Source organism: Camelimonas fluminis (genome assembly GCF_014656355.1).
Lineage (GTDB): Bacteria > Pseudomonadota > Alphaproteobacteria > Rhizobiales > Beijerinckiaceae > Camelimonas > Camelimonas fluminis.
Genome location: NZ_BNCG01000015.1, coordinates 2,948 through 60,618 on the forward strand (window position 1 = coordinate 2,948; position 57,671 = coordinate 60,618).

36 protein-coding genes and 1 pseudogene are annotated in these 57,671 nt (G+C 63.7%); 18 read left to right on the forward strand and 19 right to left on the reverse strand.

Annotated elements, in window-relative coordinates:
- Positions 1–836: 836 nt before the first annotated feature.
- Together IE243_RS23180 and IE243_RS23955 are read left to right on the forward strand one after the other, a co-directional pair.
- Positions 837–1,094 (forward strand): PaaI family thioesterase, encoded by a 258-nt coding sequence (locus IE243_RS23180; RefSeq protein WP_210319871.1) that lies wholly within the window; start codon positions 837–839, stop codon positions 1,092–1,094.
- Complete coding sequence (locus IE243_RS23955) at positions 1,085–1,261, forward strand: PaaI family thioesterase (RefSeq protein WP_210319872.1); 177 nt, start codon at positions 1,085–1,087, stop codon at positions 1,259–1,261. Before IE243_RS23180 ends, IE243_RS23955 begins: the two co-directional genes overlap by 10 nt.
- 65 nt (positions 1,262–1,326) lie before the next feature.
- Here IE243_RS23955 and IE243_RS15090 read toward each other — a convergent pair whose 3' ends face one another.
- On the reverse strand, positions 1,327–2,544 hold the full coding sequence (locus IE243_RS15090; RefSeq protein ID WP_191320225.1) for an MFS transporter: 1,218 nt from the start codon (positions 2,542–2,544) through the stop codon (positions 1,327–1,329).
- A gap of 123 nt (positions 2,545–2,667) precedes the next feature.
- Here IE243_RS15090 and IE243_RS15095 point away from each other — a divergent pair, with 123 nt between their 5' ends.
- The 4 genes from IE243_RS15095 (at position 2,668) to IE243_RS23965 (ending at position 5,780) form a co-directional block, all read left to right on the forward strand.
- Positions 2,668–3,480: an AraC family transcriptional regulator gene (locus IE243_RS15095; protein ID WP_191320226.1), complete on the forward strand. Its 813-nt coding sequence runs from the start codon at positions 2,668–2,670 to the stop codon at positions 3,478–3,480.
- Between the two features lie 150 nt (positions 3,481–3,630).
- Positions 3,631–5,172, forward strand: coding sequence for a cardiolipin synthase (gene cls / locus IE243_RS15100; RefSeq protein ID WP_244643201.1), 1,542 nt, complete (start codon positions 3,631–3,633; stop codon positions 5,170–5,172).
- A gap of 102 nt (positions 5,173–5,274) precedes the next feature.
- Positions 5,275–5,472: an AMP-binding protein gene (locus IE243_RS23960; protein WP_373301702.1), complete on the forward strand. Its 198-nt coding sequence runs from the start codon at positions 5,275–5,277 to the stop codon at positions 5,470–5,472.
- 47 nt (positions 5,473–5,519) lie between these two features.
- Positions 5,520–5,780, forward strand: a complete 261-nt coding sequence (locus tag IE243_RS23965; RefSeq protein ID WP_373301704.1) for an AMP-binding enzyme — start codon at positions 5,520–5,522, stop codon at positions 5,778–5,780.
- Between the two features lie 369 nt (positions 5,781–6,149).
- Here the strand turns inward: IE243_RS23965 and IE243_RS15115 are convergent, their stop codons facing one another.
- Positions 6,150–7,772, reverse strand: a complete 1,623-nt coding sequence (locus IE243_RS15115; RefSeq protein ID WP_244643202.1) for a thiamine pyrophosphate-binding protein — start codon at positions 7,770–7,772, stop codon at positions 6,150–6,152.
- A 367-nt stretch (positions 7,773–8,139) separates the two neighbouring features.
- On the opposite strand from IE243_RS15115, the gene IE243_RS15120 reads away from it, so the two are divergent.
- Positions 8,140–9,540, forward strand: coding sequence for a short-chain fatty acyl-CoA regulator family protein (locus IE243_RS15120; RefSeq protein WP_191320229.1), 1,401 nt, complete (start codon positions 8,140–8,142; stop codon positions 9,538–9,540).
- Positions 9,541–9,708: 168 nt separating this feature from the next.
- On the opposite strand, the gene IE243_RS15125 is transcribed toward IE243_RS15120, so the two are convergent.
- Together IE243_RS15125 and IE243_RS15130 are read right to left on the reverse strand one after the other, a co-directional pair.
- Positions 9,709–10,974 carry an acyl-CoA dehydrogenase family protein gene (locus IE243_RS15125; protein ID WP_191320230.1) on the reverse strand — a complete coding sequence of 422 codons (1,266 nt, stop codon included), beginning with the start codon at positions 10,972–10,974 and terminating at the stop codon, positions 9,709–9,711.
- A 420-nt stretch (positions 10,975–11,394) separates the two neighbouring features.
- Positions 11,395–12,093, reverse strand: coding sequence for an OmpW/AlkL family protein (locus IE243_RS15130; protein WP_191320231.1), 699 nt, complete (start codon positions 12,091–12,093; stop codon positions 11,395–11,397).
- Positions 12,094–12,390: 297 nt separating this feature from the next.
- On the opposite strand from IE243_RS15130, the gene IE243_RS15135 reads away from it, so the two are divergent.
- The gene (locus IE243_RS15135; RefSeq protein WP_191320232.1) at positions 12,391–13,161 is read left to right on the forward strand and encodes a Crp/Fnr family transcriptional regulator; all 771 of its coding nucleotides are present in this window, start codon (positions 12,391–12,393) and stop codon (positions 13,159–13,161) included.
- 271 nt (positions 13,162–13,432) lie between these two features.
- On the opposite strand, the pseudogene IE243_RS15140 reads toward IE243_RS15135, so the two are convergent.
- From IE243_RS15140 to glgA, 5 genes and pseudogenes are all read right to left on the reverse strand, one after another.
- Positions 13,433–14,566: pseudogene (locus IE243_RS15140) on the reverse strand (DJ-1/PfpI family protein); the annotation flags it as partial.
- A gap of 270 nt (positions 14,567–14,836) precedes the next feature.
- A complete protein-coding gene (malQ, locus tag IE243_RS15145; RefSeq protein ID WP_191320234.1) occupies positions 14,837–16,867 on the reverse strand; it encodes a 4-alpha-glucanotransferase in 2,031 nt (676 codons plus the stop codon).
- Complete coding sequence (glgB, locus tag IE243_RS15150; protein WP_210319873.1) at positions 16,864–19,098, reverse strand: 1,4-alpha-glucan branching protein GlgB; 2,235 nt, start codon at positions 19,096–19,098, stop codon at positions 16,864–16,866. Before glgB ends, malQ begins: the two co-directional genes overlap by 4 nt.
- Positions 19,099–19,376: 278 nt before the next feature.
- Positions 19,377–19,610 carry a DUF2934 domain-containing protein gene (locus IE243_RS15155; RefSeq protein WP_244643203.1) on the reverse strand — a complete coding sequence of 78 codons (234 nt, stop codon included), beginning with the start codon at positions 19,608–19,610 and terminating at the stop codon, positions 19,377–19,379.
- 101 nt (positions 19,611–19,711) lie between these two features.
- Positions 19,712–21,244, reverse strand: a complete 1,533-nt coding sequence (gene glgA, locus IE243_RS15160) for a glycogen synthase GlgA (protein ID WP_191320236.1) — start codon at positions 21,242–21,244, stop codon at positions 19,712–19,714.
- Positions 21,245–21,881: 637 nt separating this feature from the next.
- Here glgA and IE243_RS15165 point away from each other — a divergent pair.
- From IE243_RS15165 to IE243_RS15180, 4 genes are all read left to right on the forward strand, one after another.
- Positions 21,882–24,365, forward strand: a complete 2,484-nt coding sequence (locus tag IE243_RS15165; protein ID WP_191320237.1) for a glycogen/starch/alpha-glucan phosphorylase — start codon at positions 21,882–21,884, stop codon at positions 24,363–24,365.
- Positions 24,366–24,414: 49 nt separating this feature from the next.
- Entirely contained in the window at positions 24,415–26,343 is a 1,929-nt protein-coding gene (glgX, locus tag IE243_RS15170; protein WP_191320238.1) for a glycogen debranching protein GlgX, read from the forward strand.
- 374 nt (positions 26,344–26,717) lie between these two features.
- Positions 26,718–27,491, forward strand: coding sequence for an SDR family NAD(P)-dependent oxidoreductase (locus IE243_RS15175; RefSeq protein WP_191320239.1), 774 nt, complete (start codon positions 26,718–26,720; stop codon positions 27,489–27,491).
- Positions 27,492–27,798: 307 nt separating this feature from the next.
- The gene (locus IE243_RS15180; protein WP_244643204.1) at positions 27,799–28,983 is read left to right on the forward strand and encodes an adenylate/guanylate cyclase domain-containing protein; all 1,185 of its coding nucleotides are present in this window, start codon (positions 27,799–27,801) and stop codon (positions 28,981–28,983) included.
- Positions 28,984–29,145: 162 nt separating this feature from the next.
- On the opposite strand, the gene IE243_RS15185 is transcribed toward IE243_RS15180, so the two are convergent.
- On the reverse strand, positions 29,146–29,406 hold the full coding sequence (locus tag IE243_RS15185; protein ID WP_191320241.1) for a hypothetical protein: 261 nt from the start codon (positions 29,404–29,406) through the stop codon (positions 29,146–29,148).
- Between the two features lie 418 nt (positions 29,407–29,824).
- Positions 29,825–32,104, reverse strand: a complete 2,280-nt coding sequence (locus tag IE243_RS15190) for a hypothetical protein (protein ID WP_191320242.1) — start codon at positions 32,102–32,104, stop codon at positions 29,825–29,827.
- A 240-nt stretch (positions 32,105–32,344) separates the two neighbouring features.
- On the opposite strand from IE243_RS15190, the gene IE243_RS15195 reads away from it, so the two are divergent.
- Positions 32,345–33,673: a DUF1214 domain-containing protein gene (locus IE243_RS15195; protein WP_191320243.1), complete on the forward strand. Its 1,329-nt coding sequence runs from the start codon at positions 32,345–32,347 to the stop codon at positions 33,671–33,673.
- Between the two features lie 145 nt (positions 33,674–33,818).
- On the opposite strand, the gene IE243_RS15200 is transcribed toward IE243_RS15195, so the two are convergent.
- Complete coding sequence (locus tag IE243_RS15200) at positions 33,819–34,535, reverse strand: spermidine synthase (RefSeq protein ID WP_191320244.1); 717 nt, start codon at positions 34,533–34,535, stop codon at positions 33,819–33,821.
- 466 nt (positions 34,536–35,001) lie between these two features.
- On the opposite strand from IE243_RS15200, the gene IE243_RS15205 reads away from it, so the two are divergent.
- Positions 35,002–35,934, forward strand: coding sequence for an MYG1 family protein (locus IE243_RS15205; protein WP_191320245.1), 933 nt, complete (start codon positions 35,002–35,004; stop codon positions 35,932–35,934).
- Positions 35,935–36,402: 468 nt separating this feature from the next.
- Here IE243_RS15205 and IE243_RS15210 read toward each other — a convergent pair whose 3' ends face one another.
- Positions 36,403–36,840, reverse strand: a complete 438-nt coding sequence (locus IE243_RS15210) for a CopD family copper resistance protein (RefSeq protein ID WP_191320246.1) — start codon at positions 36,838–36,840, stop codon at positions 36,403–36,405.
- Between the two features lie 96 nt (positions 36,841–36,936).
- Entirely contained in the window at positions 36,937–38,466 is a 1,530-nt protein-coding gene (locus IE243_RS15215; protein ID WP_191320247.1) for an FAD-dependent oxidoreductase, read from the reverse strand.
- Positions 38,467–38,918: 452 nt separating this feature from the next.
- Here IE243_RS15215 and IE243_RS15220 point away from each other — a divergent pair, with 452 nt between their 5' ends.
- Positions 38,919–40,169: an alpha/beta hydrolase gene (locus IE243_RS15220; protein WP_191320248.1), complete on the forward strand. Its 1,251-nt coding sequence runs from the start codon at positions 38,919–38,921 to the stop codon at positions 40,167–40,169.
- A gap of 203 nt (positions 40,170–40,372) precedes the next feature.
- Here the strand turns inward: IE243_RS15220 and IE243_RS15225 are convergent, their stop codons facing one another.
- The 3 genes from IE243_RS15225 to IE243_RS15235 form a co-directional block, all read right to left on the reverse strand.
- Positions 40,373–46,792: an autotransporter family protein gene (locus tag IE243_RS15225; RefSeq protein ID WP_191320249.1), complete on the reverse strand. Its 6,420-nt coding sequence runs from the start codon at positions 46,790–46,792 to the stop codon at positions 40,373–40,375.
- A gap of 542 nt (positions 46,793–47,334) precedes the next feature.
- The gene (locus IE243_RS15230; protein WP_191320250.1) at positions 47,335–48,894 is read right to left on the reverse strand and encodes an acyl-CoA synthetase; all 1,560 of its coding nucleotides are present in this window, start codon (positions 48,892–48,894) and stop codon (positions 47,335–47,337) included.
- Between the two features lie 298 nt (positions 48,895–49,192).
- Positions 49,193–50,017, reverse strand: coding sequence for an SDR family NAD(P)-dependent oxidoreductase (locus tag IE243_RS15235; RefSeq protein ID WP_191320251.1), 825 nt, complete (start codon positions 50,015–50,017; stop codon positions 49,193–49,195).
- A gap of 309 nt (positions 50,018–50,326) precedes the next feature.
- Between IE243_RS15235 and IE243_RS15240 the strand changes: the two genes are divergently transcribed.
- The 3 genes from IE243_RS15240 to IE243_RS15250 all read left to right on the forward strand — a co-directional run bounded on the left by IE243_RS15240 (position 50,327) and on the right by IE243_RS15250 (position 54,570).
- Positions 50,327–50,941 carry a TetR/AcrR family transcriptional regulator gene (locus tag IE243_RS15240; protein WP_191320252.1) on the forward strand — a complete coding sequence of 205 codons (615 nt, stop codon included), beginning with the start codon at positions 50,327–50,329 and terminating at the stop codon, positions 50,939–50,941.
- 69 nt (positions 50,942–51,010) lie between these two features.
- Complete coding sequence (locus tag IE243_RS15245; protein ID WP_191320253.1) at positions 51,011–52,231, forward strand: ABC transporter substrate-binding protein; 1,221 nt, start codon at positions 51,011–51,013, stop codon at positions 52,229–52,231.
- A 524-nt stretch (positions 52,232–52,755) separates the two neighbouring features.
- Positions 52,756–54,570, forward strand: a complete 1,815-nt coding sequence (locus IE243_RS15250; RefSeq protein WP_191320254.1) for a tetratricopeptide repeat protein — start codon at positions 52,756–52,758, stop codon at positions 54,568–54,570.
- A gap of 74 nt (positions 54,571–54,644) precedes the next feature.
- Here the strand turns inward: IE243_RS15250 and IE243_RS15255 are convergent, their stop codons facing one another.
- Entirely contained in the window at positions 54,645–55,718 is a 1,074-nt protein-coding gene (locus IE243_RS15255; RefSeq protein ID WP_191320255.1) for a hypothetical protein, read from the reverse strand.
- Between the two features lie 515 nt (positions 55,719–56,233).
- The gene (locus IE243_RS15260) at positions 56,234–57,631 is read right to left on the reverse strand and encodes an aminotransferase-like domain-containing protein (RefSeq protein WP_373301700.1); all 1,398 of its coding nucleotides are present in this window, start codon (positions 57,629–57,631) and stop codon (positions 56,234–56,236) included.
- Between the last annotated feature and the right edge of the window lie 40 nt (positions 57,632–57,671).

Below are 57,671 nucleotides of genomic sequence, written 5' to 3' on the forward strand. Positions count from 1 at the left end.
CCGGCGAGCCTCTGAAACTGGCGCTACGTTTGAACATGGGTGGATGGACTGTGCCGTGATGGGCTCAAATGGATCACGCAGGATTGCGTTTCCGTCCGATGACTTGCGCAAAGGCACGCGCTGACATCCATGCCGTCCATTGAAGAACGTCCAGCTATCCGCACCTTGAACATCGTCGGACGCTGCCAGCGGGAAGTGGTTTGGCCGCGTCATTGGCCGGCGCCGATGACCGCCGTGCCCTTGCCGGCTCGGCGGCATGCCTTTGACGCTCCGCTACGGCGTTTGCGAAGTTGCAGAAGGCTACCCTGACCGGCGGAGCATCGCGGCGCGGCGTGCAGCCTCTCCATGGCCTGTCTGGCGCATGACTCCCGGCGGCGCCGCCAACAAAAGACGCGGCTATGGGCTTCCTGCTACAGGTCGCGGCGGTTTCATCGTGCTAACATTGCCAGGCCATCACCCGCCATGAACCAGCATGCCCTCTCCATGCGCCGCTCTGGGCATAGGGATATCGCCAGCAGTCTCGGGGTCAGCGAGCCGGGATAGCGGCCGCACCGCTTGTCACGCTGACTTCGCGCCAGGACTGGTCAAACAACGACCGGTCAGCCCCAATCTGCTCCTGACAGCCGGGAACGAACTGCAAGCGCCAGAGAAAGACCTGCACTCACGGTCATGCACCGGCGGCCTTTCCGGCTGTCCGCCCCGGCATTCGGCAATCAATCTGTTGGAACCAGCGCTGCAATCGGTGCAGGGCGCGCCTCGGTTTTCCAAGTGGTTGTCGTCACGCAGTTCTGCGACTATCGCTCGTACAACAGGCTCCGTTGCAACTGAGGTGATCCATGAGCATGAAAGTCCCTGCCAGTCTGGAAGAATGGAACGCTGCGGGGGACGACTATCTGCCCGGCCTTTTGGGCATGCGCTTCATCAGGGTGGAACTGGATGAAGTGGTCGCCACGCTGGAGGTCCGTCGCGCCCTTGGGGCGTGGAATGGCTACCTTCACGCCGGAACCGTGACCTCGCTTGCCGAGCCTGCTGTGGCTATGGCACGGTCAGGAGCCTGCCAGCAGGCGCCAGCGGGTTCACCACAGTGGAACTGAAAAGCAATCTCATCGGCACCGCGCGGTCAGGCGTCGTTGTTTGCACCGCGCGCCCGGCTCACAAGGGACGCACCACACAAGTGTGGGATGCAGAGGTGCGGCGCGAAGAAGACAATGCCGTCATTGCCCTTTTCCGGAACACACAGATGATCCTGTGGCCGAAGTGACCGCGGCCCGGGGCGGAAAGCCACATACGGCGTTCCGCCCCGGGCATTCCGCATTTATCCGAAGCCTATGCTGACCCCTTCGCGGCGTCCCGCGTGTCCGGCAGGAACATGGCCAATATGCCGATCGCGGGCAGTATCGAGCAGGCGTCAAAAACAAACTCCACGCCTTTCCAGTCCGCCAGGCTGCCGAGCAGGGCCGCGCCAATGCCGCCGATTCCGAAGATGAAACCGAAGAACAGGCCAGACACCATGCCGACGCGGCCAGGCATCAACTCCTGCCCATAGACGACGATGGCCGGAAAGGCTGACGCCATGATGAAGCCGATGATGGCGCTCAATATGGCTGTTGGCAGCAGGCCGACATGAGGCAGAAGCAGCGTAAATGGAAGAACGCCAAGGATTGAAACCCAGATGACGGGTTTCCGCCCCAGCCTGTCGCCGATCGGGCCGCCCGCGATTGTTCCCGCGGCGACAGCCGCAAAGAAGATAAACTGATAAATCTGGGCGTCTTGTGTCGGGATAGTGAATTTATCCTTCAGATAAAAGATATAATAGCTCGTAAAGCTGGCGAGATAGATATACTTCGAGAATAGCAAGGCGATCAGGATCGTCATCGCCTGGAAGACCTGGCGGCCCGACAATGAGGCGTGGCGCGCGATCACCGCGCCTGCGGGGCGGCGTTCGGCATGGCCGTTGAATTTGTACCATCGGCCGAGCCCCGTCAGGATGATGATCCCGAGCAGCGCGGCCAGGGCAAACCAGGCGAGCCCGTGCTGTCCGCGCGGCAGAACGATGAAAGCCACAGCCAGGGGGCCAAGCGCAGTGCCGAAATTGCCCCCAACCTGAAAGAGCGATTGCGCCAGCCCGTGCGAACCGCCGGAGGCCAGACGCGCGATCCGGGACGATTCCGGATGGAAAATCGACGACCCCAAACCAAGCAGCATGCCGCCCAGCAGCAGCATCCCGTAACCGGGCGCAAACGCGAGCATCAGCAACCCAAGCATGGAAGAGGCCATGCCGAAGGGCAGGGAATATGGCGTCGGCCGGCGGTCCGTATAGTAGCCGATGAACGGCTGAAACAGCGACGCGGTCATCTGATAGACGAGGGTCAAAACGCCAACTTGCGCGAACGTAAGCTCGAAGTTGCCCTGCAAAATCGGATAGGCGGCAGGCAGCAGAGCCTGCAACATATCATTCAGGAGGTGACAAAAGCTGGCGGCCCACAGGATCGGGAAAGCCGCTTTTGATTTTGCTGCTCGCAGCGATATGGCTTCAGAAGACACGTCTTGCTTTCCGGCTTGGTCGATGACTTGCAAAGCCTCATTGAGAATGAGGTGCGCCCGCTATAAGAGTCAGTTTCCCGGCCTGCCACCGATGGCGGGCAATTCAACTACGGGAGTGGGCCATTGGCGCGCGATGTTCATATCGACAATGTGGAGCATGTGCAGCGGCCGATCCTTGCCATCGGCACGGAGTACCCCGATGGTCATCTGATCGACCCACACCAGCACAGGCGCGGCCAGCTCATTTCAAGTTCCTCCGGGGTGCTCGTCCTGACGACCCCGGCAGGCGCCTGGGTCATGCCGCCGCAACGCGGCATGTGGATTCCGCCCGCCACCGAGCACAGGGTGAGCATGATTGGCGCGGTCAGCGTGCAAAGTCTCTATCTGGAGCCGGGCGTTGCTCAGGGGATGCCGCAGACATGTCAGGTGGTGGGCATCTCGCCCTTCATGCGCAGCCTGATGACTGAAGCGCTGAATTTGCCGCTTGAGTACGAAGAAAGCGGCCGGCCCGGCGCCCTGATGACGTTGATCTGGCACGAACTGCAGCAACTGCAGGCTCTGCCGCTTTCCTTGCAATATCCGACGACCGGGGCGCTAGCGGCAAGGTGCCGCAAGTTTATCCAGAAACCGCGGATCCATGAAACCATAGATGACTGGTGCGCGGATCTGGGAATGAGCCGCCGCACTTTTACCCGCTACTTCAAACGCGAGACAGGCGTCAGCTTCATGGCGTGGCGACAGCAGGCGTGCCTTCTGTTTGCGGTGCCGCGGTTGGCCGCGGGCGAATCGGTAACGACGGTGGCGCTGGATCTGGGGTATGAGAACCCGGCGGCTTTTACCCTGATGTTCAGACGCGCTTTCGGCAGCTCGCCGCTTGCCTATCTCGGGCTACGGGCGTCCCCCTCGCGCGCCTGGGCAGATGTCCGTCCAGGATAGCGAAAGTTTGTGGTTCACGTCATTGACGTGTGGTTCCCGCCGCCAGTTTCCGCCCCGGGTCAGTTGACCCGGTCGCGCCAGCAAGTCTGTATGACCCATCAGGAGGGGCTGGCAATCGCCATGCCTGCGTATTGCGCGGGGCGACGACCGTTGCGCCGCGTCGCCTCACTTCCGCAAGGGGGGCGGGATGCCCGCGCGCGGCGCGTCGTTATCCGGGGGGACTGTCCAGGAATGCGGACTTTGTTCGATCTGTCGCTCTTAATCCTGCATATCCTCACGGTGGCTCGTGCGATCACCCGCCCCAATCGGGAGCCCGCGGCCCGCGTGGCCTGGGTCGCGGTCATCATGTTTCTGCCATTGCTGGGGATCGTTGCTTATCTGTTTCTCGGAGAGACCAGCATCGGGCGCGAGCGCATGCGCCGGCTGAGGGCGGCGGAAGATCGAACCGCCCGGCCTGACGATGCTGCCTTCGCGCCGGAGTTTGCCGACCCGGAAACGCTCAGCCAGTTTGCCCTATGCCGTTCAATCGATGGATTGGCGCCGGTGGCTGGCAACCGGATCGTGCTCCTTGGAAACCCCGAAGCACCGGTCGACCAGCCGGAACGCGATTCAAACAGCGCGATCGACGCACTTGTGCGCGATATCACACAGGCCATTGAGCACGTTCACATCAGTTTCTATATCTGGCTTGATGACGGCAATGGCGGGAAGGTCGCCGACGCCCTGATGGACGCGGCGCGACGCGGCGTGCGCTGCCGGGTGATCGTGGACGCGCTGGGCTCGCGAGGTTTCATCCGCAGCGCCCGCTGGCGGCAGTTGCGTGACGCGGGCGTGACGGCCGTCGCGACCATGAATGATATCCCGCGTCTGGGCCATCTCGCCGTCGGGCGGGTCGACCTGCGTAACCACCGCAAGATCGTCATCATCGATAATCGCATTGCCTATTGCGGCAGCCAGAACTGTGCGGATCCCGCATTCCGGATCAAGGCGAAGTACGCGCCCTGGATCGATATCTTCCTGCGCTGCGAAGGACCAGTGGTGCGGCAGGCGCAATTCCTGTTCCTGTGCACCTGGATTGCAGAAACCGGAGAGGCGCTGGAAGGGCTTGCCGCGGCCGGGCCGATGCCCGAACGCTTTGAGCCCGGCAGCGTGGCGCAGATGTACGGAACCGGATCAACCACGCAGGGCAACGTCATGTCCGCTGCGTTTGTGGGCGCCATATACGCCGCTCACAAGGAACTCATCATCACGACGCCCTATTTCGTGCCGGACGAGGCTGTGTTGCGGGCATTGTGCGCGGCGCCCCGGCGCGGCGTGGAGACGACGGTCATCTTTCCCGCGCGCAACGATTCCTGGCTCGTGGCCTGCACCAGCCGCAGCTGTTATGCCGATCTGCTCGCCAGCGGCGTCAAGATATATGAGTACCCATTGGGGTTGCTGCATGCAAAGTCGATCACAATCGACAGCAAAATCGCACTGGTTGGTTCCGCCAATATGGACCGGCGCAGTATGCAGCTCAATTTCGAGAACAATCTGCTTTTGGCTGATACAGACGTCGTCGCTTCCATTCGCCTCCGTCAGCAGGGGTATCTTGGCGTATCACAGCCCGTCGGGCTTGACGCTGTCACCAGCTGGCCATTCCGGACCCGTCTCGTGCAGAACGCGGTGAGCATGCTAGGGCCGGTGCTCTGAACGCCACTACCGGGTGAGGCCGCCAACGGACCACGGGTCCCGGCGCTCCAGCGCAAACCTGTCGCAGCGACAGGGCGGCCTGCTTCCGGGTTCATCGCCGACATTGATCCAGCCAGTGATGTTGTGAAGCTCATCTACACTTCCGGAACATCAGGAAAATCAAAAGGTGCGATGGAAGCGCACAGAAACGCTGTCCATAACACCATAACCCATACGCATCTCATTCCGTTCGACCTGCCAGTGAATTACACATTCCTCCCAATGGTTTTCTTCATTATTCGGATCGCATCAAGGATCTGATTATTGCATCCGGCTACAATATCGCGCCGGCTGACGTTGAATCGGTTATCCGTCAGCATCCTGGCGTTCAGGACGTTACTGTTGTTGGTTGGCCCAGCACATATCGTGGTGAAACGGTAAAGGCCTTCGTGGTTTCTCACCCAGCCGCACGGGAAGCATTGTCGGGTGGCGACATTATCGATTTCTGCCGGGCAAGGATTGCGCCGTTCAAGGCGCCCACTCTCGTTGAGTTCCTTCCCGAGCTACCCCGGAACGTCATGGGCAAGACGCCGAGAAGGCTTCTGCGCACAAGGGCGGGGCAGGATTAACCAGCGGCTGGCGCCGCGCGCAAGGACGGCGCCTCCTTGCAGGCGGGATCAGGCGCCAGCCATGGCAGGGACACGCCGCGCGTTGTTGGCCGCGCATCCCCTTGCCGTCACCAATGCTCCACAAGCCCGCAACTGCCTGCCGCGGGTCAGGGTGCGGCGGCTCCCGGCGCCGGGCTTCCTGTCGTTGGTCGCCGCCAGACCAGGGATGCGCCCCTCATGACGCATTTCCTTCACGGAAAGCCAGTTTCCCTTACTACTGACAATGCTCTGGAGCAGTTTTCGATCAACAAGGATCGCAAACTGCTCCAGTTCTCTTTGTTTTGAACGAATTCTGATCGATCAGTCGATTCCGGCTGATCAGAACGCGCTCTAGTGATCGATCATCGGCATGTTGTCAGGGTCAAGCTTGAGATCGATCAGCAATGGGCGCCTGTTCCCGCGGATAGCCTCGACGGCGGCGTCGAGATCTTCACTGGAACGGACCGTGACGCCGGCGCCGCCGAGCGCCTCCGCTACCGGAGCGAAATCTGGCCACTCAAACATCGAGATCGATGGATCCATCTGCTTGTTCCGGAACTGGATATGCTCGGCGCCATAGCTGCCATCATTGCAAAGAATGACAATCAGGTCGGCCCTGGCCCGGACAGCAGACGTAAACTCGCTCAGGCCGCCCAGCATAAAGCCGCCGTCACCTGCAATCAGCAAGGTCTGGCGCTCGGGGTGAGCGAAAGATGCGCCAATGGCATGCCCAAGGCCCAGGCCAATCGTTCCCGTATTGACCGTGTAGACCCAGGATTGCGGGTCCTGCACGTGCATCAGGCGCCATGAGTCAATCAGGAAGCGCCCTGTATCGGTGACCAAGATGCGGTCGGGGTTCACCGCCTTGTCCAGGGTCTGAAGCGCCTGCCGGGCGCTGACGGTTCCCGGACGCCCTTCCTTGGACTGCGGCGGGTATACAAATTCAGCAATGGCTTTGCCCAGTTCAGGCGAGCGGTAACCAGACCCGGCGATTTCGGCTTCGTCAAGCAAACGCACCATTTGCGCCGCAGTTCGGCCAGGTTCCCCCACAAGGCCGGCGTCAGGCGTGACATGGCGACCGATGTCCGACGGATCAGCGCTTATGTGAACCAGTCGTTTGCCACGCAGAAGACTGCCTTGCGCTGTTGTATACTGGTTCAGGCCCGCTCCGAATGCGATAATGCAATCACTTGCCATAATGGCGTCCAGAGCAACAGGCGTGCTCAATGTTCCGAAAATGCCAAGATTAAAGGGATGGCCCGTGAACGCGCCTTTCGCCTTGAGCGTATTGGCAAGCGGAGCGTCAATACGGTCAGCGAACGCCTGTATGCTTTCCCGGGCTGACGGGTCGCAGGCGCCCCGCCCGCAAAGGACAACCGGGCGTTTCGCCGACGCTATGATTCCGACTGCATTCTCCATATCGGGGCCATCGACGACATATTCGAGACGGGCCGGGGCGTAAGCCTTCTGCGGAACATACTCGGCGTCCTGCCACTGAAGATCCGAGGGCATATTGACGACAACGGGGCGCTTCTCGATCCGGGCGCGCCTGAAAGCCGTCGCTACATCCTCACCGATCGTTTTCGCCGAGCGGAGCTGAACGAACCCCGCGCCAGCGGCTACGAAGAACTCGCGCTGATCGATATTCTGGAAGTGGTGCCGGTCAACAACGGCGGTGTCACCGGCAAAGAGCACAATGGGAGTGGAGCCCCGCTGGCCTTCAATCAGGGCGGTGAGCGTATTGGTCACGGCAAGGCCGTGGGTGACAGTGGCGACGCCAACCTTGCCGGATGCCTGGGCATAGCCGATCGCCATCAGGACGGCGCCAACCTCATGAACCGCCGCCTGATATTTTGCGGCGCCGCTCTTGATGAAGCTGTCCACCATGTACAGGTTGGCGTCGCCGATGAGCCCGAACATGACCTCAACGCCCTGATCAAGGATCGCTTTCGAGATTGCTTCATATACCTTCATGTCAGGCTCCATTGACGGTCATGCGGTAGGGCTGTTCAGCCAGTCTGTCTCTTGCGCCGCCTGTATCCCCGAGTGACGGATCTCAGCTTCAACCATAGCAGCGCCTAGGCCCTTTGTGCCTGAAACCTGCGATCGGGACTGTCGTGCATCTGTCAATCTTTCCCCGAAGCACCCGGGCCGGCCTGGCCCGACGAACCGGCGGATCGCACCCATGCGCCGGACACCGCATATTGCCCCTTGCCCTCAGACCGGTTTAACAGATTTGCAATATCCGCAGAGGCAATGCGTCGTGGAAGCGGCGCGATCGCAAGCATTTGCGGCTAACGGTAGGGACCTGCTGCGAAATCAGCAAATTCTGGATGGCCTGATGCGGAAAACCTATATGGGTGTGCGTCTGCGGCGCCTGCGTGAAGAACGAAACCTGAAACAGGTCGAACTTGCCGCGTCGCTGGGCATTTCTCCCAGCTATCTCAATCAGATCGAGCAGAACCAGCGTCCACTGACCGTTGCAGTCCTGCTCCGCATCAACGCCATTTTCGGCGTCGACGTACAGCTGTTTTCCGAAGACGAGGAAGGGCGGCTGATCACAGAGCTGCGCGACGCATTGTCCGACGGCGCCGAAGCCATTTCCCTGGCGGAAATCCGCGAGCTGGCGATGAACATGCCGGCGGTTGGGCGCACCCTGGTCGCCCTGCACCGCCGCTATCGCGAAACGGTCGAGCAGAGCGAGGCTCTCGCCGCCCAGCTGGGCGACGAATGGATCGCCGGCGGCCCGGCGCGGGCGCCCTTCGAACAGGTGCGGGACTTCTTTTACGCGCGCCGCAACCATGTAGAGCTGCTGGATGAGGCGGCGGAGCGGCTCTACCGCGAGGCCGGGCTTGGCCCCCTGTCGGTGCACCCGGGGCTGGTCGCGTGGCTGCGTGACAGGCACGGCGTCGCCGTGGTGGTGACCGGCAACGATGACGCCCAGCGTCGTTTCGATCCCGACGCCCGCACCCTGTTCATTTCCGCCGATCTCAAGCTTGGCCAGCAGGCGTTCCAGATGGCGGTCCAGATTGCCTTCCTCGAACTTGGTCCGGTCATCGATCGTCTGGCCGATGATCCCATCCTGACCGACCCCGATGCGCGCCGGCTGGTGCGGGTGGGGCTGGCCAATTATTTTGCTGGCGCGCTTGTGCTGCCCTATGGGGAATTTCTGGCGGCGGCCGAAGCTGAAGCTTATGATATCGAGAAGCTGGGCAGGCGCTATGGCGTGGGGTTTGAAACCGTATGTCATCGCCTGTCGACGCTGCAGCGGCCGGGCGCGCGCGGCGTGCCGTTCTTCTTTGTGCGCGTTGACCGCGCCGGCAACATCTCCAAACGGCAGTCGGCCACGGACTTTCATTTTTCCCGCGTTGGCGGCAGTTGCCCGCTGTGGAACGTCTATGAGGCCTTCACCCAGCCCGGCCGCGTGCTGACCCAGATCGCCCGCATGCCCGATGGCCGGGCCTATTTGTGGATCGCCCGCACGGTCGGGCGGGGCGTTGCTGGTTTTGGCGCGCCTGGCAAGACGTTCGCCGTCGGCATCGGCTGCGATATCCGCCACGCCAGCCGGCTGATTTATGCCCGCGGCCTCGATATCAACAATCCGGAGGCTGCGACGCCTATCGGGGCCGGCTGCAAGGTCTGTGAGCGGCCCGCATGCCCCCAGCGCGCTTTCCCGCCCGTCGGCCGGACGCTGGCGGTGGACGAGAACCGCAGCGCCCTCGCGCCTTATCCAGTGGCGTGAGCGTCATCCGCCCCATCGTGCAAGGCGGCGGATGGCGCAGCGGTGCAAGCGTGGACCAGACCGGGGGGCTCGCAATTCCCGATCTCCATGGATCGGGGATTGCTCCAGTTTCCCTTGTTTTGAGCGAATTCTGATCGACCAGACGATTCCGTCTGGTCGGAAAGCGCTCTAGCCTGCAACGAGGCCGGCGGGCGGTACAAAATAAGCGGCGTTCTTGCCGTTGATGGCTTTGGCTTTCGCAAGTTCATCCCTGGCGACGACCCGCAGATGAACTTCGTCGGGGCCATCGAGAAACCGCAGCGCCCGTCCCCAGGTCCACAGATAGGAGAGCGGGGTGTCTGGCGTCAGCCCCATGGCGCCAAACACCTGAATGGCCCGGTCAATAACCCGGGTCTGGAGCCGGGCCGCCACGATCTTGATGGCCGAAACATCGACACGCGCCGCCGCATTGCCTTCACGGTCCATTCTGTCGGCCACTTTCAAGACAAGAAGCCGGGCCTGATCGATCTCCAGCCGCGTCTCGGCGATCCAGTCCTGCACGTTGGCGAAATCCGCGATATGACGTCCGAATGTTTTTCGTTCCAATGCGCGCTCGCACATGAGCTCCAGCGCCAGTTCACACTGGCCGATGGTCCGCATGCAGTGATGCACGCGCCCGGGACCGAGCCGTTGCTGGGCGAGTTTGAAACCATTGCCCTCCTGACCGATAATGTTCGAAGCGGGAACGCGAACATTGCGGAACAGCAACTCGCAATTTCCTTCGGGGGAGTTGTGATGCATGATCGGAATGTTGCGCACGACCTCAAGCCCCGGGGCGTCCATCGGCGCAATCACCATCGAATGCTGGCCCGACGAGCCGTCTGGCGCATGATCGCCGGTCACCCCCATGACAATGGCAAACCGGCAATTGGGATGGTTTGCTCCGGTGATGAACCATTTGCGGCCGTTGATCACATAGCTGTCGCCGTCTCTCCGGATCGTCGTCTGGATGTTCCTGGCGTCGGATGACGCGGTGTCCGGTTCGCTCATGGCAAAGCAGGAACGGATTTCTCCGATCATCAGGGGATCGAGCCATTCGGCGCGTTGCGCGGGGGTCGCAAACAGGTGCAGCAATTCCATGTTGCCGGAGTCCGGCGCGCTGCAGTTGAACACTTCGGACGCCCAGTGCACCCGCCCCATGATCTCCGCGAGCGGGGCATATTCCAGGTTGCTGAGGCGTTGCCCCGGCTCATCTTCCCTGAGTCCTGGCAGAAACAGGTTCCACAATCCCTCCATGAAAGCCCGGGACTTCAACCGCTCGATCAGGGCCAGCGGATAGCGCCCGGCGGCCACCTCATTGTGCCATTCCCTGTTCGCGGGCTCGACGTGGAAGCGCATGAAATCGTCAAGCTGCGCCCGCAAGCGCTCCACCTTCTCATCATGTTCAAAGTTCATTTTAAGCTTTTCTTGTTGAACGGGAATTGTCGCCCATCATGCGCGGAGCAGTCACCACGCTGTCATTGATGTAGATCAATTCCGGCGCAATGTGCCCCGGTCAGCCGCGCGGCTCCGCCGTCGTGAAGAAGGGCGCGGGACAACGGAGGGCTTGAGACGGCGCTTGCCGGGACGTGCGTCTGCGCGGGCTGAAAATGCGCCGGATTGCCGGACGCCGCTCAGGGCGGTCGCGGCCGGCGTCACACAGATACGGAACGGGCCATATCAGGCGCCGGGAGTCCCGGTGGGAAACTGGTGGGAAGCCGGCGTGGCTGTCCCGCCGGACGCACGGTTCCGGCAGGCTCCAGGCAGGATCCCGCCTGGAGCCGGGAGCGGTCCGGTTTCTGGCCGCTCACTTTGTGGGCGATAGCATCTGGAGGATCAGAAGCGATAGGTGACGCCGGTGGAGATCAGCCAGGGATCAAGACGGGCTTTTCCGTGGACGACGCCGTGGTTCACCTTCACGTCGGTCTCCAGGAAGATCTTCTTGACGTCGAAGTTGATGCCCCAGTGCGCGTCGAGCATATAATCGAAGCCAGCCTGAAGGGCGAAGCCGAAATTGTCCTTGAGGCGGAACGAGGTGAAATCTCCGCGCGCCTGCTCGTCGAAAAACATGGTGTAGTTCACGCCGGCGCCGACATAGGGCTTGAACGCGCCAAGGCCAGTGAAATGGTATTGCAGCGTCAGGGTCGGCGGCAGCAACCACGCCTTCCCAATCGGCGCGCCGGCCAGAGCGCCGGCGCCCTTGACGCGATGCGGCGTGACGCCAAGGATCAGTTCGGCCGCCAGATTGGGCGTGAAGAAATAGGTGATGTCCAGTTCTGGAACGACGGAATTCGAGACATTGACGTTGGCGCCAAACAGCCGCTCTCCAGCCGCATACAGCGTCGCGTCGTCACGTGGAACTACCATCAGGGCGCGGGCGCGGATCATCCAAGGGTTCCACTGCGGGAGAGCCGGCGCCGGCGTTTCGGGACGACTTGCGGGCAGGTCGGCGGCGAGCGCCGGCGCAATGCCGGCAAGCGTGGTGGTTGTCAGAAAAGCGGCGAGAAGTCCGGTGCGAACGGGTAGGCTGATCATGTCTGGTTCCTGTTGCCTTGGGCCGGGCGGCAGGAGACAGGCCTGCGGCCAGCCCGGCCCGCAGTACTCATGGCCGGTTTTCGGACAGGGGAATTGATCCAGATCAACCGGCGCCCATTCCCCTGGAATGACGCGCCGCGTGTGGTCGCGAAGCAACATGTCCACGTGGCCCGGGCCCCTGAGCGGGGCGTCGCGACCGAATCTGCGGCCTTGCAGGGCAAACCGGCCCTTGCTGCACCGCCGGATGGGCCCAGACACTTTTCTGCCCTGCTGATCTGGGCCATGCTGGGTTCCATCATGACTATCAATGCATCGCCGGTCAGTTTTGCAGAGGGGGGCGGGTCGGGGCCCTGCCTTGGCTGTCTGGTGCGCGCGCATGGCGTGTGTGATTGCCTCGACGCGACCGATCTGAAGATCGCGGCGGATCTGTCCCGCCGCGTCGTATATCCGGCCGGCGCGGCGCTGGCGCTTGAGGGGCTGGGCGCCCCCCAGGTCCATAATGTGCGCAGCGGCGTGGCGCGGCTGGCGCGGTCCATGCCGGATGGCCGGCGGCAGATCATCGGCTTTGCATTGCCGGGCGATTTTATCGGCCTTTCCGCCGCCAATCCGCCAGGATGTGCGATCGAGGCGGTGACGGACATGACGGCGTGCGTGTTTTCGAAACACGCCTTCGAAGCGATGGCGGTGCAGCGGCCGCACCTTCTCCTGCGGTTACACCATCTGGCCGGGACTGAACTGCATGCCGTACAGGATCAGTTATTGTTGCTGGGCCGGCGCACGGCGAGCGAGAAGCTTGCGAGCTTCCTCCTCCACATGCATCGCCGCTGGCGGAGGATCGCGGCGACGGAAGCGGAGAGCCAATTTGTGCCGCTGCCAATGGGGCGACGGGACATTGCCGACTATCTCGGTCTGACGGTCGAAACGGTGAGCAGAACCTTCACAAGGTTCGCCCGGAGCAGTCTCGTTGGACTTGTCCCGAATGGAGCGCATTTGCTTGCCGCGGACGATCTGCAGCGCCTCGCATCGGGCGGATCGCCGCGCGCCAGCGGCCATGGCGCGGACACATGATGCCTGGCCCCAGACACCGGCAGCCATCAGGCTGACGTCGGCGCGGCCGCTCCGCGAGGCGCCTGTCCGGCGCGTTGCAACACCTCTGAACCGTCTGATGCTGTTGATGACGCGCCCGATTTTTCGCTGGCGGCGCATCCCGCGCGAAAACGGCGGCGCGTTGGACCTCGATGGATCATTGCGTAACGCCCAGGGGTTCCTTTCGCCCTGAAGGATCATCGCTGCCTGTTGGCGCGGCTCGCTGGCCAGGCAGGTCGCCCGTTGGCGCTGGCCTGGGATATTCGAGTTGCATGGCGACAACGCTGGCGGCGCTTTCGCCATGGCGCGCGGCAATCATGTCGAGCGTCCTGTCAAGCGCGTCGGCCGGTTTCAAATCGGGAAAGGCGGATATGCGTTGGCTTCCGGGCCAGCGCCCGGTCGTCTGGTCGGGGACTATCCGAACGCCGTTGCGGGTTTGCACCCGGTCCGTCGCGGTGGCGTAGGCGACGACGCGGGACCGGTAGGTCCGTGACCATGCATCGGCGACCAGCGCCAGCGATGCTTCGTCCGCGCCGGGTTCGAGCTGAAGGCCGAATGTTTCGTGGTTCCAGAACGCCAGTCTGTTGGCGAGCACTGTCGTCACGAACGGGCGGGTGAGCCTGAATGCGCTGCTCGCATGTTGCGCGCTCCATTGCCCGACGCCAAGGTCACGCGCTGTCGTTTCCGCCCTGGCCCTACCGGCGATGGCTTCGACGAGCGTCAGCATCATCGGCATGGAAGCGCTGATGCCTGTCGTCGTGACCACGTTGCCGCTGGAGACCATTCGCCGGTCCGCGACATACCGGATTGTCGGGCTGCGCCGGAGCATCTCGTTCAGATAATACCAGTGCGTCGTCGCGCTCCGGCCGTCGAGCAGCCCCGCAGCCGCGACAACTTTGGCGCCGGCGCAAACGCCGACAATCGTTGCGCCCCTGTCGCTCTGGTTGCGCAGCCAGGCCATGACGGCCGGGTCGTCGTCGCGGCTCATGGCGGGCACGATGACATAGTCCGCGCCTTCGGGATGCGCGGCGTCGAACTGCGCAACGGTTGCGTCCGGCTCGACGGCGAGCGCGGGATAGAGCTTCACCACCCCAGGCGAGGTCGCCAGCATCACCACGTCGGCAACATTGGCGCGCCGCAGAATGCTGGTGGGCAGGAGGTAATCGGTGGTTTCTGTCGCGTCGTTGAGACCGATGACGGCCACGAGTGGGCGTGGTCGTTTCACCGGCCTCAGCGAAGCAAGCATGGCGTCGGTCTCGGCCTGCGGGACTGGCGGAGCTTTAAACGCGCCGGTCGTCGAAGGCAGGCTCCATATCCAGCCGGCGAATCCAGCCAGCGACAGGATGACGAGCGCGGCGACGGCCCTGATCACGCGTGATGTCGACATGGTCCGGCCCTTTGCGACGCCGGCAGAAAGGGCGGCTCCCAATCCCTGGTCGGGCTCCGGCGCCATTCATCAATCAGGCTCCAGCCTACGCCCCGCGCGATCTGGCAGAAATGACAAAATAGCGATATTTTCTGCCGGGGCGTCGCATTGGCTCTATTGTCCGGTCGCCGCAGTCCGGTTTGCGGCGCAGGTCGTGCGGGCGCTGGCCGGCTGAGGCGGGCGGTTGGGCGCCATCGATCAAACGGGGCGCGAGGCGTTGCCCCTGGCTCGTCAGCCGGAGGGCGCTCCGCCCAGCGGCGCCAGACGGCGGCGGATCGTCCCGTCGTTGAGCGCATCCACCGCATCGCCTGGAAGCCGGTGCCGCCAGTTCGGCTTTTCGATCGTTGTGCCAGGCACATTCGGTTGCACGCGCAAACCCATGGCGTCCTCAACCGGTATGAGTGCGAGCATGCAGGGGGTGGCCGCGACATAGCGGGTCGCGGCGTCGACGACCGGGCCGGTATCTTCGGGGGCAGGTCGCTCGCCCTCCGCCAGGCCCGCATCGACAAATGCGCCCCACAGCACGCCCCGATCCCACGCCCTGGCGGGCTCGCCATCTATGTCCCCAGGATCAAGGTCGGCGCCGGCCCACCACCCGGCGGTGGGAACGAGATCGTGCGTGCTTGTCATTGCCACGGCGTTCCGGTCCCAGTCCCACGGACGGACATAGCCATGTTGGGTTCGCTCAAACCGCAGGACGCGCAGGCCGGCCACGCCCTGCTCACGCAGATCATCACGGAAGCCGTGGGGCAACGTGCCAAGATCCTCGCCGATGACCACGGCGCGGCGCCGCCAGGACTCCAGAGCGACGAGAGAGAACAGCGCTTCGGAGGGGAAGCTGACATAGGCGCCGTCAAGCGCCCCGGCGCCGTCAGGTACAAGCCAGAGCCGTTTCAGGCCCATCACATGGTCGATGCGGATGCCGCCAGCGTGGCGCAGGCTTGCCCGCAGCGTCTCGATGAACGACGCATAGCCATGCGCCGCCAGCCCCCGTGGCGAGAAAGTGGTGAGCGCCCAGTTCTGGCCGTCCGCGGCGTAATAATCTGGCGGCGCGCCGATGCTCAGCCCATGCAGGATCTCGTTTTGACGGCTCCAGGCATGGCTGCCGGCGCCATCCATGCCAATGGCGAGGTCGGCGATGAGGCCCACCGTCATGCCCGCCTCCCGGCAGGCGCGCTGCGCCGCCCCGCAGGACGCTTGCGTCAGCCATTGCAGGAAAATCTGGTAGCGGATCTCTTCCGCGTGCGCCCGGGCGAAGGCGGCAACCTCGGGGCCGTCAGGATCGCGAAAGCCAGGTTGCCAGTTGCGCCAGGACGACAGCGCCGGATCGCGCGCCAGCTCGGCTGCATGCAACGCCTCGAAGGCGGCGTGGGAGCGCAGGAGCGGTGGCGCACTGGCGGCGAAACGCTCGAAAGCTGCGCGGCTTTCGATGGCCTCATCCAGCGCGTGGAACAGCGCGCGCAAATAACGTTGGCGCAGCGGCGTCGCCGCCTGCCAGTCAATCTGCCCCGCGCCGGAAAGCCGCTCCATCTGTGGGACGAGGCCTTCCCGCATGGCGACGCGGACTGTCAGCTCCAGAGGGAATGCAGCGGCGGGATCGGCGTGCAGCGGATTGTAAAACAGCCGCGTTGAGGGCGAGTAGGGGCTGAACAGATCGGGCCGGGCGCCGTAGAGCGCATGCACCGGGCTGATCGCCAGGGCGTCGGCGCCGAGGCCCGCGGCGGCCCGGCCAAGGGCCGCGACGCCAGAGAAATTGCCAATGCCGCCATCCAGGGCGCTGCGTAGCGAATAGATTTGCGCGGCGAGGCCCCAGCCCGCCCGACCACCGGAAAGGTCAGCAAATGTCACGCAGCGCGGCGGCGCGACGGCCAGCGTCATGACCTCGCCGCCAATCATGATGCTGTGGTAGCCCGGTTCATCAAACGCAGGAAGAACAAGATCATCGCCTGCCCGTTCCCCGGTCATGACGCGTCGCGTTCCATCCTCCAGCACTGCCTCGACATGGGCGCCGCTCACGTTGGGAAGCATGATTGGCTGGCCGGTCCGCGCCGTCATGAAGCGCGGCGGGCCTGGCGTGGCGGCCGTGTCCACGGCGGCGAGCGACTCACGCAACGCTCCAGCGCTATCCGCCCGCAGGCCGAGCGCATTCAGGATCGCGCGCAGGCTTTCGGGCGAGACCTGGCGCCGCGCGCCCGATTGGTCGGTCCACTCGGGCGCGACGCCGGCGCGGATCGCCAACTGGCGCAGCAGGTCATCGCTCATGGCCCGGTTCCGCTCATGTTGGCGCCGGACGGGCCTGCGTGCTCCAGCACGATGAGCGCCAGCGGCGGCAGGGTCAGCGACAGCGATTGCGCCTGCCCATGCGAGGCGACGGCTCCGGCGCAGACTGGCGCGCCATTGCCGACGCCCGAGCCGCCCCAGGCTTCCGCGTCGCTATTGAAACATTCGGTCCAGAGACCTGGGAAAGCGACGCCCACCCGATAGTTGTGGCGCGGCGCCGGAGTCATGTTGGCGACGACCAGTAGCGGCGGCTGGCCGTCGCCGGCGGAGCGGGTGAAGGCGAAGACAGCATTGGCCCTGTCGTCGCCGATAACCCACGCGAACCCCTCCGGGCTGTGGTCGAGCCGGTGCATCGCTGGGTGGCGGCGGTAGAGCGCGTTGAGTTCGCGCACGAGCTGCATCGTTCCGCGCCTGGGGGCGTCGTCGTCAGAGGGCCAAGGAAATGGCGCGTCGACGTTCCATTCCTGCTCCTGACCAAATTCGCAACCCATGAACAGCAGCTTCTTGCCAGGATGGGTCCACATCAGCGACAGGAACAGCCGCAGATTGGCGAAGCGCCGCCAATCGTCGCCAGGCATGCGGGCGATCAGCGAGCCTTTGCCGTGCACGACCTCGTCGTGGGAGATTGGCAGCACGAAATTTTCGGAGAAGGCGTAGATCAGCCCGAAGGTGATGTCGTCGCCGTGATAGCCGCGATGCACTGGGTCGCGCCCGAAATAGCGCAGCGTGTCGTGCATCCAGCCCATGTTCCATTTGAAATGGAAACCGAGGCCGCCCTGGTCAACCGGCGCGGTGACGCCCGGCCACGCGGTCGATTCCTCGGCAATGGAAATGGCGCCGCGTCCGCGCGCGCCAATGAGCGCGTTAAGCTCCTGGAAAAAGGCCACCGCTTCCAGGTTCTCGCGGCCGCCGAGATGGTTTGGCGTCCATTCGCCAGGCGCGCGGCTGTAATCGCGATAGAGCATGGAGGCGACGGCGTCGACGCGCAGTCCATCGAGATGGAAGGTCTCCAGCCACCATAGCGCCGAGGCGATCAGGAAGCCGCGCACTTCGCTGCGACCGACATTGTAGATCAGTGTGTTCCAGTCGCGGTGGAAGCCCTGGCGTGGGTCTTCGTGCTCGTAAAGAGCGGTGCCGTCGAACCGCGCCAGGCCGTATTCGTCCGTGGGGAAATGGGCGGGGACCCAATCGAGGATCACGCCGATGCGGGCGGCGTGGCACCTGTCAACGAAGCGGGCGAAGGCCTCCGGCGGCCCAAGCCGCGCTGTTGGCGCAAACAGACCAAGCGGCTGGTAGCCCCACGAGCCGCCAAAGGGGTGCTCGGTGACCGGCAGCAGCTCGACATGGCTGAAACCCATGCGTTGCAGGTAGGGAATGAGCCTGTCGCCGGCGTCGTCCCAGCTGCCCATCTCGCCCCATTCCGTTCTCAGCCATGAGCCGACGTGCGCCTCGTAGATGGAGAGCGGCTCCGCCCTGGGGTTGGCGTTCGCCCGCTGCTCCAGCCACGCGGCGTCGCTCCAGGCGAAATCCGGCGTGGCGGCGACGATGGAGCCGGTGCGCGGCGGCTCTTCCTGCCGACGGCCCAACGGATCTGCCTTCCAGGGCAAGGGGTCGCCGTTCGCGCCGGTGATGGCGTATTTGTAGACGGCGCCTGGACCAACGCCGGGAATAAACAGCTCCCATACGCCAGGCCCAAGCCGGCGCCGCATCGGATGGCGGCGCGCATCCCAACCGTTGAAATCCCCGACCACGGCGACATGCGCGGCGTTTGGCGCCCACACGGAAAACAGCGTCCCCGCGACATCGTCGAACACACGCGGATTGGCGCCAAACCGCGTCGACAGATCGAAATGCCGACCCTGGGCGAACAGGTAAATATCGTCCTCGGACAGCAGAAGGCCGAAAGAATAGGGATCGATCGCCTCGACAATGCCGTCGGGCCAGGAGATGCGCAGCCGATAGGGGCCAGCCTCAGGGGCAGGCGCCTGAAAAAGGCCATTGCCCTCCGTATCCATTGGAACAGCGCGCCGCGCCTCACCCTCGCCGGTGACGATCTCCGCGTAATTGCAGCCGGGCAACCAGGCGCGCACGAAGGCGCCGCCGGCATAAGCATGACGACCGAGGATGGAGAAGGGGTCAGGGTGGCGGCCGCCTTCCAGCAGAGCCAGATCGTGCGGAGCAAGGGCGGGCAGGGAAGGCGCGGGCTGGCGCATGGAGAGGCCTTGTCTGGACGCCAGGGAGTTCCGTCCGGTGGCAGGGATCAGCATGCCGTAGCGCGGCATGAAAGGTTAACGCGCGCGCGTATTTTCGAGCTGGGCGAACATCGTGCTGGGCCATGAGAATGCGGCGCGCCGAAAGTATGGAGCAGGAATGCCGTTCAGTATGAGCGCTTTCCCTATTCGGCCCGTGGCGGCCATGTGCCGGCGCCGGGCAGATCGCGGCATTTGCACCCGAGGTGGGTAACCCGATCTCACGCCAGCCGCCAGTTGGCTCAGACCTTCGGCTTTGAGACCGTCTTGCGGCCTGCCGTGGTAGCTGTCCTGGTGCGCGACGCGGTCGCCCGGGGCTTGCGCTGGACTGGCATGGTTGCGGCGGCGATTTCGCCAGGGCTGGCTGCGACGCGCTCCTCGGCGAGTCGCCAGTGTTCCGCGTCCCTGCCGTGAGGCCGGCCCTCGGCTTCCCAGATTGCGTAGGCGGCGTCGCGAATGGTCTGATCCCTGTTCATCATCTGCCTCCCGGAGGGTTGAATTGGACATGTGAGGCCCCGACCGCGTCAGCTGATGGCCGGCGGGTTCGGCGCCGTCCGAAGCCGCGCTGTCTCCATTGTCAGCTGGCGAGCGCGCGGGCGTAGACGTCCGCATAGCGGGAGCACGGGCGGCGCCAGTCAAAGCGCTTGGCCATGGCGTGGTCCCGCATCTGGCGGAATGCTCGCCTGGAGCGAAAGGCGTCAAGGGCGCGGGAAACCGCCGCCGTCAGCCCAGCTCCGGTGAGGCTGGAGAAAAGGAAGCCCGAAAGCCCGTCTTCGATGGTGTCGACCAGACCGCCGGTCCGGTAGGCGATCGGCAGCGCCCCGGAGCGCTGCGCGTACATCTGGCTCAGCCCGCAAGGCTCGAAGCGCGATGGCATCAGCAGAAAATCGCTGGCGGCGAACAATCGCCGGGCCTCGCCGTCGTCGAAGCCGATGCGTGCGGCGACTGCGTGCGGATGCTTCCTGGCCAGCGTCTCCACCGCCTCCTCGATGCCGGGCTCGCCGCGCCCCGTCACCACCAGCTGGCCGCCCCGCGCCACGATGGTTTCGGCGACCTCCAGCGACAGGTCGACGCCCTTCTGGTGCACAAGGCGGGAGATGATGGAAAACAGCGGCCCCCGCGACGCCGGCAGATCAAAGGTCTTGCGGATTTCGGCGGCGTTGCGCCGCTTCCACTGGCGCACGATCTGATCGCCGCCAGCGCCGGAATCGATCAGCGCATGCCAGCTGTCGTCAATGCCATTGATGATGCCGGTCAGCCGGCCCTCGTTCATCCGGGTTTTGAGGAGCCCGTCGAGGCCGCAGCCATGTTCTGGCGTGGTGATCTCGCTGGCGTAGGTCTCGCTGACCGTGGTGACATGCGAACCGTAGAAAATGCCGCTCTTCAGGAACGAGATCTTGCCGTGGAACTCGGAGCCATTGATGTCGAAGGCGGCCTCGGGGATGCCCAGCAGGCGCATGCGCTGCGGGTGATACAGGCCCTGGTAGGCCAGGTTGTGAATCGTCAGGATCGACGGCGTGGCCAGCCCCTTCCAGCGCATATAGCCAGGGGCGAGCGCGGATGGCCAGTCGTTCACATGGAGGATGTCGGGTTTCCACTGTGGGTCCGCCTCGCCGGCGGCGATTTCCGCCGCGGCCAGCGAAAGTCGCCCGAAGCGGATGTCATTGTCGCCGAAGTCACCGCCGCTGAACGGCCCGTAAGGCGAGCCGTCGCGATCGTAGAGCTCATCGCAGAGCACCGTGTAGATAACGAGACCGTCAGCGGTGGCGAAGCGGCCAAGCGACCATGGCGGCAGACCGGCGACACGCGGCATCCGCTGCACCACTTCCATCGCCGGCATGGCGTTGCGGACTTGCCGGAAGCCGGGCAACAGCACCCGCACGTCGCAGAAGGCGCGTAACTGCCGGGGCAGGGCGGTCGCGACCTCGCCCAGGCCGCCAGCCTTGATGAAGTCGCCCATCTCCGATGTCACAAACAGCAGTCTGGTGTTCGCGGCGATCGGCGAGGGCCGATCGTAAGGGTCTTCTTTCACGGCAGGCGCGAGCTGCAATGCATGGCCAGACGTCACAAGCGAGTTTCCGGCGCGAGCCAGATCCAGACTGTCTGTCATCCCGTCACTCCCTCGGCCTCTCGCGAACCGCGACAGACTGCCGTCTTCGGGTTCCTGCATGTCCGCGGAACTCCAAAGCAAGATCGGCGCCAGTTGTCTTGAACGGTTATTTCTGATGCCCGCCATCGCGCATTGCGAACAGGTCGGAAAACGTCAGATGGAAGCGCTTTCCCCATGCACCCTGAATGCGAAAATGGTGTGACGCTTTCGGCCCGGGACGCGGCGGCGCAGACCCGCCAGTGGCTGCGCATTGGCCGCTCCGGCGCCCCAAGCTGGCTGGTGATCGTGATTGGGGCATGCCGGCCGCCCTGGTGGTCAAATTTTGAGCGTTCCAGAACGCTGGAAGCAGACCTGTTCCATGCGGCGCGTTCATGCCGGACCAGCACGGGCGGCGCGTCATGTCCGTTTGGCCGGAACCCGGGGCCAGCGCTGGCGTGGAACGCTTCGCCGCCACGCATCTGGCGGCAGCCGGGGCGAGGGGCCGGGTTGTGTCCGGATCTTGCCGGAAGCCTTTGGCGCAGCGCCATGGCGGGGCCGCAGCAGTGTCATTCGCGCGTCGCCGGGGCATGCCATATGGCTGCACCTTTTATGATCTTGCTGCGTTCTCGCCATTCCAGGATCGTAACAGGCCAACGACATGACCCAGGGTTTTCCATTGACCGTTCCCGTTCGTGAACCCTCCGCGCCATCATCGCCCGACGACCAGGTTGCTCGCGTCAAGGCTCAGGTGGTGCGCAAACTGTCCTACTCACTTGGCAAAAGCCCGGACGTCGCCCAGGCGCATGACTGGTTGACCGCGGCCATTCTCGCCGCGCGCGACCACGTTATTGACGTGTGGCACCGCTCGACCCGGGAAAGCTACGCGACCGGCAGAAAACGGGTGTATTACCTGTCGCTCGAATTCCTGATCGGCCGTTCGCTCTCGGATACGCTGAACAACCTTGGCCTGACCGGCCCGATGGCCCAGGCGCTCGAGGAGCTTGGCGTTGATCTGGCCATGCTGGAAACGATGGAGCCGGACGCGGCGCTCGGCAATGGCGGCCTCGGCCGGCTCGCCGCGTGCTATATGGAGGCGATGGCGTCGGTCGGCGTCGCGGCCCTGGGCTATGGCATCCGCTACGATCACGGCCTGTTCAAGCAGCGGATTGACGGCGGCAAGCAGGTGGAGACGCCGGAAGACTGGTTGTCGTTCCGCAACCCCTGGGAGTTCGAGCGTCGCGAAAGCGCCTACAAGATTGGCTTCGGCGGCACGCTGACCCCCGCCAGTGAGCCCGGACAGGTGCTCTGGACGCCGGGCGAGACCATCTTCGCCGTTGCCTATGACACGCCGGTGGTCGGCTGGAAGGGGCGCGACGCCAGCACCCTCCGGCTCTGGCGCGCCCGGGCCATGCACCCCTTGTCGCTCGACGCCTTCAACCAGGGGGATCTTGTCGGCGCGGTGGCCGAACGCAATCGCGCCGAAGCGATTTCCAAGGTGCTCTATCCGAACGATTCAACGCCTGTCGGTCAGGAACTGCGCTTGCGGCAGGAGTATTTCTTCACGTCCGCCTCCCTTCAGGATCTGGTCCGGCGACATTTGCGTCAGTTCGGCGCGCTCGACAATCTCGCCGACAAGGTGGCTATCCAGCTCAACGACACCCATCCGTCGCTCGCGGTCGCCGAACTGATGCGGCTTCTGGTCGATGAGCATGGCTTTGAATGGGAGCGCGCCTGGGAGATCACCACGGCGACAATCTCCTACACCAACCATACGTTGCTGCCCGAGGCGCTGGAAACCTGGCCAGTGGCGCTGATGGAGCGGCTGCTGCCGCGCCACATGCAGCTCATCTTCCGCATCAACGCCCGCTTCCTTGACGGGGTGCGGCGCGAGAACCCCGAGACCGACCTTGCGGCGCTGTCGCTGATCGACGAGCACCATGGCCGGCGCGTGCGCATGGCCCATCTGGCCTTTGTCGGCTCCCACAAGGTCAATGGCGTCTCGGCGCTGCACTCAAACCTGATGAAGGAGACGGTGTTCGCGCCGCTGAACAGCGTTTTCCCGGATCGCATCACCAACGTCACCAACGGCATCACGCCCCGGCGCTGGCTGCTCAACGCCAATCCGGGTCTGACAGGGCTGCTCCAGGAAACCTGCGGAGAGCGCGTCACGGACGATATTGGCCTCATCCGCCAGTTCGGAGCTTTGGCGGGCGATGCGGCCGTGCATGATCGCCTGGCCGCCATCCGGCGGGAAAACAAACTGAAGCTGGCGAAGATCATCCGCCAGGATTGCGGCGTCACAGTCGATCCCGCCGCCCTGTTCGACGTGCAGATCAAGCGTATTCACGAATACAAGCGCCAGCTGCTCAATATTCTTGAAACGATCGCGCTCTACGACGCCATCCGTTCCGAGCCCTATCGCGAATGGGCGCCGCGCGTGAAGATTTTCGCTGGCAAGGCCGCGTCCAGCTACGCCACCGCCAAGTCGATCATCAATCTGATTAACGACGTCGCAGCCGTGGTGAACAACGACATCACAACCCGCGACCGACTCAAGGTTGTCTTCCTGCCAAACTACAATGTCAGCCTGGCTGAGGCGATCATTCCGGCCGCCGATCTGTCCGAGCAGATTTCGACGGCCGGCATGGAGGCCTCCGGGACCGGCAACATGAAGTTCGCCCTCAACGGCGCCGTCACCATCGGCACGCTGGACGGCGCCAACATCGAAATCGGCGAGCGCGTGGGCGAAGATAACATCATGATCTTCGGCATGACCGCAGACCAGGTAGAGGCGGCGCGACGCAATCCGCGTCCCAGCGCCGACATTATCCGCGACTCTGCGCAACTGGAGGGCGTTCTCGACGCCGTGGCCGGCGGCGTCTATTCGCCCGGCGAGCCTGATCGCTACGCCGGCCTTGTGGAAGGCCTCACCGCCAATGACTGGTTCATGGTGCTGAACGACTTTGAGAGTTATCGCCTCACGCAGCGGCGGGTCGACACCCTGTGGGCGGATCAAGGCCGGTGGTGGCGGATGTCCGTGAACAACACGGCGCATTGCGCCTGGTTCAGCGCCGACCGCGCCATTCGCGAATACGGGGCGCGCATCTGGAGCCTGTCCACGACGGCGCCTGGACAGGGCTGAGACGTTGCGCCCGCCCTTCAGGATCAGGGCATGTCCGCGCCCGGAAGCAATGGGGCCATCCGTGGTGGAAGACGGGGTCTGCTTCGCGGTTTTCTCCCGCCATGGCAGCCGCGTTCTTGTCAGCGTCTTCGATGAGGCGGGCGAGGGCGAGCTGGCGCGGTTCGCCCTGCCATGCCGGGAGAGCGACATACATTTCGGCCTGCTGGAGGGCGCCGGCGCCACGTTGCGCTATGGTCTGCGCGTGGAAGGGCCGTGGCAGCCCGAACGTGGTCACCGGTTCGACCCGGCCAAGCTGCTCGTTGACCCCTACGCCACGCTGATCGACCGGCCGTTCCGCTGGGACCCGGAATTGGCCCGTCATGGCGCGGACACCACGGCGCTGGTTCCCCGCAGCGTTGTCGTGTCTCTCCCGGGGGGAGGTGAAACGCCGGCGCTGGCGCCGCCATCGTTTATATACGAGCTTGCCGTGCGCTCCTTCACCATGCAGCGGCCGGACACGCCGCCGGCATTGCGCGGCACGCTCGCGGCCCTGGGCGATCCGTCAGTTATCGCCTATCTGAAAGCCTTGGGGGTCAGCCATGTCGAGTTGATGCCCGTCGGCGCCTGGATGGATGAACGGCATCTGCCCCCGCAGGGCCTCACCAATGCCTGGGGCTACAATCCGGTCAACTTTCTGGCGCTGGACCCCCGACTGGCGCCTGGCGGTCCGGCCGACCTCGCCGCGCTCTGCCAGGCCATGGCGCGCGCCAACATTGGCGTGATCCTCGACATCGTTCTCAACCACACCGCCGAAAGCGACGAGTTTGGCGCCACAATCTGCCTGCGTGGCCTCGACAATGCGGTGTACTACCGCCATGCGGCCGGCGATCCCGGTCGCCTCGTCAATGACACCGGCTGTGGCAACACACTGGCGCTTGATCGCGCCCCGGTGGCGCGGCTTGCGCTGGACGCGCTGCGGCACTGGCGGCGCCTCGGCGTCAGCGGTTTCCGTTTCGATCTTGGCGCGGTGCTGGGACGCACGGAGACCGGGTTTTCGCCCGACGCGCCGCTGTTTGTCGCCCTGCTGCAGGATCCCGAACTCTCCCGGGCCATCCTGATCGCCGAACCGTGGGATATCGGACCTGGCGGCTATCAGGCTGGTCACTTCCCGGCGCCATTCGCCGAATGGAACGGCCGGTTCCGCGATGACGTGCGACGCTTCTGGCGCGGCGACAGCGCCGCCGCCGGCGCCCTGGCGACGCGGCTTGCCGGCTCATCCGATCTGTTCGCCGGCGCCCATCGCGGACCGCAGGCCGGCGTCAGTTTCGTCGCCGCCCATGACGGCTTCACGCTTGCCGACCTTGTTGCCTTCGAGCGCAAGCACAACGAAGCGAATGGCGAGGACAACCGGGACGGCGACAACGACAACCATAGCTGGAACTGCGACGCCGAGGGGCCCTCGCGTGATCCTGCGATCGGGGCCGCGCGTCGCCGCGATGTCAGCGCCCTGCTTGCGACGTTGTTCCTTGCGCGCGGCATTCCAATGCTGACCGCTGGCGACGAGTTCGGGCGGACGCAGCATGGCAACAACAATGCCTATGCCCAGGATAACCCGGACTTCTGGCTCGACTGGCAAGGGGCTGATACGGAGCGCGTCGCCATGGTCGCGACGCTCGCCGCACTACGCCGGCAACATCCGCTGCTGTCCGCCGCCAATTTCCTGAGCGGGAAGGGCGATCCGCCTGACGCGCTCTGGCTGCGACCGGACGGAGCGCCCGTCGCAGACCATGAGTGGAGCCAGCTTGACGCTTTTTGCCTGTTGCTCAATGGCGCGAATGAAAGCCTCCTGATCGCAGTTAACCGGAGCAGGCGGGGGATGGCGTTGACGCATCCTCCGGGCCAATGGGAGCTGTTGTTTTCATCCTGCCGCGATGACGCGGACATGCTCCCCGCCCGCAGCGTGGTTTTGTGGCGACAGCACGGAATCTTCGGCTCCTGATGATAGGCGCCTTCCTCGCGAATGTTACCTGACGTGCACGCGCGTGTATTGTGTAGCAAACTATAATATTTATATAATTCATGACCTAATCATAGTATTGATGGCTCGATCATATTCACAGAGACGTTTCAGGCCCCCTGGAAATTTCAAATTTCTTACGTGAGCGCCGCCACGCTCCCTGGGCCGGGCAAGTTTATCCCGATGCAAGCCGGCCATATGAGCATTCCCTCCGGAGACCTTTGGAGGGTGTTTTGGCTCGACGGCCCTGTCCCACACGGTTGCCTGAAGCGACATGGTCTTCACAATTCGCTCTGTCGCCTGGAGGAAACCGTGCCTCTGGGCCAGACTGCCAAAACCAAAAGGGAGGATGCTCCATGGATTTGGAACTGAACGGCAAGACGGCGCTCGTGACCGGATCGACCGCCGGCATCGGGCTGGCCATCGCAAAGCGGCTTGTGGCGGAAGGCGCGCACGTGATCATCTGTGGCCGTAACCGGCAGAAACTGGATTCGACCGCCGCCGGGGCAGGGGCGGTAGCCGTTCTCGCCGATCCGGCAACCGCAGAGGGAGCTGCCGCGCTTGTCGCGGCGGTTCCGCAGGTCGACATCCTGGTCAACAATCTCGGCATTTATGAATCGAAGCCCTTCGCGGACATCACCGATGATGACTGGCGGCGTTTCTTCGAGGTCAATGTGCTGTCCGGGGCGCGGCTGGCGCGGGCCTACTTCCCAGGGATGATCGCGCGAAATTGGGGGCGCATTATCTTCATCGCCAGCGACAGCGCCGTGATCGTGCCGCCCGACATGATCCACTATGGCATGACCAAGACCGCGCAACTTGCGATTGCACGCGGCCTTGCCGCCAGCACCAGGGGAACGCGGGTGACGGTCAACTCCGTCATGCCGGGGACGACGCGCTCAGAGGGCATCGTCGATTTCCTCAAAAGCGTGTCGGACAATCCGGACGCGCCGGAAGCGGAGATCGAAAAAGCTTTCTTTGCAAAGGAGCGCCCGACGTCGCTCATCCAGCGCATGATCGAGCCCGAGGAGATCGCGGCGCTGGTGGCCTATGTCGCAAGCCCGCTTTCCGCCGCCACGAATGGCGCGGCGTTGCGCGTCGATGGCGGCATCACCCCGACGATCTTTTAGAGGAGAATTCACCGTGGCCGGGCACAGGCATCCCATCCCCTGCGGCTTCCTGATGCCGCCCGTCGCTCGCACTGGCGCGGTTGAATGATTGAACCGGCGTGACGGCGCCTTGCGCCACAGGTGATGGCGCTTTGCCCGGGGATAGCGTTGCCGTGCGGGCCGTGCTTTCGCCGGCGCCGGAAACACGCTTTGCAAGCGCGTTTCCGGCATATTGTTTTCCATTCTTCGCTGGGAGGACGGGATGGAAGCGATATCGCGAGCGACTCTATCTGCGCTGGCCGGGTGCGATGAGACGCGGCTTTCCGAGTTGGAGCGTCTCGGCATCCTGCGGCAGAGGAACGGGAGTTACCATTCAGGCGATGTCAGTTGCCTGCGCGTTGCCCTGGCCCTCAATGATGCGGGGATCAGCCTCGATACCCTGGCTGAGGGCCTGAGCCGCAAGGTGTTTTCACTGGATTTCGCCAGTCAGCTCATGTTCGAACCGGTCGCGCTGACCACGCGGTCGCTTGATCGCGAGCTTCAGGCGGAAAACTTCGACCTCCCGACATTGAACCGGCTTCGGTCAGCCACGGGGCTTCCACAACTGTCGGATGACCAGGCGCCGCGGGAAGACGATATCGAGCTCATGCAGCAGCTTGCGGCGTGTCGCAGGCTCGGCGTGTCGGAAGAGGGGTTGGCGCGCGTTCTGCGCGTCTTCGGGCAAACGACGCGCCGGGCTGTTGACACCATGCGCGACCTGTTCCGTGGGGAAATCGAGGAACAGCTGCTGGGTTCAGGCCTGTCGCACGCCGAGATGCTGGAGATCGGCGCCCGCAAGCGGCTGGCCCTGCAACGGAGCGGCTTCAGAGGGCTGTTCCTGCTTCAGCGCCGACTGCTTGAGGAGGCGGTTTTCAACAATGTTGTCGCGCGAATACAGGACGCGTTCCGGGATGAAGGGCATGAGATCGCGACGGGGGAGGCCATGCCCGCCGTCGCCTTTGCGGATCTGACGGGGTTCACCAGTCTCACCGACATGATCGGTGACAGCAAGGCCGCCGAACAGGCGGCCGCGTTCGAGGCCTTCGCCCAGAAGATCGCTCTTGCTGTCGGCGGGCGGGTCATCAAGGCATTGGGCGACGGGGTGATGATGCTGTTTCCGGACGCCGCCTGTGGCCTCGAAGCCTCGCTTCTCATGATCGAGGAACAGGAGAGGCATGGTTTGCCGCCGGTGCGGGTGGGACTGGCGACCGGCCAGATTGTGCCGCGCGACGGCGATATCTTCGGGCGCACGGTCAACCTGGCCGCGCGCATCTCGAACGTCGCGCAGGCCGCTGAGGTTCTCGCCTGCCCGGCGACCAGGACCTCCGCCCTGGCGATGCGGCCGTTGAGCTTTTCTTTCTCGGCGCTCAAGCCGGTCGGGCTGAAAGGGCTCCGCGAACCTGTCCCGCTCTTTTCCGTGCACCGGGCGGCTGCCGGAGACGGCGGTATGCCGGACCCCGAGGGCACGGGCTGAACCGCCCCATTTTCGGCCAGACAATTGGCGTCAGCAGACAGGCTCAAGCACGGCTTGAGGGCAGACGTACGCCCCGTGACCCGAACCAGATAGCGCCGCGCTGGCAATGACGGGACCTGGCGTAGGGGGAACAGCCCCTACGTCGACAACCCGGTGAAAAACTCAGTCCGGCTCATGGCGGTAAGACCGGTGCTTGTGTCCCTTGCACTTCATTTTCTCTACATACTCCCCGTGTTTCCACTTCCCCTTCACCCTGCAATCACCACGCCCGTAGTGGTCCCCATGTTCATACCGGGGAGCCTCCTGGCGCTCATACCAGCTTCCCTGATCGTCGTCGTTCTCCCAGGGATCCGCCAGGGCGCCGCCACCGAGGCACAGGGTCATGGCCAGACCGGCTGCGGCGGCGATGGGCAAGAGTTTCATAGTTTTGGTCCTTTTCGTCTCCCAGCCAGCAATCCTTACGCCTTCTCAAGGCAACTGTGTGGCCTGCCCAGATATCAGGGGTGGATCATTCTGCGTGGATTTCCGCAGTTTCAAGCGACCGGTCATCCCCGAATCCCACCAATGAGCGATCACAACGGTCTCGCCTGCTGCCCCACGTCCTGCCCCGGACAGCCGTGCTGATCGCGGACCGTGGCTACGACAGTTCGTGGTTTCGGGAGGAGCTTGCCGCGAGGGGCGTCATGCCCTGCATTCCTTCAAGCCGAAGCCGGAAAACCCGGCGGGGTTTCCTTTGAACGCGACCGGGGGGCAAGGAGCCCCTCGTCGCCATACGCCAGTCGGGCCTTCCAAAACACGCTCGCATTCGTCGCCGCGGGTCGCGCGCGAACCGACCCGATTCCTAGTAATTTCCAACGCGGCACACCAGACCAACCCTTAAACTTACGCCCGGGTTCGCATTAATAATCATGGGAAAGATGTCGCGTGAATACGACCTGCCATCAATGTCAGGGATAACGGATCGCGCCTCGCGGGCAACACATTCACACTGCTCCCTCGGCCGGTCATTACTACAGGTTCTGACGAACAGACTCTCACGCCCGTCCGTTGCCTGCCCGGCGTTCGCGCTTACATCGGCAATGGCCGCCAGCAGGACGCCCAGAAAAGGGTCAGCGCAAGTGATCGCTTTCACAGTCTCCTGTCCCTCAACATGGGTAGCCTGCCCTCCAGCCATGCTGCCAAGCATTTTCAACAGATCAGCGTCTCCGTACGCGGTTCCGAACACGGCGCGGTCGGCCGCCGTCACCATAGGGCGAAGCAACGCAAGGCGCTCCGCTGTTGATGAGGGCAGGCCGCATCCGCCGATGGCCTGATCGACCACGCCGCCAAAGAAGCTCTGGGCGTCACCATTGAGGCGGGTCAGTTTGCCCGCAACAAGCGCCGCGACCAGTTCCCGCCGACCTGCCGGAATGGCCTCCTGGGGGATGCGGACGCCCTGCATGCGACGCAGGTGACGCGCTTCACGCTCGTCCGTGAGCTTGCGGGCGCCAGCCTCCCGGAGTGCGGCGAGCTTGCGCCCCGCTGCGGCCAGTGCTGCTTCCAGCGCGTCCGGGCGTGCAACGGCTGCTCCGCCGGCAATTGCCGCCGAGATTTTCTGTTCGATGGACCGAGCGTCATCGAGACCATCGAGCTCAGGGCTCAGGGCTTTGAGAACCTGACCAGATTCCTTCGCAGCCTCAATGATGGCCAGCGCCTGCGCACGACTGGTTGGCAGGCTGCCTGGCCTGTGGACCCAAAAACCACTTCGGAACCCGTTAACATCGGCTTCCGAGACCCGTACATTAACGATGCCTTCAATCAATTCAGGGCGGTAGACACTGCTCCGCGTAACAGCGCAATCCCGGGCATTTCGCAACAGCTCATCAAAGCGCGCGTCGGTCATCTCCCCAACTGTCGAGCCGAAGTATTTTTTGAACGTATCATCAGCAAAAGCCTCGGAAAGCGAAGCATCCTGCGCGTTGTATCCGCCAAGCCCGGTGAAATAGCGTGTTTTAAGGGCTCGCGCCTTACCCCAGGCTTCGTACCGGCGGGTTATCCAGTTCCTGTGGGTTTCGCACAATTCAAGGAACGGAGTGGCTGTCGTGGCCTCCCGGAACAAATATGCGGTCGAGCGGGAAAACGTAGAAAGCTGAAGAACATCGCGGCCAAAGCCATCCTTGAGCGAGCTGTTCCTGGTCACGGTGGCCATGAAGTGCCGCCCCCGCTCGCCCGCCGGCACATCGATCCGCTCGATGCGCGCCTCACCAGATCTGTCCAAAACCAGGCCGTATTTGCCACCCATGTACGTGGAAGCCAGCTTTACGTCGAGAAACACCCCGTCAGTTACCGTCTGTCTCTCGGAAAACTCGAGCGACATACGCACCGTATCGACGGAACGGCTGTATACCGCGCCGTCCCAGCGTCCAACCAGACGGCTGATCAATGCCCGGCGTTCGCCGTTCATACGATCTTCTTCGCTCACGGGACGCGGCATGGCGGCCCTGCGCTCCGCCGCTCGCCTGTCGGAGCCGGCCACGCGCTCCAGCCGCTCCTGTTCCTCCTTGTCGGTCGCGGCCTTTCTGCGTCGCGCTTCCTGGGACGCGTTCGATGCTGGCGCTGTCACTCCGCCAGGGAACTTGCCGTCTTTCGCGACGCGGACGCCCTGGCAGCGGACGCGATCCATTTTTCCTTCAATAATCCGCCCGCCCGCATCAATGCTTGCCGTGAAGCCGTAATGTGAATAGCCCGGGGCCGGAATGATCCATTCCACCGGTTTCGCTACCAACGTCCGCGATTCGACCGGGGTGTTTATCCTGATCGAGTAGGCGCCGGTTTTCACGCGCGCGCCTCCATCCACTGGATAGAAAGTGAATATGCCGTCATGGCTGGCGTCTGGCCTGCGTGGTCCGATATCGATCGTAACGCCGACAACCTCAGGACCGCAGTTGTAGGAACCTCGCCATTCCCCGTGCAAAAGGTCCTGCTGGGCAAGCGCCGCCACAGGCGCCCCCAAAAACAGAGCCGCCACAACTGCAAATCGCACCATCGTTGTCCCCCCCAAGCCCCAAACCACACCGACAATACATTGTTTGGCAACCAGGCGAGATGCCTGCTGATACGTGAAAAAAATCGCGAAAATCATCAAAACGAGATCATCGCCGTCTTTTCCCGGCGCCCCTGGATTCTGCGCGGAGCTGTTTCCTGGCGGCATTTCCTGGCTGATGCGCGCGCCTGCCGGGGGGAGGGCTGACTGCGACGGTTTTTGCCTCCGACAAACCAGGCGCTCTGGCTTCTGTCTTCCTGTATGATGGTGCGATCGTGCGGAGCGAAGATTAGCCGCATCAGAGAACGGGATATGGCGACGATGAAAAGGCCGGCCAGTATGCGCACCGTAGCTTTTTGCCTCTCAACGGCCCTGGTCGCCCTTTCATTGTCCGTCGCGACGCGGAGCCAGGCGGCGCCTGTCCCGAAGCCCGACGACAACACCGTTACCGACGCTTATGTCTATCTGCTTGGACGCGCCCTTACGATCCGTCAGGAGCATATGGACCGGAAGGGAGAGGGCTTCGCCTACAACAAGATCAAATACAATCCGCTTGGGTCAGCCGATTTCGTCAATCCGAATTTTGACGTCGCCTATCTCGAGGCCTGGTTCGCGGTCGACGACAAGACGCCGGTCATTCTCGAAGTGCCGGAGGTCAGGGGACGCTACTACACGGCGCAAATTCTCGACGAATGGGGAGAGGTGATCGCCAATATCAACGAGCGAACGTTCCCGACGAAGCCCTTCGGAAAGTTCGCTCTGGTCAAACCCGGATCGACCGTCAGGATTCCTGCTGACGCCGGTCGGATTGAATTGCATTCCAGCAAGGCGAAACTGCTCGGCCGCGTCGAGTTGAAGGGGGACCCGGACGGAGCAGTAAAGCTCCAGCACGCCTTCAGGGCGACCGGGACCGGCAAGCCCGCAATCAAGCCGCCTCCAGCCATTCCGATGTTCGACAATGCGACGCTGCTCGGAGCCGAGATCTTCGATGATGTCGACGCCAGACTCGGCAGCGCGCTGGATGTATCCCCCGTCGCGGCCGGGATGCAACAGAAGGTGCGCTCGGTTGCGGCCTATGTTGCCTCCGGCAAGGAGGCCCGTGCTGCGGTCGATGCGCAACTCAGGGCGTTCGTTCCGAAGTTCCGCAAGGACGCTTTGACCAGGAGCGCGCCTTATGTGAACCATTGGCTATGCGGAGCTTCTGGCGGCAATTATGGCGCCAACTACCAGATGCGCACAGCGGCAAACTACACCGGCATCTGGGCCAACAATCCTGCCGAAGCCGTCTATTTTCCAGCGACGCGCGATGCGAACGAAAAGCCACTCGACGGCAGCAGCAGCTATGTCATGCACTTCCCGGCCGATGGGCTGCCCGACAAGGTCGTCGACGCCTACTGGTCGGTCATCCTGGTCGGCGTACCTGACTATCGTGTCGTGCCGAACCCGCTGAAACGCTACAATTTCAATAATCATTCCGCCCTGGTGAAAGAGGCGGACGGTTCGTTGAAGATCGGCATCGGGCCGAAGCCGGTGGCGGGCGTTCCGGAGGCCAACTGGCTGCCTTCGGCAGAGGGCAAGCCCTTTTCGCTGACCTTCCGGACCTATGTGCCGAAGGAGCAGGTCAAGACATGCGAATGGACGCCGCCTCCAGTTACAAAGGTGGAGTGAGGCAGGCTGCGGGCTACAATTGTCCGCGGGACGATGACTGCCCCTGCGTCCCAGCGCGGGGCAGGCGGCCGGGTGTATCTGGATTCGCAGAAGAAACATTATGGAACTAATCGGCGCTTTGGCGGCTGTCTCAGGCAGCAGCCGGTCAGCTCCGTTCGTCCCGCAGCAACCCACCAGCTTTCGACAGGCCGCCACCCTTCACCGCGATCCAGATGACATGACGCGCGCCGCCACCCTTGCCATTGGCGCGCACACGCGCCTCTTCCACGCCGAAGCCGCCGCGCCGCAGGCGCCGGGTGAAGTCCTGATCGGGAGCGGATGACCATACGGCGAGAATGCCCCCGGGGCGCAGCGCCACGGCAGCCCGGGCAATGCCAGCCGCGTCATAGAGACCGTCATTGCCCGGGCGTGTCAGCCCGCCGGGGCCATTGTCGACGTCGAGCAAAATGGCGTCGAAGGCGCCCCGGCTGGCGCGGATGAGCTTCGCCACATCGCCTTCATGTATGCTGGCGCGCGGATCGGTCATGCTGGGGCCGAACAGTTCCGCCATTGGACCACGCGCCCAGGCGATCACCTCCGGAACCAGTTCGGCCACGACGATGCTGGCGTCAGGCCCGAATTTCTCCAGCGCCTCGCGGAGCGTGAAGCCCATGCCCAGCCCGCCGATCAGCACGCGCGGCCTGGGCCGCGCGCCGAGGCGTTCGCTCACAAGGCTGGCCAGCGCCTTTTCCGAACCGCTGAGGCGGCTGTTCATCAGTTCGGTCGCGCCAGACATGATGGAAAACTCGCCGCCACGCTGTTTCAGGCGGAGGTCTTCGCCGCCGGGAACCTTCGCGGTGTCGAGCAGGGTCCAGGGGATCATGGCGGGGCCTCGCCTTGCAGGTGACAGATTCGGATGATGATCCGGGGATATAGCGCCGGACACCCCAACAGGGCCAGTAGGGCGATCCCTGCCAGGCAAACGCCCGCTCGTGGCGTTGCGGCGCATCGCCAAACCTCCGGTAACCGGTTAGAAGCAGGCCGGTTTGGTGGTGCGGTTCCGGTCGTTGCATCCGCATGCTTCAGGCAAACGCGGGAATCAATGGGCCGCCATCAAGTCTTTGATTGGTTTGTTTCCGGATTTTGACATTGGAGCGACTGCCTGACGCCAACAGGGACCCACATTTCAGGTTCAATACGCCAGGGGCAATAACATGCTCCATTCGTCCACGAACGGCCATCTCCCAGGCTTTCCTGATCTGGCGCGGCTTCCATTGCATCGGAAAGCGCCTTCTTCAACAACATCCAGGCGCGGTTCTTCCGCCACACACCACAAGGCGCTTCCGGGTATGCCCCCAGATTATCTCGTCACCCACTCCGGCGGCTTCCACGCTGACGAACTGATGTCCACCGTCATCCTGAGCCGCCTGTTTCCCGATGCGCGACTGGTCCGCAGCCGCGACAGGGAATGGACTACGCCCGGGGCTGATCGCATCATCTATGATGTCGGCGGTGTCTATGACGCCGACCTCCGCATTTTCGATCACCACCAGCGCGGCGCCCCCCTGCGCGACGACGGCCAGCCCTACAGCTCGTTTGGCCTGATCTGGAAGCATTTCGGCCGCGACTACCTCCTGGCGTCTGGTGTGCCGGCGGCGCATGTGGAGGCCATTCACACCTCCTTTGACGCCGGCTTCGTGCTACCGGTCGACCTTGTCGACAATGGCGCGCTCAGCCCTTCCGTAGCGGGACCACTGCTGGCGGGCCTGACCTTGCCAGGTCTGCTGGAAAGCCTGAAACCTGTATTCGACGTCAACGATCCCGACGCCGATGATCGCGCCTTTCAGGGAGCGCTGACCATCGCACGCGCCTTCGTCGAAGCGCGGATCGGCCGTAGCGCCGCGAAGCTGCGCGCTGAAACGCTCGTGATGAATGCAATCCGGACGGCGGCTGACGGGCGCGTTCTCGAGTTGCCCATGGGCATGCCATATCGCCCCACGGTGGTGAAAGCCGGAGCCGATCATCTGCTGTTCGTGGTGCACCCCCGCGACAGGGACTGGTGCGTCAACGGCATCCGCAGGGCCGATGAGGGCTTCGAACTGAGGGCCGATCTGCCGGCGTCGTGGGCTGGTCTGACCAATGAAGAACTGGAGCGCGCCTCCGGCGTCGCCGGCGCCCGTTTCTGCCACAACGGTCGCTTCATTGCCGCCGCCGCAAGCCGTGAGGCCGCCCTCGCGATGGCCGACATCGCCGTTCGGGAGGCGCTTGAGACCACGGAATGATGAGCCTGGCCCATCGCTCTTTGAGTGCGTCCGAAATGGTGGTGAGGAGTTCGCGCGCTGCACCCGTCTTGACGTCAGCGCGTTTGGGATGCGCGTCAGCCGTTTGGGCTGGCAGCCACGGCGGCCGCGTGGTCATGAACAGGGCCACGACGGCCATGCTGCGGAAACCGGCCGGCTGCGCGACTCCCGCTCTTCAGGAGTGAAGGGTTTGAAAACAGGGTGGCGGGCGCTGCGCCCCTCGCCTCGCCATCGGCGAAGCCCGCTTTTTACGACTGATCCCGACGCGCTTCAGCGCATGCCGGATCACGGTGTCGGTCAGGGCAGGCGCGGCCCAAGCAAACCGCCAGCGCGGCGGTCAGTTGCTGTCGACCAAAAACGGGCGGCCGGAAAGTCCGCCCTGGAGAAAAGCACCCGCCTCTAACCCCGCGTCCGCCGGGGGAAACGGGTCATACCCAACGCATTCTGGCGTCAGGCAACATAAAACATCGTCTTTGCCAGGATCACGATCAGCATCACATGGATGAAGACGCTGATGTGAATGAAGCGGACCTGCCGCGACCGGAGTTTGCCCCGCGCGCCCAGCGTCACGGCGGCGATGAAGTGGCCCAGCACACTGAGCGCAAGCGCGATCTTGAGCGCCAGCAGGGTGGCGAAGCCGCTGTCGAACGGATGCGCCAGGACATCCCTGTACTGCCAGGCCATGGTGATACCGGCCGCGTAAAGCACCAGGATCACGAATGGCATCACGCGCCGCGCGCGGCGGCCGATGGCGCTTTCCACCGCCCGCATCGCCTCGGGCCCAACTGGCCTGCCGATGGCCCCAAGAATCGTCACCTCGAAGAACACGGAGCCGACGAAAAAGATCGCGGCCAACAGATGCAAGGTAACGAGGACAAGATTTTCCATGGCAGTTCCGCCCACACCGACGCCTTGCGCCCGATCCGGCGCGCGACGATCCCGTTTCCTGTTTCGACCCGGCCGCCTTTTCGGGCTGGATGCCTGTTACACCGCCGCGATCCCGGCCTCCATCCCTGCCTCGGCGGCAAGACTTTCCAGGTCGCGCCCCATGGTGAGCACGGCCAGCGTTCGCTCCTCGCGTTTGTAACGCAAGGTACAGTCGCCGGCGGCGATATCGCCGTCGACCTCAATCGTATCCCACGCTTCCGCATGGCCGACATAGTTGAGGCCCAGATCGTAGTGTTGGCTCCAGAAAAAGGGCGCTCCGACATATTTGCGGCGCTCGCCCAGCATGTTTGCGGCGGCTGTCTGGCCCTGGCGCCCGGCCACCACCCAATGTTCGACGCGGATCGCCGCACCGCTGTGCGGATCGGGCCAGCGAGCGATGTCGCCTGCGGCGAAGACGCCAGGCGCACTCGTTTCCAGATAAGCGTCGACCATCACGCCACGGTCGGTCCTGAGACCGGCCGCCTCCGCCAGTTGCGCGCGCGGGCGCACCCCGACCCCCATGACGACAAGATCGGCGGCGAGCGCCCCGCCGCCAGCAAGCTGCACCCCGGTGGCGGTGATGGCGCGCGCCGTTTCTTCAAGGTGGAAGACGACGCCGCGCTGCTCATGCAGGGCGCGGATGAAATCGCCCATTTGCGGGCCGAGAATTCGCTCCATCGGCCGCTTGCCGGGCGCCACAACATGGACGTCGAGCCCGCGTTGCCGCAGGGCCGCGGCCACTTCCAGTCCGATGAAGCTCGCCCCCATCACCACGGCGCGACCGGCGGTTTCAGCTTGCGCGATGATTGCCCGGCAGTCGGCGAACGTACGCAGCGTATGGACATGCGGCAGGTCCACCCCGGGAAGCGACAGGCGCACGGGCTCGGCCCCGGTCGCCAGCAGCAGCCGGTCATAGGCGAGCCGCGCGCCGTCGGCGAGGCGAACTTCGGAAGCGCCCACATCGATGGCGGCCACGCTCGTCGCCAGCCTGAGGTCGATGCACTGCTTTTCATAGAATGCGGAGTCGCGCAGCGGCATCCAGTCCTGCGGAGCCGCGCCGGCCAGAAAATCCTTTGAAAGATTGGGCCTGTCGACGGGCGCGTCGGCGTCGTCACTCAACATGACGAGGCTGCCGGAATAGCCGAGGTCGCGCAATCTCTGGGCAGCCGCGAAGCCCGCCGCCCCGCCGCCGACGATGATAATCCGTGATGGCGCTGAACCGCCAGGCAACGCGCGTCCAGGGGCCGGCTTCTTCTTGCCAACCATGATCCTCCCCAGCCGCCGCTCCACCGCCCAGCAACTGACTGGAGCCAGGGCCGGCGCCGCGACAGCCTCGCCGGTGCGGAGGTCGAAACGCGCATGGTGCCAGGGGCAGCGGATCGTCCCTCCCACCACCAGCCCACTGGCCAGAGGTCCACTGTAGTGCGTGCACTCCGCGCTGATGGCGAAGATCTCTTCGCCGCGGCGCACCAGCAGAACGGACTGGCCTTCGAACTGGCCGACGAGCATGCCGCCATCGGCAAGTTCTGCTTCAGCGACCCCTCTGGCCAGATCGGGGAGATCCGGATTTTCCTGATGCTCAGCCATTTCATCCTCCACATCATGCCAGCGTTTTTCCGTGCGACGTTTACGCCGCCGGCGCCGCAATACTGATCAGGACAGTTCCGCCATCACCGCCTTCCGCATGGCCGGATTGGCCTGTATCCGTTGCTGGAAACGCTGGCCCCTCCCCAGGCTCGACGCCAACCTTCTCCGACCGGTTCGCCAGAAGAACAGACAGGCGTCGGCGATGGAGCGGCTTCCGGCGACCCGGCAGACTGGCCGCCGTCAACTCCGTGCACCCCGCCCCGCAAGGCAAACACTCAACTTCGTCGGAACCGACGATAGCGCTGACGCCCCCGATCGGTAGGCTTGAACCCGAAACTGCGCCTGAACCGGGCAAGCAGCAAGACGAATAAAGAGAACGGGACAACAACATGAGCGGTCATATGGGAGGGAACGTCGCGCAGATCGGTCATATTCTGACAACTGAGAGCGGCATGCCAAAGACAAGACGGGCTTCAGAACCGGACCGCGAATCCCGGCTGCTGCTCCACGCCGTGAACGGGGCCTTTCCGCTCGCCGGACGCGCCATCAATCGCGAGCGTGTCTCGTCATTCCGCCGCGCCTTCTCGACCATGGCGTCGACCTTCGGTCGCCGCATCCCCTTGGCTGGTCTGGCGGAGCGCCAGATCCGCGGGCCAGACGGCAACGCCATCCCACTGCGCATCTATACGCCCGACGGCCCGCCCGGCCTGAAGCCCGCATTCCTGTGGTGTCACGGCGGCGCTTTTGTCGTTGGCGATCTCAACACCAGCGACAGCATTTGCCGGGCCATTGCCCGCGCCTCTGGAGCCATTGTTATATCCGTGCGCTACCGCCTGGCGCCGGAGCATGACCTTTACGCAGGTCGCGAAGATTTTCTGGCGGCCCTGAACTGGGTCCACAAGAATGCCGAAACACTCGGCATCGACGGCAACCGCCTTGGCGTTGGCGGCGACAGTGCTGGCGGCAACATCAGCGCCGCCGTGGCCCAGGAGAATATCCGCAGGGGCGGCCCGCGGCTCAGCCTGCAGGCGCTGGTCTATCCCGCGACCAATCTGGCGACGAGTTTCGCTTCAAAAGACGAAAACGCCGAAGGCTATCTGCTCACCGCCAATTTCATCGACTCGGTCGGCCCATTGGTCGAACGTGGCGAAGATCCGACGGATCCGTGGCTGTCGCCAGCTCATGCAGTCAGCCTGGCCGGACTGCCCCCGGCGGTGATCATCACGGCGGGCTTTGACCCAATCCGTGACGACGGCCTGTTTTACGCAGCGCAACTGCGCAGGGCTGGCGTTCCGGTGGAGTTGCTGCATTATCCAGGCCAGTTCCACGGCTTCTTCAACTTCGACGCCTTGCTGGGCGCGGCGCGCGACGCCCAGGAGCGGGTTGGCGTCGCGTTGCGCGATGCCTTCGCTGCCGAGCCGGCGCCAAACCGGACGATCGAAATCGCCGACCACCGTCCGTGGCTTGATGCGCGCCTGTCAAAGGACCTGATTACCGGCGCCATGCTGGCTGGCCGTTCGGTCCGGCAATGGAACAGCCATGTGTTGCGCAGCCTCTCGCCAGAGACGGCATACGCCGCCGCCAACCTGTTGCGCCCCTTCTGGGCGCCGGCAGCCATGGCGCGACGCACCATCTCGGGCTACATCAACGCTCTGAACGCCCAGCAGAGTTACCCACCCCAGGCGGGAACCCCCTCCGCCTGACCTTGCAGCGATCAGGCGGGCTTCGATTGACGCCGATTGGTTACAAAATCCGGCGCGCAGGCGGATAGCCGCGATTTTTGTTCTGTCCGCGCATCGAAACGTAATTGCGCGGATCGGCCGCCTTCCGGAGCTTTTCGCGACGAGAATGCGCCAAATTAAGATGATGGAGCAGTTTTGGTGAACTGGTTTTCACCGAAACTGCTCTAGAAATGGATGGCGGCGCGAACCCCGGCGCGATGGCTGAGATAGTCCTTGCCGATCTGCGCCTTGTATTCGCCACGCAATTCGAAGCCGCCTTTCCTGAAAAACTGTACGCCGGCGCCGACGTCAAGAAGATAGCGCGGCAGTTCGCTGGTCGAGGTGAAGCCAGGCCCCTCGCTGAAGCCGTCAACAAAGCTGGCGCGGGTGCTGAGGCCGGTGTCCGACAACCAGGTCGCCCCGAGGCTGACGTAAGGGCGCAGCCATGAGCCAGGCTCCAGATCCGCGCGAACGCCCAGCTCCACCGCCGGGCTCACCGCCACCGTCCACTCTCGCAGTGGCGCGATCTTCATGGTCGCGCCGACGCCCTCGGTGACATAGCCGGGCATCCGCGTGTGAATGACATCGACATCAAGATACGGGCGCAGATACCAGCCGTCGAAGGCAAATTCATAGGCCGCCCGCCCGCGCGCGCCGAATGTCCACGCATGGGTGTCGACCTTGTTCATCCACTGTTCGTCATCAATGGCGAAAGACGTTCTGACGTCCTGCGAGGCAAACCCGGCGTGCAGAACGGCGGCGAAATACCAGGCCCCGACCTGGTGCTTCAGGGCGACCGAGACGTCGCCGCCCTGGCCGCGGTACTTCGTGGCCATGTCGCTGGATTGCATCATGTCGACATTGTATGCGGCGCTGGCGCCAAGGAACCAGTTGGGAGCCAGCTCCCACTGGCCGCCCACCTGGTAGCTGAGACTGTCCTGGCGGTAGCCATCCGTGGTTGACGTGTTGAACAACATCGTGCGTCCACCCGTGACGGCGCCCCAGACACACTGGTTTTCATTGATCATTGCGCCGCCATCCACGAACACCGGACAACTGAGCGCACGCCCCATGGAGCCGCGCGCGCTGACCGTCTGCGCCGCCGCCGGCTGCTGCCTGCCTTCGGGCGACAGTCTGTCAATGGCGTTCATGTATTCAGTTGCTGAACCGGCATTGGCCAGCGCAGCGAAGATCTGGGATTGCGCCATAGCCTCCGGATGAGAGGCCGAATCCCAGCCCTTCTGCAGCGCCATGATCATTGCCAGTTCCGTCTGGGTGAGCGGCGCACCGCCGGTCGCGCCCTGGAAATCGGCCTTGGGCTGGATAATCAGCCGGTTGCCACTGTCGAGAAACGACCAGGAAACCGGGCCAGCCTGAGGTTGGGCCAGTGAGGCTGAGCTGCGCCCTGTCAGCCACTGGGCCTCAATGACCGACAGCGGCGTTTTTGTCAGCCGCTCGCCAACGCGGGGCTGAATGCGCAACCCGTCAATGTGCACCTGGCTGGCCTGGATATAGTCCGCCGACACCACGTTGCTGCCTGCGGGCCTGTCGACGTCGACATTCATGACGCCGCCGAGATTCACTTTGGTCTGGTCCGAAAACCAGGCCTTGCCGAGCGTTCCGACGCCGCCGACCTCAAGCGCGCCCCTGTTGATGAAGGCGCCGTCGGCGCCAAGGTTGACCCGCGACAACAGACCCTCGCCGTAGCCGAACACCATCGCGCGGCCGCCGCCCGTGTCAAAAACAGCGCCGGCTTCGTTGACGAAACGGCTGCCGCCGCCGTCATCGGCGATATCGACCCCGCCTGTCAGCCGGCCCCGGTTGGAGATGCTCATCGGCGCGCCATAGCCGAGGATGGCCTGACCGGACAGGGCGCTGACCTGCGACCCCGCTTCCAGGATTACCGTGGTGCGGCCGCCATCGACGCGTATGGCCGCGCCATTGGCGGAGCCACCCTGAATAACGCCGGTATGGCGGATAAGGTTATAGTGCTCCGGGCGCGAACGCTCGATATCAATGGAGCCGTCAGCCTTTTGTACGCCGTTCTGTACGAAAATGCCGTAAGCGTTGCGACCGGTAGCGACAATATCGCCGACGGTCTGGATGCTGATGTGGCCTCCCCGCCCTTCTTCACGCTCGGCGTGCTTGCCGTAAACTTTCCATGGCGCGTCAGTACGATCGCCGAACTCACTGACGCCAAAAGGAAAACGCGTGGCGGCGTTGGAGGCGCGCGGTTCGCTCCACTGGTTGATGTTGTAGCCATACCCGCCGCCGCCGCCGAGGCTCTGCACGAAGACGCCGTGAGCGCTGGCTCCCGTTGTGTGGATGCTGAGACGCGCGGCGTTATCCAGCATGTCGATCGCAACGGTTCCGCCGTCGACCGATTGCCGGGGCGAAAACAGACTGTCGGGAAGCAGGATTTCCTCGAACACCCGCTTGTATCCGACCTGCGGATTGCGGACGCTCCAGCCGCCGTTGCCCGAGCCGGCGTAGCCGCCGCCGCCGCCGATCGACTGGGCGAACACGCCCATGGCGCCGTCGCCGGTCGTGGTGATATTGGCATGACCACCAAATGTAATGTTGATGTCGCCGCCCTTGCCGCGCGCGCCGCCCGATGCGCCCAGCACAGCGTTGCGGGTTGCATGGCCGCCAGCTCCGGCGTCGGCGCCAAAACCGCCGCCGCCACCGATCGACTGGGCGAACAGGCCGATCGCGCCATGTCCGGTGGTCTCGATGGTCCCAAACTGGTGCACGCGCACCGCGCCGCCATCGCCGCCTCGACCACCACGGCCGCCGATGCTGGCGGTAAGCGACAGCGGTGGGATCACCGAATTCCAGTCCATTTCGGCCTTGCCGCCGCCGGTCTGGCCAAGCGTGCCCAGATTGAAGTCCTTGAGCAGGTCGTTGGCGAGCCTGAGCACCTCCAGCTCTTCCTGCGAACCGGCGATATTGTCGACCGAAAGCGGCGACTTGCGCTCGACGAAATAGGCGCCGCCTCCGCCGCCGACCGATTGCGCCACAAGGCCGTGAGCTTCCTTGCCCTGGGTTCTGATGGTTCCTGAATTGGTCACGACGACATCCTTGCCATCGGACCAGGAGGAGCCGGAGCCGCCCATGTTGACTGTGGCGCTCACCGTGCCGATGGCGTCGGTATTGACGGCGCCGCCCGCAAGTCCGCCGCCGCCGCCAATACTCTGGGCCAGCACGCCGAACGATGCGACGCCACGGGTTTCGATCAGGCCGCCGTTGTTGACGGTCACGCCGCCGCCAGAGCCGCCCGAACCGCCGGAGCCTCCGACGTTCATCTGGATATTGTACCAGTTTGCGCCCGAGGTGACGGCGCCGCCGCCGGAACCTCCGCCGCCGCCAACGCTCTGGGCAAACATGCCATAGGAGACCGGGCCATGCGTGATGATCGTCCCGTCATTCCGGACGTTCACCGCGCCGCCGGCTCCGCCATCGCCGCCCGACCCGCCGATGGACAGGTTCAGGGCAACCGTCGCCTTCGTCGGGGTGACCTTTCCGACGACCTCCTTGAGAGCGCCTTTCAGGCCATCGGTCAGCTTCTCCATGATATAATTCAGCGCGCCGGTTTTGGCCGCCTCATAGATGGCCACGCTCACGAAGTCCCTCACGGGAACTTCGGGGATCAGCGGCTTGCCTTCCTTGAGATTGATCTCGTTCTGCTTGCGGATTTTTTCATTCTGCCTGATGGCGTCCTTCGCGGAACTCCATCCTGATTTGACGATCGTCAGGACAGTCTTGGCCTGCCCCAGACGCTCCTGCGTCGGGCTCTTCTTGTCCAGCAGTCCGGCTTCGGCGCGGGCGATGTCGGGATTGCCGAACTGGCCGCTGGCGCGCTTGTTGATCTTGATCAGATCGTCCGCGAGCTGCAGCACGGCGTCCGTCGCTTCAATGCCAGAGCCCAGCGAGGGGCCGCTTTTGGCCTTTGCCGCGAGGGCGCCGCCATCGCCGCCGCCGCCGCCGACGCTTTGGGCAAAAATACCCGCGGAACCGCCATCATGTGTCTCGATGCGACCGCTGCGGGCGTTGACCACGTTGACGACGCCGCCATTGCCGCCGGAGCCGCCGGAGCCGCCGATATTGAGACTGCTGGAACGCTCCGACGTTCCAAGGCTGAGAAAGCCGCCGCCAGAGCCGCCGCCGCCGCCGATGCTCTGGGCCAGAATCCCGCGTGCATTCTCGCCGTGGGTCGTCACCGACCCTTCGTTGCTCACCAGCGTCAGGCCGCCCGAGCCGCCGCGGCCGCCTGAACCGCCGATAGCCAGGCGCACTGACCACGTGTCAGCTATCGGCACGCCGTCCTGCACGATCGTCGAGACATATCCCTGATTGGAAACGCCCTTGGCGGCGCTGGCCGAACCGGCTCCGCCGTCGCCGCCGCCGCCGCCGATGCTCTGGGCCAGAATGCCGGTGGCGAACCTGCCGTGGGTGGTGATCGCATTCACATTGGCGATGCTCGCAAGGCCGCCGGAGCCACCCCCTTTGGCCGAGCCGCCGAGGCTGAAGGCAAGCGAGAAATTTTTGGTGAAGCCAATAACGTCGGCCACCGCCGCCGCTGCGCCAGCGGCGCCGCCGCCGCCGCCAATGCTGCCGGCATAGACGCCATAGGCCTTCTCGCCCCAGGTTTCGACGCCCGCGCGATTGTAGACCGAGACATCGCCGCCGGCGCCGCCCGCGCCGCCATCGCCGCCCATGGCAAACGACAGGGCCAGCGCCGGATAAGGCGGCGGCGCAATTGCGAAGGCATAGGCGCTGGCGTTTCCAGCCTTGCCGCCGCCGCCGCCGACGCTGCGCGCCTCCACGCCATGGGCTTCCATACCCTTTGTCGTGATATTCGAGCCGTTCTCGACAAACACGGCCCCGCCGTCGCCGCCCATGCCGCCGTTGCCGCCGATCGCCACGGACACCGCCGCGAACACGCCCGCCGTCGATGTGTTGGCCGAGCCGCCCGCGCCGCCGCCGCCGCCGACGCTCTGGGCCACGATGCCGCTGGCGAGACGCCCCGTGGTCGTGATCGATGGCGCCGCAAGGCCGCCTGGAGGCAGGGTGGACGTAACGTTGACAAAGCCGCCCGAGCCGCCGCCGCCGCCATCGCCGCCTGCTGAATAGCCCAGCAAAATATTGAGTACGCTGCTGGATGAGCCGCCACCGCCGCCGCCGCCGCCGACGGACTGCGCCAACACGCCGAAGGCGCTCTCGCCTTCAGTTGAGATCATCCCGTTCTGGGCGAGGAGCACCGCACCGCCGGAGCCGCCGGAACCGCCCTCTCCGCCCTTGCCCGCAGGAAAAAATGCGTTGGAGCTGCCGCCGCCAGCGCCGCCGCCGGAACTTGCCCCCGGCGTATAGCTGCTGCGCTGGAAGGCATTGACCGCGCCGCCGCCGCCAAGCGATTGGGCGACAACGCCGATGGCGCCCTTGCCATGCGTGACGACTGAACCGCTATTCACCACCTCGACGGAGCCGCCATTGCCAGCGGCGCCTCCATCGCCGCCGCTACGCCCGCCCCAGGCCGAAGCGCCGTTACCGCCGGACCCGCCAATGGACCACGCGGCGAGGCCAAATGAGTAATTGCCGAACGTGGTGATCTCGCCAGCCTGCAGCACGTTGACCGCGCCGCCATGCGCCGCATCGCCGCCCTTGCCGCCGCCTGAGCCGACATTCCCGCTGACCATGGCAAGTTGCCGTCCGCCACGGCCGCCGACCGACTGCGCCAGCACGCCCGTGGACGCCTCGCCCTGGGTGGTGATCGCGCCATGATTGCTGAACGTAACCGTCCCCCCATTGCCGGCCCCTGGCAGCACCCGCTGATAGGTGCCGCCATCCATGCCGGCGCCGCCGACGGATTCGGCGATGACGCCAGGGGCCCAGCCACCCTTCGTCGACACGCGGGCGGCCGGACCGATGGTTACGGCTACAGAGCCGCCGGCCGCGCCCGGAAACAGATAGGCGTCACGGGCGTCGATGCCGACCGGCCAGGCGCCAATGGCGCGGATCGCCTCCGGGGAGCGGTTGCGTCCGGTCTGTCCGCCTGCGGACGTCGCCCAGACGCCGCCAAAATGATCGCCAGATGTTGAAACAACGCCCTGCACGTCAAGGATGACCGATCCCGCCGCGCCGCCCGCGCCAGAACTCCAGTAGCCAACGCGTCCATCGCCGCCCATCGAATAGACGCGCAGCAGGGCGATATCGATGGTCTGGCTGCCGGCGCCGTACAGGTCGCCGCGCTGGATGACAGTGACATTGCCGGCGGAGCCGCCCTTTTTACCGGGCGTGTAATACGGGCTGCCCGCGGCCGTGAAAGCAGCGCCGAGGGCGCCGTGGCCGCCAGCGGAGCCGATTTCCACCGCCACCCCGCCTGAGGGCGCGCCGGTATTGCTGAAATCATTGACAATCGAGACGCCCGCAGCGTCGAGACCATGCGTGGAGTCCACCGAGACCCGGGGAACAAGGGCAGGATTGTAACCCCAGCAACTGCGTTCGTTGGACCAGCACTGATCCTTGCCGTTTGCGCCGCGCTCGACCTGTCTGGCGACGCTTTCAGCCATGGCCGGGCTGGGGCTTACAGCGAGCGCGGCCGTCATCAGCGCCAAAAGACTTACGCCTGACCACCATTGTTGTGAACTCGCCGCACCCATCTGACGCCCCGATCATCCAAAATACGGACATACCCTGCGCCACACGCTAAGCCCGAATGCCGTCCGGTGATACGATCGAGTTGGAACCAAATGGAACGCTTTGGAACGGCGCATAAGCATCTGGGCCCCGCCGGGAAGAACCTTGGGGCGTCACCCCGGACTTGACCGGAGGCGACGCCAGTGGGGCGGATCAGTGACGACGCCCGCCAGCGCCTTCCACACCCGGGAACCTGCGTGTCCGCCATGAAGGCCGCGATCCTCGGGTCGACATCAGCCGCGAAGGATTCCGTGAACCCCACCTTGTCGAGGAACAGGAAACCGCTCGCCGGAAGAGGATCGGCGACGCTGGCGACCAGGACCCCGCGGTCATGGAAGGACGCGGCGCAGACGCAGGGAACGACGTGGCGCTCCGATCCTGTCCGGTTCGCCGCTCACGGTTTCACAGCCCGCACGCGACGGGATCCGGCGTCGCCGGCGCGGGATGCGCATCAACTGACCTGCCGTCCCTGGGTGTTCCAGAACGGCTCGCGAAGTTTGGCCTTGTCGACCTTGTTGACGCTTGACAGGGGCAGGCCGTCGTTCCGGAATTCGATGCTCCGGGGACATTTGTATCCCGCGATGAGCGACCGGCAATGGGCGATCAGCGCGTCGGCGTCCAGGTCGGCGCCTTCGCGCGGCAGGATCACCGCGTGCACCGCCTCGCCCCATGTGGCGTGCGGCACGGCGATGACCGCGCACTGGGCGACATCGGGATGTTGCAGAAGCGCGTTCTCCACTTCGGTGGAGTAGATGTTTTCTCCGCCGGAAATGATCATGTCCTTGGTGCGGTCCACCACATACAGGTAGCCATCGGCATCGAACCGCCCCGCGTCGCCGGTATGCATCCAGCCGCCGCGCATGGCCGCCGCGCTCTGCTCCGGCTTGCGCCAGTATCCCAGCATCACGTTCGGCCCGCGCGCGATGATCTCACCGACCTCCCCTACAGGGAGCACGCGATCTTCCGCGTCAACGATCCGCACCTCAACCCCGGGCGCAGGCCGCCCGGCCGATCGCAATCTGTGGCTCGTCGGGCCGTCCGGCTGGTGGTCCTCCGGCCCGAGACGCGCCACAAGAGGCGAGGTTTCCGTCATGCCGTAGGACTGGGCGAAACGGGCGTTGGGAAACCGGCGAATTGCCTCGCGCAGCAATGTCTCTGGCATCGGCGACGCGCCATAGCTGATCAGCTCAAGGCTTGACAGGTCATGGGCGTCGAATTCGGGGTGGCGCATGACCATGGCGAGCATCGTGGGCACGAAGGTCGCGGCTGTCACCCGTTCCCTGGCGATCGTTCGCAGCACGTCGGCCGGCGCAAACGCCGGCAGCACGATATGCCGACCACCAGTCAGGGTTGTCGAAAACACCCGGCTGCCTGCCGCAAGATGAAACAGCGGCCCGGCATGCAGGCTTGCCGGAGGCGGAGTGGGGCCTGACGCCGTCATATGGCTGCGGATGCTCGCCAGCAGATTTGCGTGGCTCAGCATCACGCCCTTGGCGCGCCCGGTGGTGCCGCCCGTATAGAACAGGCAGGCGAGATCATCGTGACCGCGTTCGGCGTCGACGCAGGTGGGAGCCCGCGCCAGTTCGTCCTCATAAGACAGCATGCCAGCGGGGGCGGCGGCGTCCCCCGCGTACAGCACCAGTTTCAGGTCTGGCAGGGCCTGGCGGATGGGCTCGGCCAAGTGCGCGAAAGCGTCATCCACGATCAGGACGGCCGGCGCGGAATCCGCAGCCTGATAGAGCAGTTCCGGCAAGCTGTGCCGGGTATTCATGGGGCAGATGACGCCGCCGCTCCAGAGCGCGGCGTAGTAATACTCCAGATACCGGTGGCTGCTGTGCCCCAGCATGGCGATGCGATCTCCAGCGCCGGCGCCATGGGCGCGGAAGACGGACGCCAGGCGCGCCACCCGGTCGCCGAACTGGCTCCAGGTCCAGCGCTGCTCGCCAAAAACCACGGCGACGGCGTCTCCCTGCCCGTCACGGGCGCGCCTCAGGCCCTCGGTCAGATGCATCAGTTCCTCCACGATTAGGGGTTTCGGGCGTGTGAACGCGGGCCCAGCGCCCGTCTGGAAATGTCGGCCAGGTCGATCCGGTGCGTCTTCCCGCCAGCCACGCCGGCAATCCCGGGCGTAAACAATCGCCGCCATCATCAACGGATGCTGGCGATTGTCTCCGGACATGGCGCGGTGGGACAGGACGCAGAAACCTCGCGCCGGATCGCCGCCGCCAAATTCCCGGACGGGCCCCACGCCGGGAAGCCAGGCGGTCGCGATGTCGCGGACATGACGGCGACCGCCCGGATGCCAAAGATCAGACGCCGCCGTTGACCACCAGGCATTGACCGCTGACGTAGTCGCTGTCCGGGCTGCAGAACAGGTAGACAGAGCCGGCTGCCTCTTCCGGAGTTCCACCCCGACCGAGAGGGATCATCTGGTTCAGCGCCGCAAGCCGGCCGCCCTGGACGCCGACCTTGATCTGCCTGCCATCGACATCAATCTCGCCGCTTTCACCCGCCTGCAGAGGTTGGGTCAACCGCGTCTGGATGTAGCCGAACGCCACCGCATTGACGGTGACGGCATAACGTCCCCACTCCTTGGCGACAGCCTTGGTGAGCCCGACCACGCCAGCCTTGGCGGATGAGTAGTTCGACTGTCCGGCGTTGCCGTTCACCCCCGATGTCGATGAGATGTTGACGACCTTGCGCACCACACGCTCGCCCCTGCCCTTTTCGGCCTCGGTCGCCGTTTTCAGGTGATCAAAAAAGGCGCGCAAGATCCGGAATGGCGCGCTCAGGTGCAGATCAATAATCGTATCCCATTGCTCGTCCGACATTTTCTGGATGACGTTGTCCCACGTATAACCGGCATTGTTCACCAGTATGTGGCAATCGCCGAAGTTTTCGACGGCGGTCTGGACAATGCGCGGGCCGAAGTCCTTGCTGGACACGTCGCCCGTGCAGGCGACGGCCTTGCCGCCGCCATCCCTGATCAGCGCCACCGTTTCCGCTGCTGGCGCCTCATCCAGATCATTGACAACGATGCTCGCGCCTTCTCTGGCCAGACGCAGCGCGATCTGCTGCCCGATTCCACGACCAGACCCCGTAACGATCGCGACGCGACCTTCAAGCTGACCCATATGTTCCATCCCTTGTCTTCCGGCCTGTTGTTCAGGCTGCGGCATTGTCGAAAGTCCCGCCCCATCCGCGACGCCCTGCGCCGGAGCACAACCGCGCGCACGCAATATGGGGGCTCCCCTGATGTTGGCGATGGAGCGGCCCCGGCCGCCCGAACCCGCCAGCCCCCCCGTAAACCAACACATCGCGCGGCGTGGTCATCTGGACGTCCAAAAATTTTATTGAACGTTCATTAAAATTGATATGTAGTGAAACGCGTGTCAACAGCGCGTTCTTGTGAAACGTATATACGAACGGGGCCGTCGGCTTTCATGGACACATCGGTGCGGGTGAAGCGATATCAGGACAAGCGTCAGGAGGTTCTGCGGGTCGCAGGCCGCGTATTCGCGCGGCGAGGCTATCACAATACATCCCTGAATCACATTGGCGCGGAGCTCGGAACCACTGCGGCAGCCCTGTATTATTACGCCAAATCCAAAGACCAGCTGCTCGACAACTGCCGTAAACTGGCCCTTCAGTCGATCGAAGCGGCATTGGTTGAGGGGAAACAGAAGGGCGCCAACGGGTATGGCCAGGTTCGCATCTTTTTCGAACGCTATGCGGAGTTGATCTGTAGTGACTTCGGCCGTTGCCTTGTCCTGATCAATCTCAACGATATTCCCCAACCGTTGCGTGACAGCAGCCGGGAACGCCAGCGCGCGCTCCATCGCGATGTCCGCAATCTTGTGCACGCCGGAATCGAAGATGGATCCATCCGCCCCTGCGATCCGTCGTTGATAACCAGCATGCTGTTTGGCGCCTTCAACCACCTGACAAAATGGTGGAGCCCTGACGGCCCACGTTCGTTACAGGCCGTGGCGACGTCCTATCTGGACGCGCTTGCCACGGGAATTGCGCCACATGGAGCGCCCACGACCGGTCATTAGGGAGACGACCGGCGTCTGGATGCTCCCAAACCCAGCACGATCAATGATCGTCGGCATGAGGAGAGGACGATGTCAGGCATCCGATCTGTTCTGGCTCCAGCATTTGCCGCCGCAGCGATGCTGTCCTGCGGCGCCCCCTCTGGAGCGGCGGAATACAGCAAAGGCGCGAATGACCGGGAAATCAGGATTGGTCATACCGTGCCCTATAGCGGGCCTGCATCGGCCTATGGCGCTGTCGGGCTGCTCACCGCCGCGTACTATGAGATGATCAATGCGCGTGGCGGCGTTAACGGACGCAAGATCAGGTTCATCAGCCTGGACGACGCGTACAATCCGGCGAAAACAGTTGAGCAGACCCGCAAGCTTGTCGAGCAGGACGATGTGTTCGCCATGATCGGCCAGGTCGGCACAGTCACCAGCTCTGCTGTCCAGAAATATCTGAACAGCAGAAAAATTCCTCAACTGCTCATCGCCTCCGGCGCCTCGAAGTGGAATGATCCAAAGAACTATCCATACTCAACAGCGCTTTATGCGCTCTATGAGATGGAAGGGCGGGTGTTCGCCCAGTACCTCCTGAAGCACAACCCCGGCGCCAGGGTGAGCATCCTGATCCAGAATGACGACGCCGGGCGTGACTACGCGAAGGGCTTCAAGGATGGGCTGGGAGCGGCGGCGGCGAAGATGGTTGTCAGGGAGCTCAGCTACGAAACATCGGACACAACCATCGATTCCCAGATCGTCGCCCTGAAGGCCTCCGGCGCTGACACGCTGTTCATGATGGCGACGCCCAAATTCGGCGCCCAGGCGATCCGGAAAATCGCGGAGACCGGCTGGAAACCAGCGGTCTACCTTGCAGCGGTCACAGCGTCCATCGGAACGGTCCTCCAGCCAGCTGGCCCGGAGAACGCGAAGGGCTTCATGAGCGCGTTCGCCTTCAAACGCGCCGACGATCCACTCTGGGCCAACACGCCGGATGTGATCGCATACAAGAAATTCTTCGCAGACTGGTACAAGAGCGGCAATATCTCGGAATGCAGTAATGTTATCGCCTATGCAACCGCCTATCTGACGGTGCGCCTGCTGGAGCGGTGCGGAGATAATCTGACGCGCGAAAATTTGCTGAAACAGGCGACAACCCTTTCAGACGTTGAGTTGCCCTTGCTGCTGCCTGGCATCAAGGTAAATACATCGCCTGATGACTACTCGCCCATCCGGCAGATGCAGATCGGACGCTTCAACGGCGCGAGCTGGGTTATGGAAGGTGAGTTGATCAGCGCTGACATGCGATGAGCATGGTTTCAGGATTGCAAAATCAGGCGGTGGGCGCGGTAACGGCAACCTTCCTGCCTGGGCGGAAGCCTGGCGGCGCGCCGCCGCCATCTGCCAGCGCCCATTTGCCTGCTCACCGGCGCGAGACCTGGCGGGCATGGCCGACCGGCCGCCCGCAGTGGACTCCACCTCACGTCCAGAGTGCGTTCAACGCCGTGGAGGCCCTGGGCTGTGGGGATAGCTCACCAGTTTTAGTGCAGATGCGCCGCCGAAATTGACAACAGAAGCCGGAATTGCTGCGGTCTTTTTGGGGTGGGTCGGGCGCAGCCCTCACCCCACAACTTGATATGGCAACGCCAACGCGCTATAGCACTATTTAGTCGGTATTTCGATCTGCAAGCGTCGTTTTATACATCGAAGCGACAGATAAAGCAACAATCTGATCAACACTCATGCAGCACTCACTTTAATATTAGATATGGGCAGGAAACCAAAGAAACATCTCATTTTGCGGCGGATGAGATCACTTAAACTGCATGACAGCAATGAACACCATGCTTCCTGATGAGAAAATCGTCCTGGCAGTCGACGAATTGCGGCGGATTCTCAACTCGGAGCAATTCACGAATGCACCGATTGTACGCGCGTTCCTGGAGTTTGTCGTAACCGAGACGCTCCATGGGCGCGGCGCCCGTCTCAAGGCCTATACTATCGCCGTTGAAGGATTCGGAAGAAGCCCCGGGTTCGATCCGTCCAGCGACACAATTGTGCGCACGACGGCCGGGCGCGTCAGGAAGGCGTTACAGGCCTACTACCAGACATCCGAAACAGCCCCCCTCGTGATCATCAGCTTGCCGAAAGGCGGCTACACACCCACCTTCAGCATTCCGGACGCCCCCCGACAGCCCAATCCGGCAATGCCGTCGCCAGACTTCTCAGCCAGGATTGCGCCGGAGCCAGACGCTCCCGAACCAGGCGCGGCGGCCCTTTCGCTGTCCACCCGCGGGCGCGCGTTCCACAGGGGCATTTTGCTGGCGGCCTGCGGGTTGCCCGTTATCGCCTTTAGCCTGATGGCCTTCCCTGGATGGCGGCAGAAAGCGGCGCCGATACCCGAACATCTCATTATCGACGTTCAGCCCGTCGAATATGCCGGAGAGCAGGCGCGCCTGCTTGCCCGGGAAATTGATATCCGTTTAGCCCCGGCCCTTTCTCGCATCAAGCTCGCGGAGGTCATCCCGCCTGGGGCGTCAGGCGAAATGGCCGGGCGCGTGCCAACGACAAAAAATGATCCGGGGAACAGCATCGTCTTTGATTTGGCTGGAAGCATCACGAATGGCGCAACGCCCGAACTGATCTGGAAACTGAAAGACACCGCCTCCAACCGCATCCTCTGGTCTTCGAGAGAAAACCTGTCAGAGCTGACCGCAACGTCAATCAATGTAGCGATTGATAAAATAGCTTTTCAGATCCTGGGCACAGGGGCCGCCGCATCATCGACATTCGAAAGGTATCGCGGAAATTTCCTTTCAAGGCCAACCTGCCTGTTCCGCGCCCAGATCGATGAAATTATTGCAAACGATATAGCTTACCTCAAGATTCGTGAATGCCTGGAAAAAATTGTTAATTCCAATCCAAAAGACGCCGCAACGTGGGCTGTATTAAGTAACTTATATACGGTCAGATCATTATATTATCTAAAAGGCGACCGAAAGCAGCGGGCATTGCTCATTGAGCATGCCGACCAGGCAGCACAAAAGGCGGCGGAGCTTGCACCTGAAAGCTATTTGACAAAGATCGCGCTCATGCGGCTTTCCCTCCGTCAGGGGAAGATTGCGGAATTCGACGCGCTTCAGCGAGAAATTCGGAAAAACTATCCAGGTGACATCTATTCACAAATTCGTATCGCGGATCGCCTTGCAAGATTGCGACGCAGCGGGGAAGCGCTTGAAATTTTCAACCGGGCGCGGCATGACTTCGGGATCAATCTCAAGAACTGGGCGCCCCCGATTACAATCGCCTATTTTGCGGAGGGTGATTATGTTCAAGCTTATCGGGAAATGCTTCACATAACATCGGATCTTCGTTTCGCACTTGTCCTCAAAATTGCGGTTCTTGGAAAACTCGACAAGACGACTGAAGCTGCGCCGGTTATTCGCAAGCTGATGGAAACGAACCCTGACATTAAAACAACTTTCCACCCCTGGTTGAACGAAATTGGTTGGGACAAACAGCTTGTTCGGGACATCGGAGATGGCCTCGCCAAAGCTGGTCTTGTCGTCGATCCTGCCGCCAACGTTGGCGCGGGCGGTGCACCGCCTGGCGACCAGACGGCGTCCAGAACGTCGGGAAGCCTTGACTGAAGGCGGCCATCCGCCTGCTTTGCCTGGTCATCCACAATCAGCGGTGGCTGCGGCGTGAACAGTTGGATCAACGGTCAACGACACACCTCCCCTTCCCCAACGGCGTCCCAGCGGATGCGGCTGCGCCCTGCCGCCGCGGCAGCGATGTCGGCTCCTTTCTTGACTTGGGCAAAGACCAGCGATGCAACCGTTTCCTGCAGATCGACAAACTTCGGCAGGATTTCGATCGCCCGTCCACCGGGCGCGTGGATGATAAACAACCCCCGTTCCCGCCCGGCCTCTATCATGCGCCGGATATGGGCCCGTGAAACCGTGAAGCTCAACGCAAGGCGCTCATAGGGGTAGCTGATGACGCGGGAACCGTTGCTCTGCTTCACAAAGGCAAGCCATAGCTTGAGCATCACCTGATGGCCGGCGATCTGGTCCATGAAGTAGCTGGCGTCCTCGACAGCGGGAGGAACGCGGACGCCGCCCAGATACTGGTTAACCGCCTCGACCGCGATGCGGCCCTGGAAATCAGGATCGGTTTGCAGCACGGCCAGATAGTCGGCGCCATCGGACAGCATCTGCACGGTCTCCAGGGTCATTCTGGTATATATCTGGCTGAGCCCGCTCCCCTTCTCGGTCGGCTCGAGAAGCCTGATCCGTCGGTCTTCGGGCGCCTCCGCCTGGCGCCAGTAGCCCAGCCGCTTCGTCAGGCCGACATAAGCAGCGACACGGTTGGGGCTGGCCAGGCCTGTGCGGACTGCAAAGGTTTTGGCGCGGGTCAGGGTGGCGCCCGAGCGTGAGTCCGCCGGATCTCGCGACAGGTGCATCGCAGACAACGCGACGCCCACAAGCAGTAAAGCCTCTTCGCTGATCACGCGAACCCGGTCGGGCGCGTTCTCAAGCAGGCTGGTCATGGATTCTGCGTAGCGCCGCAACGCGTCCTGGAAAGCCGGGTGCGCCCTGAGGCTTGCAGCGTCCCTTGTCAGCCATTCCGGGAGCTTCTGTTTCAGGACGCCGTCGAAAACACCGGGAGGAAGAACGGGCACCGGCTCGTCTGGTGACGCGACGCAGGTTTCACCAGACATATTTCCCTTTCCGGGCGGTGACAGCCACAGACACCAGTTCCCTCCAGAGTCACGCCTCCGGTTGTGCAGCCACATCCGAAGCCGGGTCCGCTGTGTCATTGGCGCTGGCGGCCGCAATGGTCGGGGTGCTCGTGCGGTCGGATCGCCTGGGGCGACCTGGGCGGGGGTAAAGATCGTGGAGACCGTTGCGCCCGGCTTGAGCAACCTGGGTGGCGGGTGGTCGTTGGTCAGGACACCGCCAACGTCGGGGCCGATCTATGCATCTGGCTACATGTCGTCGAAAGTGACAGCAGGTGCTGTCACTGTGACAATTGCGATCACCAAACCGCAACCAGGGCTCAATATCCGTTGATCAGAGCCGGGCAATGACAGTCACTGCAATCCACATGGCTGAAAAGACATGAGGACAGCGGCCGCATCGTGTCGCAATACGCCGTCATTCTTTGCGTGTTGCGAACGGAATCCGGATCGGCCCTGGGGGGCAGGCGCCTGCCGCATGGTTATGTGGTGGCAAGCCACAGATTGCCTTGCGGAATGCGCCCTGGAGCGTTGGGATCGTCTGGGAGGCCGCGGGATCTCCGCGTCGCTTCTCAACCTTTCGCCATTGCCTTCTGAAGCACTGCGAAGGTCCTTGCGTCGTCGAGTTGCGCAACGTTGAAGCGCAGGAAGGCGCCTGCGGTTTGCGAGACGCTGAACACGTTTCCCGGCGCGAGAATGACATTCTCCTCCAGACAGCGCTGCGCGAGCGTTGTGGAGTCTTGCCCATCTGGCAGGCGACACCAGAGATAGAAGCCGCCCCGGGGCATGATCCAGGGAACAACGCCAAGCGGCCGCAGCCGCTCTGCCGCCGCCATTCTGGCGCACGTCAGCCGGTTACGCAGGCGGTCCATATGCTTCCGATATCCGCCGCCAGCCAGCACGCCCGCGACCAGCCCGGTCGCCACCGGGCTTGGGCCGCCGAAGCTGGTTGCGATTTGCAGGTCGGCCAGACCTTCGATCCAGTCGGGCCGGGCCGCGATATAACCGCAACGCAGGGAAGCCGAAAGCGTTTTGGAGAAACTGCCTGTCCGGATGACGCGGTTCAGCCCGTCGAGGATTGCCAGACGCGGCGACAGCGCCGGCTCGAAATCCGCGAAGATGTCGTCCTCCACGATTGTCACCCCATGGGCCGCGGCCGCGCTCAACACCCGATGGGCTGTCTGTGGCGACAGGCTGGCGCCGGTTGGATTGTGCAGCGCGGAATTTGTGATGTAGAGGCGCGGGTTTTCTTCCTTGAGAACGCGCTCGAAGGCAGATGTGTCCGGCCCTGTGGGGGTGAACGGGACTCCGACGACCCGCGCCTGATGGGCGCGTAGCAGCGCCTGGAAATTGAAATAGCAGGGGTCATCAACCAGAACGGCGTCATTGGGCCGCAGGAACAGTCGACAGATCAGGTCGATCGCCTGGGTGCCCGAACCCGTCAGCATGACATGATCGATCGAGGCCGCGACGCCCTCATCAGCGAGGCGGCCAAGCAGCAGGCGGCGCAAGCCAGGCGCGCCACGGGCGCCGCCGTAGTCGGAGAGCAGGCCGTCTTCGGCCCGGGCCAGTTCCCGCAGGCCTTTCCTGAGCGCCGCATGCGGCATCCATTCCGGAGGCAGCCAGCCGCACCCCGGCTTGAGGGCCGAGGGGGCCGCATCAAGCGACTGCCGGGAGACCCAGAGCGGATCAACGGCGCGCGCTCCTGGCGGCCCCATCCCGGCGAGAGCCATCGGCGGCAGGTCGGCCCCAGTGACATAGAACCCCGATCCGCGTCTTGCGCGGATCACGCCTTCCGCCTCCAGCCGCCCGTAGGCGTCGACCACGGTGGAGGGCGAGGCGCCCATGGTTCTGGCGAAGCTCCGGACCGAAGGCAACCGGTCCCCGGGACCCAGAGCCCGGTTGGCGATCTTCGCGCGGACGGCGTTCATCAGCGCTTCGGTGCGCGTCGTTCCCTGGCCGTCCATCATCAAGTCCCTTCCTGCTGTATGGATCATTTCAACCATACAG

What these genes read in the sequence shown, in the direction of transcription:
- IE243_RS15210 (WP_191320246.1), bottom strand. Translation starts at nt 36,840, where the DNA reads ATGGAAAATCTTGTCCTCGTTACCTTGCATCTGTTGGCCGCGATCTTT.
- IE243_RS15155 (WP_244643203.1), bottom strand. Translation starts at nt 19,610, where the DNA reads ATGAACAGGGATCAGACCATTCGCGACGCCGCCTACGCAATCTGGGAA.
- IE243_RS15235 (WP_191320251.1), bottom strand. Translation starts at nt 50,017, where the DNA reads ATGGGTCAGCTTGAAGGTCGCGTCGCGATCGTTACGGGGTCTGGTCGT.
- IE243_RS15220 (WP_191320248.1), top strand. Translation starts at nt 38,919, where the DNA reads ATGCCAAAGACAAGACGGGCTTCAGAACCGGACCGCGAATCCCGGCTG.
- IE243_RS15135 (WP_191320232.1), top strand. Translation starts at nt 12,391, where the DNA reads ATGACTATCAATGCATCGCCGGTCAGTTTTGCAGAGGGGGGCGGGTCG.
- IE243_RS23180 (WP_210319871.1), top strand. Translation starts at nt 837, where the DNA reads ATGAGCATGAAAGTCCCTGCCAGTCTGGAAGAATGGAACGCTGCGGGG.
- IE243_RS15200 (WP_191320244.1), bottom strand. Translation starts at nt 34,535, where the DNA reads ATGATCCCCTGGACCCTGCTCGACACCGCGAAGGTTCCCGGCGGCGAA.
- IE243_RS15255 (WP_191320255.1), bottom strand. Translation starts at nt 55,718, where the DNA reads ATGTGGCTGCACAACCGGAGGCGTGACTCTGGAGGGAACTGGTGTCTG.
- IE243_RS15215 (WP_191320247.1), bottom strand. Translation starts at nt 38,466, where the DNA reads ATGGCTGAGCATCAGGAAAATCCGGATCTCCCCGATCTGGCCAGAGGG.
- IE243_RS15175 (WP_191320239.1), top strand. Translation starts at nt 26,718, where the DNA reads ATGGATTTGGAACTGAACGGCAAGACGGCGCTCGTGACCGGATCGACC.
- glgX (WP_191320238.1), top strand. Translation starts at nt 24,415, where the DNA reads ATGGGGCCATCCGTGGTGGAAGACGGGGTCTGCTTCGCGGTTTTCTCC.
- malQ (WP_191320234.1), bottom strand. Translation starts at nt 16,867, where the DNA reads ATGAGCGATGACCTGCTGCGCCAGTTGGCGATCCGCGCCGGCGTCGCG.
- glgA (WP_191320236.1), bottom strand. Translation starts at nt 21,244, where the DNA reads ATGACAGACAGTCTGGATCTGGCTCGCGCCGGAAACTCGCTTGTGACG.
- IE243_RS15250 (WP_191320254.1), top strand. Translation starts at nt 52,756, where the DNA reads ATGAACACCATGCTTCCTGATGAGAAAATCGTCCTGGCAGTCGACGAA.
- IE243_RS15230 (WP_191320250.1), bottom strand. Translation starts at nt 48,894, where the DNA reads ATGCATCTGACCGAGGGCCTGAGGCGCGCCCGTGACGGGCAGGGAGAC.
- IE243_RS15165 (WP_191320237.1), top strand. Translation starts at nt 21,882, where the DNA reads ATGACCCAGGGTTTTCCATTGACCGTTCCCGTTCGTGAACCCTCCGCG.
- IE243_RS15260 (WP_373301700.1), bottom strand. Translation starts at nt 57,631, where the DNA reads ATGATGGACGGCCAGGGAACGACGCGCACCGAAGCGCTGATGAACGCC.
- IE243_RS15115 (WP_244643202.1), bottom strand. Translation starts at nt 7,772, where the DNA reads ATGAAGGTATATGAAGCAATCTCGAAAGCGATCCTTGATCAGGGCGTT.
- IE243_RS15225 (WP_191320249.1), bottom strand. Translation starts at nt 46,792, where the DNA reads ATGACGGCCGCGCTCGCTGTAAGCCCCAGCCCGGCCATGGCTGAAAGC.
- glgB (WP_210319873.1), bottom strand. Translation starts at nt 19,098, where the DNA reads ATGCGCCAGCCCGCGCCTTCCCTGCCCGCCCTTGCTCCGCACGATCTG.
- IE243_RS15240 (WP_191320252.1), top strand. Translation starts at nt 50,327, where the DNA reads ATGGACACATCGGTGCGGGTGAAGCGATATCAGGACAAGCGTCAGGAG.
- IE243_RS15245 (WP_191320253.1), top strand. Translation starts at nt 51,011, where the DNA reads ATGTCAGGCATCCGATCTGTTCTGGCTCCAGCATTTGCCGCCGCAGCG.
- IE243_RS15205 (WP_191320245.1), top strand. Translation starts at nt 35,002, where the DNA reads ATGCCCCCAGATTATCTCGTCACCCACTCCGGCGGCTTCCACGCTGAC.
- IE243_RS15195 (WP_191320243.1), top strand. Translation starts at nt 32,345, where the DNA reads ATGCGCACCGTAGCTTTTTGCCTCTCAACGGCCCTGGTCGCCCTTTCA.
- IE243_RS15125 (WP_191320230.1), bottom strand. Translation starts at nt 10,974, where the DNA reads ATGAACTTTGAACATGATGAGAAGGTGGAGCGCTTGCGGGCGCAGCTT.
- IE243_RS15130 (WP_191320231.1), bottom strand. Translation starts at nt 12,093, where the DNA reads ATGATCAGCCTACCCGTTCGCACCGGACTTCTCGCCGCTTTTCTGACA.
- IE243_RS15185 (WP_191320241.1), bottom strand. Translation starts at nt 29,406, where the DNA reads ATGAAACTCTTGCCCATCGCCGCCGCAGCCGGTCTGGCCATGACCCTG.
- IE243_RS15120 (WP_191320229.1), top strand. Translation starts at nt 8,140, where the DNA reads ATGCGGAAAACCTATATGGGTGTGCGTCTGCGGCGCCTGCGTGAAGAA.
- IE243_RS15190 (WP_191320242.1), bottom strand. Translation starts at nt 32,104, where the DNA reads ATGATTTTCGCGATTTTTTTCACGTATCAGCAGGCATCTCGCCTGGTT.